This window comes from uncultured Paraglaciecola sp. (genome assembly GCF_937123705.1).
Lineage (GTDB): Bacteria > Pseudomonadota > Gammaproteobacteria > Enterobacterales > Alteromonadaceae > Paraglaciecola.
This window is the reverse complement of record NZ_CAKZKO010000137.1, coordinates 1-57,671: the sequence shown is the minus strand read 5'-3', so window position 1 is coordinate 57,671 and position 57,671 is coordinate 1. Positions and strand designations below refer to the sequence as shown.

The window sequence follows — 57,671 nt, the reverse complement described above, 5'->3', positions numbered from 1 at the left end:
TTGGACAAATATGTCAAGTGGGGTTTAATTTTGCACCACGAGGCAGTGCACAGACAAATGGCCAACTATTACAAATAAGTCAATATTCAGCATTGTTCTCATTATTAGGTACCACCTTTGGTGGCGATGGTGAAACTACTTTTGCTTTACCAGACTTACGTGGCCGTGTGGCCATCCATCCTGGACAAGGCCCAGGCCTTTCAGCGGTATCTTGGGGCCAAAAAGGTGGAATTCAAAGTGTCACTTTGACTATAAGTAATATGCCGAGTCATAGTCATGGTGCCACGACAACTGTGGATACCTCTATCGATTCAACGGGTAGCATGGTGACATTGCGCGCATCGAGTAGTAATGCTAATAGCACCGATCCTGCTGCCATGGCATTAGCGGATGGTAGACGCAATAAGATGTATCAAAATGGCGCACCTGATGTGGATATGCACGCCGATGCAGCCTTGTTAACTTTGAATATTGGCGCTAATTCTACTGCCACGACCACAGTTCAGAGCAATGGTTTAGGTAATTCTTTTGAAAACCGCCAACCCTTTTTAGGGATCTACCATGTTATTGCCTTGCAGGGGATTTTTCCTTCGAGAAGTTAAGTTACAGGGGCATTACTTAATGATTGATAAGTTTATTCAAGCGCCAAGACTGTTGGCGCTTTTTTTATTTATTAGCCTTTTTACACTGCCTATTATGGCGCAGCAGCATAGTGATAAAAATACACTAGATAATGCACAGCAGGTACCAGGTTTGCAGGAGTTTATTCAGGCAAGAAATTATCTCTATACTGATAGCGCTGAACAAGATAACGCTAAAGCATGCGAATTGTTTTTACAAGCGGCCAAGTTAGGCATACCTGCGGCCATGCAACAAACAGGTCATTGTTACCGAGATGGCCACTTACAACCCATTGACAACGCAATTGATTGGTATCAACGGGCGATGGCGGCCGGGTTGGCGGGTGCGCAGTGTGACATTGGCGCGCTGTTTTTTATGGGTAAGGTTGTCGAGCAAGATAAAGCCAAAGGGATCAGGCTATGTACCTTAGCGGCGGAAGTGGGAGCTGTTTATGCCAAAGTGGCACTGGGCAAATGGTATAACCAAGACGAGGAAATCAAAGATATTCAACAGGCCCAACATTGGTTAGAGCAAGCCGCGCCTTATCATGCAGAATCGGCCTATTTGCTGGCTCAGCTAATCGAAAATTATTCAAGCCAACATGAGGTGGCATTATATTGGTATGAAACCAGTGCCAGCTTAGGGCATTTACCGGCTTATCAACTTGTCGCAGAGGCTTATTTATTGTCGATGGATAAAAACCAAGATAAGGCCGAGGCTTTTTTAGCCAAAGCCTATATTTGGTCACAGGCGTGGCAAGCTAGAGTGGCGCCGCAGTCAATCCCGTTATGGGTCGACAATATCGCTCAACAAACGCCCAGTTTATGGCATCAAAAGTTAAAAATGAAAGTGGCAGAGCATTTGAAAAAATTCTAACTTAGCTAACGACTAAGAGAGCCCAAGTCCCCCATTAATTTCGGGATAACCGAAATAGTAATACTGAGGTTTATCAGCTTTTGTCGGAGATACAAGCCGTGACCATTGACACTAATACACCATTTAGATCCCTTATATACCCACTGCAACAAATGAAAAGGCATCTACACAATATTATTACCCTGCTACTTGCATTCTATTTGCTCAACATCATCCTGCAATGTATTAGACCTATCACGCCTACCAGTCTACAAGAAGGGATGACACAATCTACAATGCCAATTGCTAAACCTTCCCAAATACGAGAACGGACTAACATTATTACTATTCAGCAGTTACATTTATTTGGACTGCCTGAAATAGACACTCACCAAGCAAATTATCAATTCAAAATCGCACCTGAGACAGCTCTCAACCTCACCTTAACGGGTGTAGTGGCCAGTAGTGAAAATAATAACGGGGCGGCAATTATTGAAAATAAAGGTCAACAAAAAACTTATGGCGTAAACGACAAAATTGATGGAACTCGGGCAGTAATCCAACAGGTCTTAGTTGACCGCATCGTCATTCGTAATGTAAATAAAACCGAAACTTTAATGTTTGATGGAGAAGGCGACTAGAGCGCCTTATCAACAACTCATCTATAACTATTATTGTTTCTCTTAAACGCTATGTTTCATCATGCGTTCTTTGTCGCGAGCCCAGTCACGATCTTTGACGGCGTCTCGTTTGTCATGTTCGTGTTTACCTTTCCCTAGGAACACTTCGATTTTTACCCAGTTTTTCTTCCAATACATGGCGGTGGCAATAATCGAATAACCTTGACGCTCTACCGAGCCAATGAGTTTGTCGAGCTCTCGCTGCTTTAGTAATAACTTACGTTTGCGGGTTGGATCGCATACAACATGGCTAGATGCTTGGTTAAGGGGTTGAATGGTTGAACCAATTAGGTAAGCCTCGCCTTTCTCTATAGTGACGTAGCTTTCTGAGATATTAACTTTACCAGAGCGAATGCTTTTCACTTCCCAGCCTTGCAATGACATACCGCATTCGAATTTGTCTTCAAGGTTGTACTGATGGCGAGCTTTTTTATTGAGCGCTATGGTGTTATCGGTGGATTTTGACTTCTTTTTATTCATGGCCGGTATTATAGAGATTGTAGGAGGTGGTACAACTAAAAATCTATTGTATTGAAAAACTATTGGATCAACACAGCCTAAATTACTTACTTAGAATAGTATTATGTTAATCTACTGCGCTTTAAACGGCTTGACCAACTTGGGAGTGTGAATGGCCAATATTTCTCGCAGCGCTTTGATTGCGTATAGTGCTGAGTCTATGTTTGATTTGATCAATGACGTGCAGCGCTACCCAGAATTTATCCCGGGCTGTGCCGACACTAAGATTTTGCATCAAGATAACAGCAGTATGCGAGCTTCGGTGCTTATTTCAAAGGCTGGCGTAAAACAATGGTTTACCACCCAGAATACCTTAAAGCGTGGCGAGGCTATCCAAATGGATTTAGTTGAGGGGCCTTTTTCTCGGTTAACCGGTGGCTGGACCATTACTTCCCTTGATGACACCGCTTGTAAGATAGAGTTAAACCTAGACTTTGCTTTTTCCAGTAAGCTAGTAGAAATGGCCTTTGGCCAGGTATTTAACGCGATTGCCGCCAATATGGTGATAGCATTCACCCAAAGAGCAAAACAGATTTATGGTTAGAGGAATGGCAGTACATGACTGATCAACAAATATCTCTGGAAGTGGTGTATGGCACCCCCCAACAGCAAGCATTACTAGAAGTAGTAGTGGAACAAGGTACCACAGTTGAACAAGCGATTTTGGCCTCGGGCATAGTTAAACACTTCCCTGAGATCAATCTTGAAGTGTTAAAAGTGGGTATTTGGAATCGCACCTGCAAATTAAGTGATTTACCTAAAAAAGGCGACCGCATTGAAGTGTACCGCCCTCTGATTGCCGATCCTAAAGAAGCCAGAAGACGCCGCGCCGAAAAAGCCAAAGAGGAAGGTCGCGCCAATAAAAAAACCGGTGGCAGAGCCTGATTCTTCCACCTGCGGTTTTAATACTTTTTACGTTGTAAGCCAGTTTGCGCTAAAATTTTGGCTGAAATTTCTTCTATTGAAAATTTTGTACTATTTAGAAATGAAATTTTCTCTTTTCGGTACAAGTTCTCAACTTCTCGCAATTCCATACGACACTGTTGCAACGAGGCATAGCGACTATTTGCTCGGCGCTCTGAACGAATTTGATGCAACCTATCGGCTTGAATGGTTAACCCAAATAACTTGTCTTTAAAACGCCTTAAGGATGGGGGTAAACGTAAAATGTCACCCATGTCATCTTCGGTAAAAGGGTAATTCGCCGCCTTAATGCCGTACTGCAATGCCAAATATAGGCTAGTTGGCGTTTTTCCCGAGCGCGACACCCCAACCAAAATAATATCAGCTTCGTGATAATCTTTGAGATTAGAACCATCGTCATTGGCCAGTGCATAGTTCACCGCTTCTATACGAATATCGTAGGTTTTTTCGTGAATACTATGGGTACGGTGCTTTTCAGGCTTTGAAGGCACCCCTAATACTTTTTCAAGTGGTGCCACAAATTGGTCAAGAAAATTGTAATTAATCCCCACCGACTTAGACACTATCTTGCGCACTTCGGTATTTACAATAGTGTAAAACACTAAAGGCCTTTGTCCGTCATCTTGAAAACTTTCAGATATTTTTTTCACCACGTCTTCGGCCTGTTCGGCGGTCTCTACGAAGGGCACAGTGATGTGTTTAAACTCAATCGTAAACAGGGAGAGCAATGCGTTGCCAAACACCTCTGCAGTAATGGCTGTTCCATCGGAAATATAGTAGGCAGATCTCAAAACAATTCCTTAACATTGTTGTAATTTAATTACGAAAAATAATTAAATTTTACTTTCAGGATAACAACATTCTAAAATCACCATTACAAATGTAAAGGCGTTATAAGGATGTGGGTTTTTATACTGTTTTTATCAGTTTGAACTAAGATGATTTGCCTAAACTAACACGATATTAAAATAACCATATAATCATTTGGAGAAAGTGAGCATGCAAGAACACGTTTTGTGGTACCAACAACTAGGAATGGGAGATGTGGGTGTAGTTGGCGGTAAAAACGCGTCGTTGGGTGAGATGATTTCAAATTTGGCCAATGCTGGGGTGCAAGTGCCAGGGGGATTTGCCACAACGGCTCATGCATTTAACTTATTTTTAGAACAAAGTGGCTTAGAAGCCCGCATTCATACTTTGTTAGATGATCTCGATGTGGAAGATATTGCCGCTTTAGGCGTAGCCGGTGAGACTATTCGCAACTGGATTATCGAGACGCCATTTTTACCCGAACTTGAAAGCGCCATTCGTACTGCATTTACCACATTACAAGGCGAAGCCGGTGATGAGGCCTCGTTTGCGGTTCGCTCTTCTGCCACAGCAGAAGACATGCCAGATGCGTCTTTTGCTGGACAACAAGAAACCTTTCTAAACGTTAAAGGTTATGATGCGGTGATGGTGGCAATTAAACACGTATTCGCTTCACTTTTTAACGACCGGGCTATTTCTTATCGTGTACACCAAGGTTACGACCACAAAGGCGTGGCATTATCGGCAGGTATTCAGCGCATGGTGCGCAGTGATTGCTCTGCCTCAGGCGTGATGTTTTCCATCGATACTGAGTCAGGTTTTGAAGATGTGGTTTTTATCACCTCATCTTATGGTTTAGGTGAAATGGTAGTACAAGGCGCCGTCAACCCTGACGAATTTTATGTACACAAGCCAACGTTGACAAAAGGCTTTCCTGCGGTCGTCCGTCGAAATCTGGGTAGTAAACTCACAAAAATGATTTATTCAGACGATCTAGAGCATGGCAAACAGGTTGAAATTGTGGATATCGATGCTGCTGATAGTCGTCAGTATTCTCTGAGTGATGATGAAGTCATGGAGCTGGCTAAACAGGCGGTCATCATCGAAAAACACTATCAGCGTCCTATGGATATTGAATGGGCCAAAGATGGCTTAGATGGCAAACTTTATATAGTACAAGCTCGTCCAGAAACAGTACGCAGCCGTGAAGACTCACAAGTGATTGAACGTTTTATGCTAAAAGGTAAAGCCAAAATCGTATGTGAAGGGCGCGCCATTGGCCATAAAATTGGGGCGGGTGTCGCCAAGGTTCTTAGCGGCGTAGAAGAAATGGATAAGATCCAACAAGGCGATGTATTGGTTACCGATATGACCGACCCAGATTGGGAGCCGATCATGAAAAAAGCCTCGGCCATTGTCACTAATCGCGGCGGTCGAACCTGTCATGCAGCCATTATTGCTCGTGAGTTAGGGATCCCTGCGGTTGTAGGCTGTGGTAATGCTACAGACTCGGTTGAAAATGGCGACAAGGTCACAGTATCTTGTGCAGAGGGCGATACTGGGTATATCTACACCGGCGAGCTTGATTTTGATGTTGTGACCTCTCGCGTAGACGCCATGCCAGACATTCCCCTTAAAGTGATGATGAATGTGGGTAACCCAGACCGAGCCTTTGATTTTGCCCGTTTACCCCATGCAGGGGTAGGTTTAGCCAGGCTTGAGTTTATTATTAACCGCATGATAGGCGTACATCCTAAAGCCCTACTGGATTTTGATAATCAACCACAAGAATTAAAAGAAGAAATCAGCGATATGATGGCTGGGTACGCCTCGCCTGTTGAGTTCTACATCGAAAAATTAGTGGAAGGCATTGCAACTATAGCCTCGGCGTTTTCTCCTGAAAAAGTCATAGTACGTATGTCTGACTTTAAGTCCAATGAGTACTTTAACTTAGTGGGTGGATATCAGTACGAGCCAGATGAAGAAAACCCTATGCTGGGCTTTCGTGGTGCCAGTCGTTATATATCAGAAGACTTTCGTGAGTGTTTTGCCTTGGAATGCGAGGCGATAAAGCGGGTTCGTAATAAAATGGGCTTAACCAATGTTGAGATCATGATCCCCTTTATCCGTACATTAGAGGAAGGCAAAAAAGTTCTAGAACTACTTGCAGAAGAAGGTTTAGTTCAAGGTGAAAATGGTCTACGGGTCATTATGATGTGTGAACTGCCTTCCAACGCACTGCTAGCAGACCAATTTCTAGACATGTTTGATGGTTTCTCTATTGGTTCAAACGATCTGACGCAGTTAACTTTAGGCTTAGATCGTGATTCAGGATTAATCGCTCACTTATTTGATGAACGAAACCCTGCGGTTAAAGCTTTATTGTCTATGGCGATCCAAGCTGCGAAAAAGCGCGGTAAATATGTGGGTATTTGTGGCCAAGGCCCCTCTGACCATGAAGATTTAGCCCAGTGGTTAGTCGAGCAAGGGATTGACAGCGTGTCACTGAACCCAGATACAGTAGTCGAAACTTGGTTATACTTAGGCGAAAATAGCGGCAAATAACCGTTAACTTGATCTAAAAAGCCGCTTTGGTGCACACCCAAGCGGCTTTTTTAATATCTGCTAAAGATTAACTTCGTAGTTTTCTATCGAGTAGGGCCTTATCTAATTTACGTGCCGAATGTGACATGGCGTTTTGGCAAATTCGTAGCCACTCTCTGGCTTTTGGCAAATCATAGCTAAGCATTATCAAACCCGCCAAAAGTACAAACATTGAACCGGGTAAAATAAAAAACACCACTCCAAATAAAGCGAATAGACTACCTAATGCGATCCGAAATTTTTTCTTCATGATTACCTCAATTACAAAACGTTAATCCATCTAAGGACACTTTTATGCCATTAAGTATACATTTTCACAGTTAAGATAAAAATTTCAGTTGTTACAAACTATTTAATATCCAACAAGTCTAGAGCAGTGCTTGGCATTCTGGGTATAATTGCATTCTGTTCATTATACTAAGCTTTGAAATACTCCTATGCTACCAGCGTTAGATCCTCAAGCGACCATTGCCTGCCATTATCAAGAATATTTAGGTGCATTGGCACAGTCTTCTTTTTCAGGTGACATTGAATTTGGTTATGCCAGTCGTTTAGCCGTTTCGACCGACAATTCAATTTACCAACAACTTCCGCAAGCGGTCGTTTTTCCAAGAAGTATTGAAGATTTATCCCTCATTGGTAAAACCGCTAGTACTTATCAAGAGGTTACCTTTTCAGCAAGAGGCGGCGGCACTGGTACCAATGGCCAGTCACTAACAAGTGGCATAATTGTGGATGTGTCTCGGTATATGAATCAGGTATTAGAGGTGAACACCGAACAAAACTGGGCGCGAGTACAGGCAGGTGTAATTAAAGACCAATTAAACGATGTGTTAAAACCCTTGGGGTTCTTTTTTGCACCTGACTTATCCACCAGTAACAGGGCCACGATTGGCGGTATGATAAGCACCGATGCCTCAGGGCAAGGATCTTTAGTTTACGGCAAAACCAGCGATCATATTTTAGCTCTTACTTCGGTGCTCGCAGACGGCAGTATTCTAGAAACGGCGCCCATGACCATGGAAGAAGCCACTTCGCTGAGTCAGACAGCAACACCATTAGCAAAAATCACTCAACAATTACTCGATACTTGTGTTAACAAACGCCAACAAATTTTAGACAAGTTTCCTCGCTTAAATCGTTTTTTAACCGGCTACGACTTAGAAAACACCCTAAATGCAGATTTATCCACATTAGATATTAGCCGAGTGATCACAGGCTCAGAAGGCTCATTGGTGTTTGTGGCCGATGCAAAGATAAACATTACTCCTATTGCCACATTCAAAGCCTTAGTCAATGTAAAATACGACTCCTTTGAATCGGCTCTAAGGCACGCCCCTAGTATGGTGGCGGCAAATGCCACTTCGGTAGAAACAGTTGACAGCAACGTTTTGAATCTCGCCAAACAGGATATTATCTGGCATTCAGTTGCCGACCTGATCACTGAAGTGCAAGGCAAAGATGTGCTTGGCCTTAATATGGTGGAATACAACAGCAACGATCAAGCCGATATCGAGCAAAAAATTGCCGCTTTAAGTGCTAACTTAGATACCGCCGAAAACCTTGGGGTGATTGGTTATCAAGTGACCTATGACAAGACCGAAATTCAAAAAATTTATGCCATGCGTAAAAAGTCCGTGGGATTATTGGGCAAAACCAAAGGCGATAAAAAACCTATAGCCTTTGTGGAAGACACCGCAGTACCACCAGAAAACTTAGCCGATTTTATTATGGAATTTCGAGCATTGCTGGATGGATTAAATTTGCAGTACGGCATGTTTGGCCATGTGGATGCGGGGGTTTTGCATGTACGTCCAGCATTGGATATGTGCGATCCACAACAGCAAGCTATGGTGCCACAAATATCTGAGCAAGTAGTGGCGCTAGTAGCGAAATACGGCGGCTTAATGTGGGGCGAGCATGGCAAAGGATACCGCAGTGAATATGGGCCGCAATTTTTTGGTGAAGAACTCTTTACCGAGCTTAGAAAAATAAAAGCTGTATTCGATCCCCATAATAAGATGAACCCGGGAAAAATTTGTACACCATTAGACTCAAGCGATTCTTTAGTCAAAGTATCAGGTCAAAAGCGCGGCGAATTTGACAGGCAAATTCCCATAGATGTGAGAACCTCTTTCGAGCCAGCCATGAGCTGTAATGGCAATGGCTTGTGCTTTAATTATGATACTAGCTCACCTATGTGCCCTTCTTTTAAAGTCACAGCAGATAGACGGCATAGTCCTAAAGGTCGCGCCACTATGGTTCGAGAATGGCTGCGGTTATTGTCACAGCAAAATATCAATGTGAATGAGCTTGAACACAATGAAGATCCACCCAGTTGGTTTGAACGCTTTAGAAATAGCACCGACAAACGTATAGACTCTGACTTTTCTCACCAAGTGTTGGACGTAATGGATGGCTGTTTAGCCTGTAAAGCCTGTTCGACTCAATGCCCAGTCAGTGTTGATGTTCCCGGATTTAGATCGCGTTTTTTAAGTATCTACTATCAGCGCTATATGCGCCCCGCTAAAGATCACTTGGTCGGTAATATTGAGAGAATGGCCCCTTTAATGGCCAAAGTGCCGGGGTTGATTAATTTTTTCTTAGGGCAAGGCTGGATCAATAGCACTATTCGTAAAACCCTTGGCTATGTTGATACCCCTATTTTGTCACAGCCTACCCTTAACCAAAGTCTGAAAGGACAACCAGCCACGCACTTTGATTTAACGGCTTTGCAGCTGTTAAGTGCAGAACAAAGGGCGAAAAAAGTGTGTATTGTTCAAGACCCTTTTACCAGCTTTTATGATGCCACTGTGGTGGCGTCTTTGGTTACCTTAGTGGCTAAACTTGGCTTTGATCCTATTGTTTTACCCTTTATGCCAAATGGTAAACCCCAACATGTAAAAGGCTTTCTAAAGGAATTTGCCAAAACGGCGAAAAACGCAGCTGACTTTTTAAATCAACTCAATGAATTGGATTTACCTTTGATAGGGGTCGACCCTTCTATGGTGCTCTGCTATCGAGATGAGTATGCCAAGGTATTAGGCGAATCTCGTGGTGAATTTAACGTACAACTAGTACATGAATGGCTGTTACAACGTGAGCTGCCAAAAGTGCACAAGTTGCAATCTCAAAACTACGCCTTGTTTGCTCATTGCAGCGAAAAAACCGCCCTACCAGCCAGTGAACAGCAATGGCAACAGATATTTCAAAATGTTGGGCTAAATTTGTCGGCTGTGTCGGTTGGTTGCTGTGGCATGGCAGGTACCTTTGGTCACGAAGCGAGTCATCTTGAAGAATCAACAGGTATTTACCAACTAAGTTGGCAACCAGCCGTTAGCCAATATCAACCAGAGCAAATAGTGGCAACGGGATACTCTTGTCGTAGTCAGGTAGCAAGATTTGAAAAATTTAAACCTAAACATCCATTACAAATTTTGGCGATGAATTTGTAAATAGAGCATTCGATAGTAAGTGAAAAATCAAAAGACGCTAGGGCGAAAATTAAGCAAACGTTATTACTTAATTTTGGCCCTAATGGGTGAGTTCAACTCTTTCGAGAGTAAAGTCACTAAGGTTACATTTCATAGTTTGTCTCGCTACTCCTGCATCCATAAATACTGTGCCGACTGGGCGAAATCCATGTTGTTGATAATAATTAACACCTTCCAACTCACATTGCACTAAGACATCTTGTAAACCATGCTGCCTAGCAATATTAAGCAATGCATTAAAGAGCGCTTGATACACTTCTGGGCCTCTAAACTCAGGCTCAACCGCTATACGACCTATCTCTCCTTCGGGAGTAATACGGCCAGTCGCAACGTCTTGATTGTGTTCGTTCACCACTAGCACATGAAACGCAATACTATCTTGGTGATCAAACTCGTACTCCGGAGGAATACGCCATTGGCATACAAATACTTTTTCTCTAATCTTTCTAAGCTTGTGTTGTTCGTTTCCCCAATCGACGTTTCTTGCAAAAAACGCCATTTTGGTTACTCCTAGTCATCAGGGTACCAATACCCTGTATTAACCATTGTAGCCACAAAGCGTATAAAAAACACACTACTTTTATCTAAGCTCCTATTTTTAAAGTAAAAAACAGGGCTATTTAAAAAATCTAACAGCAGATTTTTGAGTGACAGTGGTACTGAAAATTTTTCACCTTGAATATAAAACACAAACTCATGTGAATTTATAGATGAGTGCTCCAAAAAGGTAGGCTTAATCCCTGGGCATCTAACAAATGGCACACCAGTCTCGAGCCTTTGTTTAATTTCTTTCTCATCAAAACGGTTCTCATATTGCTCATCAATGTCTTGCTTAGGGCCGTTTTGACTTAAAAACTGTGCAGTCCAATCTGAAAACGCCTCGGACTCTAGTACTCGAGCTAACATTTGCTTAAACCGTGCAGTTTCTTGTTGTTTGATTTCACCACTAAATTCCCGAGTCGCTATGTTCTGGTCTGTATAACGCTGATTAAATAGGTTATTGTCGAGGGCGAAATCAGCAAAGGACGACAGCATCTCTTGAGATGACGGCGCCCGAAAACCTACAGAGTAATTCAAACACTCTTGTAACGCCACGCCGTTATGAGGGTGATGAGCAGGAATGTAAATGATGTCCCCTGGTAAAAGTACCTGGTCGATTACAGGTTCAAAGTTAACTATCTGAGACAAGTCTTTATGGGGATGAATGCTCTCGAATTCTCCGGGTAACCCAACTTGCCAGCGCCTTGAACCTTTGCCTTGAATGATAAAAACATCGTATTGATCCAGATGAGGCCCCACACCAGCATCTTTGTTAGAAAAACTCACCATTAAGTCATCCATACGCCAGTGGGGAATAAAATCGAAGGCACGCATTAAACCATCGGCTTCAGGAATAACATGATCAACGGCTTGAACTAACAAGCTCCAAGCGCCTTTGCAGTGAGCATTAATATCCTCAAAAGGCCCGTGACTTACTTGCCAGTTCGAATTTGACTGACTGATGATTCTTGAATCTATGGATGGCTCCTGACTTAAACCGGCGAGTTCGTGTTCATCTAAAGGGTCGACAAAATTATCGAAGCCTTGTTTTATTACTAAAGGCTTTTTTTGCCAGTATTGATTAAGAAAAATGTCTATATCAAAATTGTTTAGTGAGTACATGTGTTTCCAAGTTATCTTTTCTGCTGTTTAACCAATAGGTATTTATCAACCCAAGACCTTTAGCCTTAATGGGCGCTCGTTTATCAAAATAAAAGCGGCTTCTTGCGTTTTTGTATACAGAGGCGCTCACCTGAATTTTGTGGGGTAATCCGTGACTTTCCATTCGAGACGCTAAGTTTACCGCTTCACCCCAAAGATCGTAACTGAACTTACTTTTCCCAATGATACCAGCTATCACCTCTCCGCTAGCGATCCCAATTCGCAACCCAGTTTGTAAGTTGTGCTTATTACACACAGATTTAAACGCTTGTTGCATATCTAAAGCACATTGGCAGCATTGCACTGAATGGGATGAACTAACAGAGGGCACACCTCCAGCCACCATGTACCCATCTCCACTGGTTTTAATTTTTTCTAAGCCATTGCTCTGTACGATGATATCAAATGCACAGAACACTTCATTTAGGAAATTCACCAGTTGTTGCGGTGATAAACTCTTACAAAGTGGAGTGAAATTTTGGATATCTGCAAACAATATGCTGGCTTGTGCAAAATAGTCAGCGATTAACTTTGGTGATGCTTTTAACCTTTGGGCAATACTGCTAGGAAGGATATTGAGTAATAGCTTCTCGGAAAGTTTCTTCTCTTTTGAAAGTCTTTGCCAACTTCGATTAACATTATTCCAAAGGTGGAAACTACAGAGTATGCAAGAAATAGCGAATACAAAAGCACAAGACAACCTGAATATTTGTTGATGTAGTGACATAAATACTGGCGACATTGAAACATAAAACCATAGCTCAAACCCTATAAACAAAGTTACAAAACCGTACACCGTTAGCTTCATCACTTTGTGTTGCGCCTGATAAAATAAAAAAGGGCACATAAAAACCGCAATCAGAAAAAAGTACTGAATATTGAGATTAATTTTCCACACCAAACAAGACACAAAAACATTAAACACATAAGTCAAAATAAGCAGTACTTTGGCTAGGTTATGTGCCTTAATTCTATTTAAAACGGGCACTAAGGTGAGCAACACTGTGATACATAGTACAAGATTAAATTGAAACCAACTGGTGCTCCCCCAAAAATATACAATGACGGGAAACTTAAGAAGTGCCACAAAAATAACTAATATAGCGATGATGTTGGTCAAACGTATAGGATTAATATTGCCAGAAGGATGTGGAGGGACGCCAGAATTGACCCAAGCCTTTAACGCTGTATTCAGCATTTTTAAATCCCTTTAAAAAATAATTGTTAGTCCTAAGTGTAGTTCACCTAACAATCATTTAGGTAACAAATAATTTGCTACTCAGACTTCAATTCAAATACAATTTACCCCATGTTTAAAGTCGCGATTGGCAATTTTAAGAATAGGGTGCGAGGGGATCATTTTGACAAAAACAAATATAAAGAAAGCTTGGGTCAGGGAAAGTAAATTTGGTGATTGGTTTTTAAATACTGATACTTGGTTAGTTCATGTATTAAAAAGAGCTCTAGACGATTTACAAAGTCTCATTCCAGAAGATAAGCCTAGTCAGTTTACTAACATTTTGGATATTGGCAGTGGCTTTGGCCATTCTTTAATAGAGCTAGACCAACGTTTTTCACCCCACCACATTGTTAGCTTAGATGTGGATCCTGATGTTGTAGTAAAGGCCGCATCAAATGCCAAAAAATGTCAGGCTAAGATTGAATTTTTAATCAATAATGCAGCTGAAATTGATTTGCCTGACAATTCCCTTGATATGGTGTTTTGTCACCAGACTTTTCATCACATTGTTGATCAAGAGTCTGCCATCCAAGAAATTTTTCGCGTGCTTAAACCAGGCGGCTGCTTACTATTTGCAGAATCATGTCGTCGTTATATCCATTCGCTGGTCATTAAAACTCTATTTCGGCATCCTATGCATGTGCAGAAAACCGATATGGAGTATTTGCAGCTGATAGAAGAAACAGGTTTTACTTTTAATGAAAAGCAAGTTTCTCGACCGTTTTTATGGTGGTCTCGCGAAGACTTAGGCTTATGGGAAACACTCACAGGAAAAGTCGAAGATCCAACAACCAGAGAAGAAACCCTCATAAATGCTGTGGTATATAAACCTTACTAACAAAAATAAGCAAGAGTATTGTGATTTCTGATAATACATTTGATTATTTCTACTAATACGCCCTCTGTTTTTCAACGCTATAGATAAAACAAGGGCCCCTTTTGATAAAGATCAATAAGCCTATGTAGATTAAGATAAAAAGGTTGACGATAGATGTCTACTCGCAGACAATATTTGTTAACAACTTGTTTGTTTTTAATTAACAAACTCGGTAGTTTTTAACAATAAAAGGGTCAGCTGTATGATATTAAACCACCTATGGGGCTTGTATGCCCATCCCAAAGATGAATGGCACTCAATAGACGAACGCCATGAAAGCTATGTGTACAGCTTAAGCCATATAGCTATCATTTCGTTAATTCCGGTTTTGATGAGTTATTATTCTGCTGCACATCTTGGTTGGAGTATAGGTGCTGGCGACATTATTAAGTTGACCGCTGATAGTGCCTTTATGATGAGTATTGGCATGTATTTTGGATTGATGCTAGGTGTTATGGCATTGGCGGTACTTATTCATGAACTGGCCAAGGCCTTCGATGCAACGCCTACCTACACACAATCTTTAGAACTCGCTGCGTACACTGCCACACCATTATTTATGGTGGGGCTCGCCGCATTTTACCCTGTTTTATGGTTTGTGATGGTTATTGGCTTAGTGGGGTTAACCTATTCCATTTATTTACTCTATGCAGGCACGCCTATTTTGATGCATATTCCCGAGGGTAAAGGCTTTATTTACGCTAGCTCGGTCGTTACTTGTGGGCTAGTGTTGCTTGCAATATTAATGGCAGCTTCTGTGATCTTATGGAGCATGGGATTGGGCCCAGTATACACTGGATAGAATGACTCAATGGTAAATTTTAAGGCCAGGTTTTGTTTAAACCTGGCCTTTTTAATATGGGCTTATTCTTGGCTCATATTGTGCATTTCTAAGTTACTCAACTCAGCCTGTACCCCTTCGTTTTTCGAGCCTTCATTACGCATATTATCTATACGCTGTAAGTAATCGTTATCTATATCATTGGTAATATAGTTTCCGTCAAACACAGAGGTTTCGAAGGATTTTATATTAGGGTTTAGTTCGCGTACTGCTCCAACTAAATCCTGTAGATCTTGGAAAATCAAACCATCGGCGCGGATCAGCTCACATACTTGTTCAATCTCTCGACCATAAGCAATCAACTCATTAGCTGAAGGCATATCAATGCCATATACGTTTGGAAATCGAATTTCTGGAGCCGCCGAGGCAAAATACACTTTTTTAGCACCCGACTCTCGAGCCATCTCGATAATTTGCTCTGAGGTAGTACCACGAACAATAGAATCATCAACCAATAGCACATTCTTATCTTTAAATTCAGAAGGGATGGCATTCAATTTACGGCGTACCGACTTACGACGCATGGTTTGTCCAGGCATAATAAACGTACGACCAATATAACGATTTTTAACAAATCCCTGACGATAAGGCCTATCCAACTCTATTGATATTTGCAATGCCACATCTGTTGAGGTCTCGGGTATAGGAATAACCACATCAATATCTAAATCAGCCCATTCTCTCGCAATTTTTTGCCCTAGCTTACGCCCCATATTCACCCTAGACGCGTACACAGAAATACCATCAATAAAGGAGTCTGGACGGGCAAAGTATACAAACTCAAAAATACAGGGGGCGTTAACAGGTTGCGAGTAACATTGCTGAGTATGTAACTCACCCGCTTCGGTAACATAAATGGCTTCGCCCGGTGCAACATCACGAATAAATGTAAAACCAACGGCGTCGAGTGCGACACTTTCGGAAGCCACCATATATTCATCACCAAATTCGGTTTTACGCTTCCCTAGCGCCAGCGGCCTAATACCAAAAGGATCTCTAAAGGCTAACATTCCATTGCCAATAATAGCGGCAACCACTGCATAGGCCCCGCGGATTTTTGTATGGACTTTTGAAACAGCTTTAAATACCGCTTCTGGACTCAAATCTAGCCCATCGCAACTTTGTAATTCATGGGCGATGATGTTCAACAACAGCTCTGAATCTGACGTAGTATTGATATGTCTTCTGGCTATTTTAGAGACTTCATCTCGCAACTCATGGGCATTGGTTAAATTACCATTGTGAGCAAAGGCAATGCCAAAAGGGGAATTAACATAAAAAGGCTGCGCCTCTGCCGAACTCGAACTACCTGCAGTTGGGTAGCGAACATGGCCAATCCCAAATTGCCCTGTTAGTCTTTTCATATGGCGTGTATGAAACACATCTCTGACTAAGCCGTTATCTTTTCTAAGATGAAATACACCATCATCAACAGTCACAATACCTGCCGCATCTTGACCTCTATGCTGGAGAACCGTTAAGGCATCATACAACGCTTGATTGACTGGGCTCTTACCTACTATTCCGACAATACCACACATGCTATTTACCTTTTTAGACGGGCTTTATAAAACTTGAGTTGTTGTGTAAATATTCAAAAAACCACTCAATGATTAAACTAAACTCTGGAATAAGTAATGAGGCCCCCCACCCTGCTGATGTCGCCATGGGGGTAAAAGTGTCTAAGAAAAATAACACTGCGCTAACAAACAAAATGCCTCGTAACACGCCAAACACAAGACCTAACATACGATCTGTGCCGGTTAGTCCAGTAAAATGCACTAACTGAGAAATGAGATAATTAACTAAACCACCCAATATTAAAGTGGAGGTGAATAATATGGCTATTGCTACACCATTGCGGATCATTAAATCATCGAGTTTGGTAAGATAAGTAGCTAGATCGGCATAAAACTGACTGGCAATAAAAAACGCACTAAACCAAATTGCCAAAGATATCGCTTCTTTTACAAAGCCTCTAATAATACTGATGATGGCGGAAATCAAAATTACGCCTAGTATGGCGAAATCAATCCAATTCATAAGATTTGATATTACTGTTTAAATGGCGTGACACTTGGATGACCTAGCCTTTTTAATGCTACAGAATTAAATTCGCGCGCATTCTACCAAAACGCCGGATGAAAATCCTGATAATTTCGAAGATTTATATTGAGCGCGGTTGCTGTTGAATGAAAAATTTTGCAGCTATCTGCGTGAGATTTAGACAGCAAAGATCAACCAGCCCTACTCCCATACAAAATATTATTGCACAGTAAAAGGCGTCACCTTACCCTGCAACTTAGTTAATTCCTTTAAATGAGACAGGGCATTTTCTAAATTGCTTTTTTGCAAATCAGGTCCAACAAAGACCTTAGTCAAGGTTCCTGAATTTGTTTTAACAGGCCGGCTAAATGCTCGGTACCCTGCTTTATCCAAGCGACCTAATAGTTCTTGTACGTTCTTTTGATGACGAAAACTACCTAGTTGTACAACCCAACCAGCACTGGCCAGTAACTTATCAACATCCTGTTTTACAACCGTTTGTTGTTCTAGACTGCTAGCCTTAGCATCACCAGTTTCTGGTTGCTCTGTCGTTAAGGCCTCTAGACTTTCAAGTTTTATATCGGGTACTTGTACATCTTCGGTGCGACTTTCTGATGTTGTTTTAGGCATTACATTTTCGGTTAGTTGGTCATCTAATGCCGTTTCAGAAACAACTTCGACTTGTCGGGTTGCCGCATTTTTAACTTTATCAATATCAAAATCGGTGGGCGGTTTAACCGTTTTCATGGGCGGCTTTTGTGGTAAGTCTACAAATAAATGACCCTTAGACTCTTGTTTTCCATCTAATAAGTCGGGCAAAAAGATCACAACTATGGCAACAACTATTGCGGTTCCGACCAAACGGTTTTGTAATGCGGATGACACTCTGCTACACCTTTATCTTAGAGGTTAAGGACCTCATTTCTAATATCTTTGCCACTGTAAAAAAAGAGCCAAAAACAACCAGCACATCATCTTCTTCGGCACTTTCTAAAGCGCTTATATAAGCGGCTTCTACTGAGTGGTAGTCTAACACTTTTTGTTCATTGCTTAATACAGCGCTAACTAATGTACTTGCCGGTGCTCCCCTTGGAACATCTAAACTCGCACAATACCAATTGGATACAATTGGCAACATTGGCGCCAGTGTTGCTTCAATATCCTTATCTGCCAGCATAGCGACAACGGCAATGACCTTTTGGGGTTGTTTATTTTTAATATCAATAGCCAACAAATTTGTTGCTTGGGGATTATGCGCTACGTCTAAGATGACAGTGGGTTTACTCTGTACCACCTGTCGCCTTCCTGGCAAACTGGTACGTTTAAAAGTCTGCATCATTTGGCTGCTATCTAATTGTAGCCCTAAGATTTCTATTACTTGCAATGCCGTTGACGCATTTTGCACGGGAATTTGCGGATTGGGTAAATTATCATAACGGCTATTGCGACCCTGCCAATGGAAGCCTTTGTGATCCACTTTATACTGAAAATCTTGGCCTTGCCAAAATGAGTTAACCCGATTTTCAAAGGCAGCGCTCACCAATGTAACCGGTGGTTGAGGATCGCCGATAATGGCAGGAATATTAGCCCTGAAAATTCCAGCCTTTTCGATGGCAATTTGCTCTTTGGTTGCGCCAAGCCAATCCTGATGATCTAAGTCAATACCTGTTATGACTGCAATTGTTGGATCGACTATATTCACTGCATCTAAACGGCCGCCTAAGCCTACTTCCAATAACAAGTACTGCACATTAGACTCAGCCATCAACTGTAATGCCGCTAAAGTACCAAACTCAAAATAAGTTAACGCAATATCACCACGTGCCTGCTCAATCTTCAAAAATGCCTGACAATGGGCGTTTTCAGATAACATTGCCCCCGACACTCTGACCCGTTCGCGGTAGTCTAACAAGTGCGGTGAGCTAAATACTGCTACTGAACAGTTAGCCATCAAGAGGGCTTGTTCGATTAGGGCGCAAGTGGTGCCCTTTCCATTAGTACCGGCAACGGTCACAATAGTGCGCTGGCTAAGATCAAGCCCTAACTTTTTATAAACGAGTGCGACGCGATCTAAGCCTAGTTCGATATCATTAGGATGAACTTGTTCAAGGTAAGTTAACCACTGATTAAGAGACCAAACCTCCTTTTTAGAGGTTTGGGGAGTCTGGATAGGTGTCATTAATTAATGATGTTGATGATGAAGTTTTGATAACAAACTAAATAATTTGTCACGCATTTCACGGCGATCTACGATTAAATCGATAGCCCCTTTTTCTAATAAAAATTCACTACGCTGAAACCCTTGAGGTAAGGTTTCTCGCACAGTTTGTTCAATCACTCGTGGGCCTGCAAAACCTATCAAGGCTTTTGGCTCGGCAATATTCACATCGCCAAGCATAGCTAAACTGGCAGAAACACCGCCCATAGTAGGGTCAGTGAGTACTGAAATATATGGCAAACCTTTTTCACTCATTTTAGCAAGAGCGGCACTGGTTTTTGCCATCTGCATTAACGACAAAAGCGCTTCTTGCATGCGAGCGCCGCCACTGGTTGAGAAACAAACCAAAGGCATATTGTGCTCTAAGCAGGCTTCCACCGCTTTTACAAATCGAGCCCCAACTACCGAAGCCATAGAGCCGCCCATAAAGGCAAACTCAAACGCCGCTACTGCAACAGGCATTCCGTTTAATTTACCTTGCATCACAACTAAAGCGTCTTTTTCATTAGTGGCTTTTTGGGCGCTGCTCAGTCTATCTTTGTATTTTTTGGAATCTTTAAATTTGAGCAGATCTTGTGGCTCTAAGTCAGCACCTAATTCTACTCTATCACCTTGATCCAAAAAGCTATTTACCCGAGCTCTGGCAGTAATACGCATATGATGCTGGCATTTAGGGCACACACCTAACTGCTTTTCTAATTCGGATTTATACAATACGGCCGCACATTCCCCGCATTTAGTCCAAATACCTTCTGGCACGTTACTTTTAGTCGATGACTTAGTGCGTGGTAATATTTTTTCTATCCAACTCATATCAAATCCTGTTTTACAATCTGCTTAGAACTACAAATTGACAATATTTAACGGTTTATTTTATATCCGTTTTAGCCCTGCTGGCCCAAAGAAGCGCTATTAAATCACATCAAGCCCACATCACGAAAATAAAACTGGTCTTAGAAGTATAGGTTAACCGTTTTCACGACTAAAATTATCTTCGAAAAGTACCCTAGTCTGGTAAAAATAATGGACCTAACGGGGTCTCGGGTAAACCAAATTCATCTGGGTAAGTAACATGCACTAAGTATAAACCATGTGGTTTAGCGGTGGCAGCAGCTTTAGTACGATCTTTGCCTTGTAGCAAGGTTTTCATCCAAGTTACCGGTTGCTCTTTGTTACCAATAACTAATAGTGAGCCTGTAATGTTACGTACCATATGATGTAAAAATGCGTTGGCTTGCACATCAATCACAATAAAGTCACCAAATCTCTGCACACTAATATTACTCATCTCACGTATGGGCGTATTTGCCTGACAATTTACCGCTCTAAAGGCACTAAAATCATGACGTCCTATTAAATGTTGAGCAGCCTGATGCATCAGTTCATGATCTAGCTCATGATGAACATGAGTCACTCCTTTGGCCAAAATACTATTGCGTAAGCGGTGATTGTAGATGACATAACGATAACGGCGAGCAGTAGCTGAAAATCGCGCGTGGAATTCGTCATCTAGGGCTTTTACCCATTTAATGGCTATAGCGTCTGGTAGAAAACGATTAATGCCTAAGGTCCACGCACTGCTATGCCTTTGGCTTTGTGTATCAAAGTGCACCACTTGGCAGGTGGCGTGTACGCCAGCGTCGGTACGTCCAGCACATATAACCTTAATAGGCTCATTGGCAACAGCCGTTAACGCCTCTTCAACGCGCTGCTGAACACTTACCACAGTTTGCTGGCGTTGCCAGCCATGGTATGCAGCACCATCATATTCAATACCGAGGGCAAATCGCATCAGTTTAGCTTCATCATTCAAAAAATTCGCGATATTGTAAGGAACTTAAACACAATTAACAGTGATTTATACCTAAAGCTTGTATTTGTCGCAAACTGAGTGTTGAACTGGCTCATTAGCCACGCTTAAAGTCGACCGATTGCAAGTTATGTTTTTTCATCAATTTGTGCATATCAGTACGATTTCTTCCAGCAAGTTCTGCCGCTCTAGTGACATTGCCGTCAGTCATTTTAAGTAGCTTCAATAAGTACTTTTGTTCAAATGCATCTCTTGCCTCAGTCAAGGTAGGCCAATTTTGTTCTGATGCAAATAAGGCTTGCTCCACTAAATGTGAACCAATGACAGGTGTTTGAGTTAGCGCCACGCATTGCTCTACCACATTAACAAGCTGTCTAACGTTTCCTGGCCACAAACAGGTGGTAAGCAGTTGCATAGCATCATCAGAGAAACGATTCACTTTTACTTGATGTCGCTGGGCGCTACTTTTGAGTAAGTGCCTTGCGAGCAAAGGAATATCTTCAGAGCGTTCTCGTAAAGTGGGCAATGTGATATTGACGACATTAAGACGATAGTAGAGATCTTCCCTAAAATTACCCTGTTCCATTTCTTTACTGAGATTCTTGTGGGTTGCCGAGATCACCCGTACATCAATTGGAATTTGTTTGCTGCTACCGACTGGGCGAATGACTTGTTCTTGCAGTGCTCTAAGTAATTTAACTTGCAGTGAAACTGGCATATCACCAATTTCATCTAAAAATAAGGTACCACCATCCGCCTCTCGAAATAGACCTTTATGTTCATTAACCGCCCCTGTAAATGACCCTTTTGCATGACCAAAGAGTTCAGATTCAAGTAAGTTTTCAGGTAATGCGCCACAATTAATCGCAACAAACGCTTTCTCTGCCCTTTTGCTGGCTTGATGAATGGCGCTGGCCAAAAGCTCTTTTCCGGTGCCACTTGCGCCACTGATTAATACACTTACATCACGTTTAGCAACCCGATAGGATTGATCGAGAAGTTGTTCCATTTGCATCGAGCGGGTGATAATTTTCTCACACCATTGACCGGTGCGTACGCCTTTACTTTGACTCACAGCGCTCGCCAGTAAACTACGTAATTCATCGTGATCTATAGGTTTAGTTAGAAACCCAAACACCCCTCTTTGAGTGGCTTCTACCGCGTCTTGAATGGTGCCATGGGCGGTCATTAAAATAACTGGTACATCTTTACCCAGTCCCATTATCTCATCGAACAAACTAAGCCCGTCTAATCCAGGCATACGCAAGTCACTTAACACCACATCAAAATTTTGACCATTGATTAATCTCAGTGCTTCTTTACCGCCACCAGCACATTGCACATTGTACCCTTCACCCTTTAACCTAATCGCCAATAATCGCAATAGGCTTTCGTCATCATCGATCAACAATACATAGGGATCTGTTATATTCGACTGACTCATTCTTTATCCTTTTTATTACTTTTCATGATAAAAGCTTCAATATTAAGCAACTGATCAATTTGACTCTGTTGTTTCTTTAATAGCATTTTTTGTTCTTTTATATTGGCCGATTGATGGGTATTAATATTACTCAAAGTCACCAAGGCTGATTCCATTTCTAACAGATCCTGACTAGGTTGATAAAGTGCTACTAAGATAAACCGGCGCATATGTTGACTTAACTTAGGTAAAATTGACTCTAGCCAGCGTTGCGCTCGTAAGCGATCTTGGTAAGGCGTACTTTTTCCTTGACTCAGAAGTACTTTTTTTAAAATGTCGGCATCTTGCTCTGATAGTGCTGCTATCTTTTGCTTACGTTCAGGCCAGCTCAAATCTTCAATTTCATACCAAAACCTTAACCAATACTCCATTTCGCATGCATCCTGTTGTGATGAGTTTTTCCAAACACAAACGGGTTGAATGTGTTTGACCTCCACATCAGATACCTTTGGTGGAGGCATGGACTGCATCATTTCACAGCTGCAAAACAGAATTAAAGAACTGGTGACAACTAATAACTTCGATTTCATATATTCGCTTCTTTTGTCGGGATCAATACCCTTATGCAGACATCGGCATAATCCACATCAACCATTTCGACGCTACCAAACATTATTCTGGCACAATCTGCGACTATAGATAATCCAAGTCCCGAGCCGGTGACGCGGTCGTTTCGTACTCCATCACCTCGACTAAAAGGTTGAAATAGTGTGGCGCGTTGCTCCTCAGCAATATTTTGGCCAAAATTGGCAAAATCTAAAACTTGCATGTTATCTTGCTCATAAAGTTTAATACTAATAGCCTTACCCCTACTGCCATGGGCTATGGCATTGGATATCAAATTATCTAAGATCCGCCTAAACAATTTGCGATCTGCAAACACTCTGGGCAAATCAATTTGCATATCAACAGTGTTATCATGTTGCCCAATTGCCAAACTATTTTCAGTTAAAAATTCTTCGAAGAAACTTTCAGCATTTATCATTGAAAACACTGGTTTTGCTTGTTGCAACAACAAATTATAGTCAAGCAATTGCATAATTAATAAATTCAACCTGTCGGTACTAATATTGAGTAAAGACAATACTTCTTCTTGATCCTCATTCAATGGACCCACCACTTTTTCTGTCAATAGCGAGCAACCTTCTTTAATACTTGCTAAAGGGGTTTTTAATTCATGAGACGCATGACGTAACAAGGCGTGACGTAAGTTCTCCAGTTGTATTAAGCGCGCCCCTAACCTATGCAACTTTTGTTCTAACACAATAAGCTCTTTTGGACCTGAAGTGGCTATGGCGGGTATGGTTTCTTCTTGCCTGGATATCGCTACAATGATGCGTTCAAGTCTGGAGACAGGTCTTAATATTGCTTTTGAACCCAACACAATTAATAAAAAGGAAGCCCCTAAAAGGCAAGCTGTTAACCAAAACTGTGTTTGCTGTACTGTACTCACATAAATTTGTTGGTCTTGGATCCTACTATCGAGCCCACTGTCGACTTGCGCAGCTAAGTCATATAGGTTTTGTTTAAATTCAGCTAACTGAGCATCCAATAGCAATGGGTCATCAGTACCTGAATAATGTGCAATCCAATCAATACGCTCTTCTAGACTGCTACAGTTTCGCTGCTCGATAAGGGTTTTACAAACTCGTTGTTGGTACTCAATAAAACGTTGGGTAGATTGGCTAATCAAGGGTTTTAACGCATCTTTCTTTACAATATGGTACTGCCGTATTAATCGCTCAATATCGACCGACAGTCCTTCCATTTTACTTACGCGTCTGACCGTATTAACTGAATATTCAGCCTCGCTTGTAGCGATTTGGGCAATATCACTTAACCTAATTTGACTGTAGCCTACCAGCAACGTCAAAGGCACAAGAACCACGACAAAACTAACTAAGGTTAACTGCCGTAGCGAGCCAAGTTGCATAGCAACTCCTATTTAAATTATGTCTTCAATTTAACAACAACCAAGATGACGTTTATTCATCCATCACTAATTATGGGAGCGCTAGTTCAACTGCAGACGAAACATTTTATATAGGCTTCCATGCCAACAGTGAAACAAAGGTAAATTCGTATCAAGGATACTAGTACTTTTAGTTGCAAATGCCATTGCATCTAAATCAAAACTACCTGCGTACTAACAACCTTCACCACATGCACTTTCCATGCTTTGTTCCCTAAGAACCAATCGGGTAGAATGTGATTACCGAGCAGCCCATAACAGGGTTCATGCCAACTAAACATTTTCATTATAAATCAATTGGTTACAGAGCATTCTAGATTTCATTCAAATATTAAATACAAATCACAGATAAAATATGTCTTTAATTAGAGACAGGTTTTGTAATCTGTTGATTTGTAATTATTAAATCAACCATTTAAGCTGTCTACTATTTGAGACACTAACAAATTCACGTCAACTATTCAAAGTAAGTCCTGTGATTTAATCTGACTGGATTGATAATTTACTTTGAATAAACTGACTATGAGGTAAGTAAAGCAAGTCTGCAATCTTGCGGATAGTGTAATCTTCATCTGGGCTCAACTGATGATCGGCATATGCCACTGACCAAAGCATATCAAGCACAGCTCTTTTTTCACTAGGCCCATATACATCATTAATCACTCGGGTAAATTGTTGATAATCTGCCGCTCCCTCAGCTTTTAATTGGCTTAATTTACAGAGTTCTTCAAGCTCAATTGAAGTTAAGGAAAAGTGACTTTCAAGCTGTTGTCTATAGCTGTCTTGCTCTCGCTGTTCAAATTTGTTGTCTGCGCGCATCACTTCATACAACAACACAGCTGTGGCCAGCTCAATGCTATGTTCGCTATTGTCACTTTCGGCTTCTAGGTGTCGTGTAAACCATTCTTGAATACTTGCAATCATAAAAATTTACTCATTTGCTATTAAGGTTTGACTAAGGGCCCTTGCCCCGTTGAAAGCAGCCTCTATAGAAGCGCCAAAACTCCAGTCGCCCCCTATATACATGCCATTTTGAAGGCTTAATATGCCTAAGGGCTCTTGCCCATGACTAGGTCGTGCATATTGCCAGTATTTTCCTTCGCTATGGGTTACAGCATCAATGGGTAAGTCTAGCAACTCGCACAGAGCATTGGTGGCCAAGGAGATAGCGTACTCTTTACCTGCTTGACCAATTTCGTCTGACAGTTTATTGGCCAATTGGGCAACCCATATCTCGCTGTTGACCCCTTGCTTTGTATTCACAAGCTGCGGACGAAAAGGCTTGCTAGAATCCCGAACTAACGTCTGGATAGAATGGTTCTTTAGGTACACTAAATCAATATCAGAGGCGACCACAGGTTGTAATTTTAAGGCAATCGACCAACAGCTACTCCATGAAGGTGCGTCATCAACACATTGACTTGGCAACGAAGATTTTTCAAGCAACTGTTGACTGTGTGGCCACGGCATAGTCAATATCACGTTATCAAACCACTCTAGTTGCCATACTTGTTTAGATTTTAATTGCCAGCCCTTGCCTTCTACATAACGAACCTGGTTGATTGGATTATGGGTGTGTAGATTTTTTATGTTCCTGAGCCAATACCTGCAAGCATGGTGCATTTGCTGGTTAAAGACGTAGTATTTTCGGTCAGATGGATAATTTTCTAAGCTCTGTTTAACGGCGGGGTTTTGACGTGATAACAGTATTTTCTTAGGCCACTGACTCGCCACACCTTGACGACACAAGTGTTGCATATGGGCCCCAAACTCACTATTTTGAGCCACTACAACTGTAGCTCCTAGATCACATTGGCCCCACTCAAATTGGGTTGTATTCGCACGGCCACCCAGATCATTAAATTGCTCAAAAACACTCACATTAGCACCATGTGTGTCGAGCAAATTTGCCACTAAACAGCCGCTAATACCCGCTCCTACAACCGCCACTTTCACGGTATTAAGTCACTATCGGCGAATACAATAAGGTGCTCGAGATCTAAACGAATACCAATAAGTTCATCTAATTGATGATCGTGATGACTGAGTGCTAAGCACAAAACCCTAACTTGGGTTGGATGCTGCAGTTCTAGTTGATATAAGATATGAGAGCCTTGAAAAGATCGGTCAATTACTTTTGCTAAGGTGTCGCTTTCATCATCATGGATTATATCGTCAGGGCGAACTAAAAACACCACCTTGTCATTTGGCTTGAACCCAGTAGTTGAGTTAATAGGAAACTCACCTAGGGCACTGCTTAATTGATTATTGCTGGCAATTTGTGCCGACAAAAACACACCATCACCTATAAAAGAAGCGACAAATCGACTTGCAGGACGATGATAAAGAGCATAGGCATCTGTCCATTGCAGCAGTTGGCCTTTATTCATTACACCTATCACATCAGCCATAGCAAAGGCTTCATGTTGATCATGGGTGACCATAAGCGCTGTAGTATTCTCATGCTTTAAAATTGCCCGCAAATCTTTGGCGAGCTCGTCTCTTAATTCTGCATCTAGACTAGAGAATGGTTCATCTAACAACAATACGTCAGGCTTTGCGGCCATGGCTCTGGCTAACGCAATCCGCTGTTGTTGACCGCCTGACAAAGCATGGGGATAACGGTTATCATATTCAGCTAATCCCACTAACCTTAGTAACTCAGCGACGCGGTGGCGTTGTTTCTCCTTCGATAATTGCTGTAAACCAAAGGCAATATTTTGGGCAACGGTTAAATGGGGAAACAGCGCATAATCTTGAAAAACAACTGCCACCCGGCGTTTTTCCGGTAGCATGTGAAGGTACTGTGCACTGACACATTGCTCACGTAATATAATTTTTCCGCCAGATATTGGTTCAAATCCTGCCACAGCCCGTAGCAGAGATGTCTTACCACAACCAGAGGGCCCTAATAAACACCCTATTTGACCTGCACCTAGCTCAAAACTCACGTCTTTTACGGCTTGTGTATGGTGATAAGCAACAGATACGTTATTAAGACTTAACATAACTTCCTTCATTAATAAGTGCACTATCTTGACTGGGTTTGTCCATTAATTGGGTTAACAACACCACAGGTATCAAACCCACACTCACAATTGCTAGGGCAGGTAAAGCGGCGTCCATTAGTCGTTCGTCTGAGGCGAGTTCAAATGTCCTCACCGCTAAAGTATTAAAATTAAAAGGTCGTAAAATTAAAGTGGCCGGCAGCTCTTTCAGTACATCCACAAAAACTAATAACAAAGCACTGAACACACTGGTTTTCATCAAGGGTAAATGTATGCGACTCAGCACTTGTATTGGTCTATAACCTAAGGATCGTGCGGCATCATCCATGCTCGGTTTGACTCTAGCCAAGCCGGTATCGATGTTATGCATGGCGACCGCTAAAAAGCGACTGCTGTATACCAAGACCAAAGCAAACAATGAGCCTGAAAACACTAAGCCAACACTCATATCAAGCCAAGTTTCAGTTAAGGCATTGATTTTTATATCTAGCCAACTCAGAGAAATCATGGCACCAATGGCGATAACTGTGCCCGGTACGGCATACCCTAAGTTAACTAAGCCCACTAACATTCGAATCGGTTTTAGCGGATTAAGCCGTTTTCCATAAGCAAAAAATAGCGCCAATATCACCACAGTCATTGCGGCCATGGCTGCCAAATAGAAACTATTCCAAAGTAACATCCAAAATTCACTATTAAGTTGAGTTTGGTATGTCCCTAATGCCCAGCTCAACAACTGAATTACGGGTAAAATAAATCCCAATAAAACGGGGAGGAAACACAGTATAGGTACCCAAAACGCCCTGCTACCCGTTAGCGTTTTACGATGTATTGGCTGTGCTCTTTGTCCTTGAAAATAATAACGAATTTTGCGCCTTGAGACATACTCAATAACCAGCAAACACACCACAAAGCTGGTTAACAAGGCCGCTAATTGCGCCGCCGCCACGCCATTACCTAAACCAAACCAGGTTCTAAATATACCAGTAGTAAAGGTACTCAAACCAAAATATTGCACTGTCCCATAGTCGGCAAATGCTTCCATCATGGCTAAGGCGGCGCCCATTAAAATAGCTGGTCGAGCCAAAGGTAAGGCTACGGTATAAAAGTATTTTCGAGAAGATACACCTAAACTTCGAGCCGCTTCTTCAAGGCTTGATGACTGCTCAGTAAATGCCGTTCTGGCTAACAAATAAACATAGGGGTACAACACTAACGACAACATAGTTATCGCCCCTGGCAATGAGCGAATTTCAGGAAAATAGTAGTCGCCATAATGCCAGTCAAAAGTGTCTCTTAGTAGAGTTTGAATAGGGCCAGCAAAGTCCAGCAAGCCGGTATAGGTGTACGCAATGATGTAAGCTGGCATGGCCATAGGTAACAGTATTAGCCACTGTAATTGGCTACGGCCAAAAAACTCATAGCGCGCAACGTACCAAGCCAATAGCGTGCCCATCAACATCACTAAGGCTCCCACCCCAAAAGCCAAAGCCAAAGAATGGCTAATATAGTCTGATAAAACAGTGGAATAGAGATGCTGCCAAATTTCAACTTGCGGAACGAATACACTGACAAAAATCAAACCAACCGGGGCCGCAAGAATAAAGCAGCCTAAGGCAATGCCTAACATCCAAGCATTAACACTGTTATACACCCCGCTTTTGCGCAGCATAAACAGGGTTATTTAATGATCACAGACATGAAAATATGCCTTGACTTTACTTCCACCCGGCACGATCCATCAATTGCACAGCCGCAGCATTGAGTTCGCCAAGTTGCCCCAACGGTACTTGTTCTGTTTTAAACTGGCCAAATGATTGTAGAATATCACTCCAAGCAACCCCGTCTAAAACAGGGTATTCATGGTTAGCTGTAGCGTACCAAAGTTGCGACTCTTGACTGAGTAAAAAATCAATAAGTAATAAAGCCGACTCTTTATTTGGGGCATGTTTTGCTAAGGCCACGCCAGATATATTGATGTGAGCCCCTCGGCTGTTTTGATTAGGCCAAATAACTGTAACCTTTTTAGCTTGTTGCTGGGTTGTTTCATCATCTGAGCTCAACATTCCCGCAAGATAATAAGTATTGGCAATAGCCAAATCGCAAAGTCCAGCCGCCACCGCTTTGATTTGATCTCTGTCTCCTCCTTGTGGAGGACGAGCAAAATTCTTCACAAAGTCATTCACCCATTGTTGCGTTGCCGACTCACCTAATTGCGCGATCAACGCCGCCACCATGGATTGATTGTAAATATTATTCGAACTACGAATACACACTCGCCCTTTCCACTGGGGGTCAGCTAAGTCTTCTAAGGAAGTAATAGTTTGGGCATTAACACTGTTAGCTGCCACCATTATAGGCCGGGCTCGTAAGGATAAACCTAACCAGTGCCCTTGCTCATCACGAAACTGACTCGGTACTGTGGCCACGGCTTCAGACAAGGTAATTTGTTGGGTTAACCCTTGCTGCTTGGCACGGTATAAACGTCCCACATCAGTAGTGATCAACAGATCTGCGGGGCTATACTTACCTTCGCTTTTTAGTCGGGTGATCAAGTTATCGGCCTTGCCCGTCACCAAATTGACCGAAATCCCCGTTTGTTGGGTAAATTTGTCAAGCAATGGTTTAATCAAGGCCTCTTTACGGGCTGAATACAGATTAACTTGTTCTGCAAGCACTAACGGAGATAACAGCGACGTAACGACAAAACTAAAAAAGATGAATTTTTTCAATGAGAAACCCTATGTTTATCTTACATACCTAAAAATATGATGTTAATCTAATTGAGAATTATTCTCAATAACATTTTCTACTCTTCGTACATCAGATAATGGCTTTGCTCCATGCCTAAAGCCTCGTAGGTTTTTTGGGCAATTAAATTTTCTTTTTCTACATACAACCTAAATCCACATACATCCTTTTGCTGCGCCGCTAACGCTTTTACTTGTTGATACAACTGCCCGTAGACCCCTTTTCTCCTGTAATCTGGAGCGATATACACACTTTGTATCCACCAAAATACGCCATTTCGCCAGTAACTCCACTCGGTTGTCACCATTAAGCTGCCAATCACTTGTTCGTTTTGCTCGGCAACCAAATAGAAACCTTTGTTTGTATCCGCTATTAACGCAGCCACGCCTTGACTCAATGTACTTTCATCTAACTTTTTTTGTTCTGTTTCGAAGGCCATTAATTGGTTAAAGTTGACTAATGACGTTAAGTCGTGGCTCTGGGCCACTCTAATATTTATTTTGCTCACAATGCCTAATACCTTTTTAAATAATAGTTTTACGGTTTTGCCTATTATGCCTACTAACAGGCACATTTATTGATTAGAATGTAGCGACTTATCCACTCAGTTCAATAGGGTACAAGATAAAATGAGTGAAAACAGACTGGTGTATAGTACCCAAACTGGCCGTATTCAAAGTAAAGAGCAAAATAAGCCTTCCCTAAAAACCGATGGCATAGTACGTATCCGCCGTGAAACCAAAGGCCGTAAGGGCAAAGGTATGACTACAGTGACAGGTGTAGAACTACCTGAAAAAGAACTCAAAGATCTGTGCAGTCAATTAAAAAAAATGTGTGGAACAGGTGGCGCATTAAAAAATGGGGTCATTGAAATCCAGGGTGATAACCGCGATAAAATCAAAGCAACACTAGAGCAACTAGGCCATAATGTGAAGCTAGCCGGTGGTTAGTCATTAGTCACCCATCAATTTAGGAGTAGTAATGCAGCATCTTGCTTTATCAGAAATTAGTATCATTTTGGTCGAACCTTCTGATACACAAAGAAAAATCATCATTAAGCAGCTAGCAGCGGCAGATATTTGTCATGTTGAGGCTGTAGGTAGTGTTAAGCAAGCCATTGAAGCCATTACAAAAATTGGGGCTGATTTAGTGGTCAGTGCCATGTACTTCGAAGACGGAACCGGCTTAGACATCATCAAGCAAATTAAAAATGATGAAAATCTAGCCTCTACACCATTTATGTTGGTCTCGAGCGAAAGTCGTGTTGAAAAACTTGAAGAATTTAAGCAATCCGGTGTGGCCGCAATTTTACCTAAACCTTTTACTCCAGAAAACCTAGCCAATGCGCTCAAAGCATCCCTTGATTTGATCAACGCCAATGAGCTAGACCTTGACTTATTTGATGTCAATGACGTAAGAGTGCTGTTAGTAGACGATAGTAAACTGGCACGTTCACATATTCGCCGGGTATTGAATAGCTTAGGCCTACAAAAAATTCTAGAAGCTGAAAATGGCGCACAAGCTCTGACCATCTTAAAAGACAACACCTTTGATTTAGTCGTTACCGATTATAATATGCCAGAAATGGACGGCAGAGAATTGTCTGAGTTTATTCGTTTTAATCCCGAAACAGCGCATATTCCTATTATTATGGTCACCAGCGAAGCAAGCTCTAGCCTGCACATGGCAAACATACATCAAACCGGTGTAAACGCCTTGTGTGACAAGCCCTTTGAAGTAAACGAAGTACGCAAAATGCTGGCATCGTTACTTGGCCAATAAGCAATAATGGTAAAATTTTTTCCAATAAACATTAGAAACAAGAAGTAGAAAACATGTCATCAGCAGAATTAGAAGAACTTAGAGTTAACATCACTGAACTTGACACGCAACTTCTGACTTTTTTAGCCAAGAGGCAGCAATATACCAATCAAGTCGCAGAAACAAAGATTAAATATCACATTCCGGTGCGCGATCAAAAGCGTGAAGAACAGTTATTAATAAGATTAATAAAAGAAGGCAAAAAGCATGGTTTAGATGCCCACTATGTCACTCAGCTATTTCATGTGATCATAGAAGATTCAGTATTAAATCAACAAGCATTGTTAGCGGCTAGGGCTAATCCCGGTAGTAGTTTGCCACTAAACCGAGTGGCGTTTTTAGGTGATAAAGGATCTTATAGTTATCTTGCCACCCAAAAATATTTTTCGAGACGCCCAGGGGAATTACTCGAGATAGGCTGTCAGAGTTTTTCAGAGATAATTAAAAAGGTGGAGACTAACGAAGCAGACTATGCTGTTTTGCCTATTGAAAATACGTCTTCAGGTAGTATCAATGAAGTCTACGACCAACTGCAACATACCCAACTTTCGATAATTGGTGAACTTACTCATCCCATCAAACATGCTTTATTGGTGAATCGGGAGACCGACGTTAGCAAAATAAAAACCCTTTATGCCCATCCCCAAGTATTTGCACAATGTAGCCATTTTCTGGCTGAATTAGGTAATGTGGAAGTGAAACCTTGCGACAGCACCTCTGCCGCTATGTTGGCAGTAGCAGAGCTAAATGCAGATGATTGCGCCGCAATGGGCAGTGAAACAGGAGGCGGTTTATATGGTTTACATGCTATTAAATCAAACTTGGCCAATCAAAAAGAAAATCACAGCCGCTTTTTTGTGGTAGCCCGCAATCCGGTTAAAGTACCTTTACAAGTTCCCGCTAAAACAACCTTAGTAATGTCTACTGTGCAAAAACCGGGGGCCTTAGTTGAAACCCTTATGGTACTGCGAGAGTACAATATTAATATGACTAAGTTAGAGTCTCGGCCCATTACCGGTAACCCTTGGGAAGAAATGTTTTATCTCGATGTGGAAGGTAATGTCCAAGATGGTCCGATGCAGCATGCTCTTGAAGAATTACAAGCCATGACACGCTACTTTAAAGTATTAGGATGTTACCCCAGCGAAGAAATAAACCCCACTAAAGTTGCGGCTGTGAGTGCTTTAGCAGATTAAATAGCGGCAATAAAAAAACGGGTATCCAAACCCGTTTTTTTATTGAATTCTTTAACTAGGGCTCTGGTCAACTTTTAAGGTGCGATCGTCATCAGCTTTAAGTAATAGTTTTCTGCTGTCGACCAGACACTGTTTAGAATAGTCACCAAACCATGCGCCAATTTTACAAAACTCTTTAATAAACTCACCTTTATTTTTAGTCTCAACAAGCTGTAGCGCTTGATTAAACTTCACGCTAAATTCAGTCAGTAGAGCAACACTGTCCTTATTATCAAAAATGATATCGGCATACAATGCGGGAGACTGCGCAAATAGTCGTCCAACCATGGCAAGTTCCAAACGGTAAATAGGCGAACTAAGAGATATCAACTGCTGTAAATCTGGGTTTTCGCCGGCTAAATGGGAGCCAAAAACAAAACTACAAAAATGCCGCAATACCTGAATAAAGACCATTGCATCATCATGTTCTTTGGCCGAGGTGTGCTGTAATATTCCGCCCCAAATACCAATTTGCTGTAACAGCCATTGGTATTTATCGGCGTCACGCCCGTGACATACTACTACTACCTGTTTAACCAAACTCGGCACATCAGGTCCAAACATAGGATGTAGCCCCAACACTGGCCCTGAATGCGTATCCATCATAGCTGCAAGAGGTTTCTGTTTTGTACTGGTGATGTCTACTAACACACAGTCTAAGGGTAGGTGAGTTAACTTGGCGATGATGCTTTCAGTTAACTTGATGGGTACAGCCACTAAAACCAACCCAGCATCAGCTAAAATTTTATCGGCGTTAGGCCAGTCATCTTGTTCGAGTATCGTAACCCCATAACCACTGCGTTTAAACATATCCACAAATATTCGGCCTAAAGCCCCTGCTCCACCTATCACCACCACTTTCTTAATCTGCGGATTGGCGCATAAATACTTAACATTTTGGGTATGGTAAGACTCACGCATGATCCGACGTAACAGATCTTCAACTAAAACTGGCGATACGTTTTGTTGCTCTGCTTCTACACGCCTCTTAGCGATCAGCTCAGCCTCTCGTTCAGGTACATAAATAGGTAAACCGACCTGACTTTTATATTGGCCTACCTTAGCGGTGATTTCGGCCCGTTGTGCCAATAACGTCACTAACTGGCTATCAATTCCATCGATTTGCTGGCGCAGTTTGTTCAGTTCATCGGGAGATACAGGCATAGTGTTTCCTAGGAGTCGGCATCAATTAGTTTATTTAATCGCATCGGTAGAACTGTAATCAACTTATCCCGCATATGATTCACTAAATCTTCGGTGGTTTGCCAATTAATACAACCATCGGTGATAGAGACCCCGTAGTCTAAATCTGATGGACTTTTTCCTGCACTACTTTGATTGCCGTGATTAAGGTGGCTCTCCAACATAATGCCGATAACTGACTGATTACCTTCTAGTATTTGGTTCACTACATTTTTAGCCACCAATGGCTGTCTGTTAAAGTCTTTACTAGAATTTGCATGACTACAATCAATCACTAAGCCTGCACTCAGTTTCGCTTTGTCTAATTCAGTTTCACAATCTGCGACACATACAGAGTCATAATTGGGTTGTTTGCCACCGCGTAAAATAATATGTCCATCAGGGTTACCTTGGGTCGAGATCAAACTAACTTGCCCTTGACCATTTATCCCCATAAAGTTATGACCAGAGGCCGCTGATTGCAATGCATTAATTGCAATACCTAAACTGCCATCTGTGCCGTTTTTAAAACCAACCGGCATAGACAAACCACTGGCCATTTCTCTGTGTGTTTGGGACTCAGACGTACGAGCACCAATTGCCGACCAGCTAAATAACTCCGCCAAATACTGCGGACTAATAGGATCAAGCGCTTCTGTGGCTACTGGTAGCTCTAATTCGGCCAACCAAATAAGCAATTCTCGGGCTTTACGTAAACCAGTTTCAATATCAAAGGTGTCGTTGATATGAGGATCGTTGATAAGACCTTTCCATCCCACCGTTGTGCGTGGCTTTTCAAAATACACCCGCATCACAATGTACAAAGTATCTTTGCAGCTTTCATGCAACTCTTTGAGTTTAAGAGCATATTCCTTTGCGGCGTCTATGTCGTGAATGGAACATGGACCACAAATCAGCAAAAATCTATGGTCTTTACGATGTAAAATATCGCTAATGACTTGTCGTGAAGATTGAATGACTTGCAAAGCCGCATCACTTACAGGTAATTCAGATTTTAATGTTTGGGGTGTGACTAACACTTTCTCGGAAGAAACATGAATATTATTAATACTGTCGCGTAACATGACTAAACTCTTTTATTTTTAAATATGAAAATGAAATTAAGTGATTGGTAAAAACAACTCTAAACCCACGGTATTTCTGCCAACGATCCTTGTAAACTAATGTATACAACATGAATTCTATTAATTTATGAATAGTATTGACTATTTTGCAGGATTTAAAATTCTGAACAAGCTTTAATTAGTTTTTTCAAATTGCATGCTCAATAAATAGCCTACCTTCTGATAATAAATAATCAATCTCGCATAAACATTTGACATGCAACCTTTTAGTTGCTCATTATCAATGACGTCACAAAATGAAGATTAAGTAAATATCAGATGGATATTTTTAAAGCCTTGGCAGATAAAAACCGCCGCAAGATCATTGAATCCTTGTACCAAGATGGTGAACGTTCAATTAAACAATTGACCGCAAATTCTACTATCTCGCGCCAAGCCATGACCAAACATCTAAATATTTTAATCAAATCCAAAGTCATCAGCGCTGAATTCACTGGTAAAGAACGGGTGCATAACCTCAATCCTAAAGCAGTGCAAACACTACTTGACTGGATTTCACCATTTGCTCAGCAATGGGACAACAGACTAAATAACTTAGCTAAACACATTGGAGAACAACATGACTAACAGCCTTAATTCAATTGTCAGAGAAATAACCTTCAGCGCCCCAATCGAACGAGTTTGGGAAGCCATCACCAGCCCCGCAGAAATTCAAAAATGGTTCGGAACCGCCGCTAGTTTTGAATTAAGGCAAGGAGAACACGGATATTTTGAATGGGAACAAGAATGCGAAGGACGATTTGCTATGCGTATTGAAACTGTTACGCCCCCATACTATTTCGCGTGGCGATGGATGTTTCAACCAGATGCGGTGTTTGATGAAGCAACCTCTACTTTGGTTGAATGGTCATTGACCACAACATCAGATGGTGGCACGCAATTAACGCTCACCGAATCTGGATTTTTAGAGGCAAAACATAGACAGTCTAATGTTAACGGGTGGGAAGAGGAGTTGGCGGATTTAGAGAGTTATGTTTATTGATAGCTTATAAGCTTTGGATTGCGCGGATTTTTAAGCAGAGATAGTTTTTATTACGATAGCTGGCACACCAGCTACAACAGTATTCGCTGCAACATCCCTATTAACGACTGCACCTGCGGCAATCACAGCATTATCACCAATTGTCACACCTTCTAAAATTTTGGCTCCCATGCCTATCCACACACTGTTGCCTATTGTGATGGGTTTGGCTGTTTCTAAGCCTTTGTTACGCTTTGTTGGATCTAGAGGGTGTGTAGCGGTTGAAATTAATACTCCAGGGGCAATCATTGCGTTATCACCAAAGGTCACAGGGGCGGCGTCTAAAATGACGAGTCCATGATTAGCGTAGAAGTTTTTGCCTGCTGAAATATTGTAACCGTAGTCACAATAGAAATCGGGTTCAATCCATGCACCAGCACACTGCCCGAATAAGGACTTAATAATTTTACGACTGCCTTTTCTATCATCGATATCGTGCTGATTAAACTGCTGACACAACCGCTTAGCATTGGCTCGGTCTTGCTGCAAGGCTTTGTCGCTTGGGAAATATTCCAGTCCCTTTAGCATTTTTTGTTTTTCGGTTAAATCGCTCATCGTTACCTTATATCTATTAAAAACGCCATGCCACAAAACGGCTTACTTTTTGCCCTTGGGCCATATCGATGGTTTTCACCTGAGTAATTCCTTGCTGTTGCAAACATTTGTACAGCTGCTTTAGGTTTTCCTTTTTCGAAACCAAACTAGTAAACCAGCCTATTTGGTTGGCATATTCGCGGCTTTCATTAATCATTTGTTTTATAAACTGCAATTCGCCTCCTTCACACCAAAGTTCGTTGGACTGCCCGGCAAAGTTTAGCTGCTTCTTTGGAAGCGGAGCAACCACACCAGATCCTCGTTTGAGCTTGTTTTTAGCTAGATTATTGGTTTTACGGGCAGAGCCGGCTTTGGCTTGTTCTGCTGATTGATGAAAGGGTGGATTACACATACAAAACGCAAAATGCTCATCGGGTTTAACCACCCCAGCAAAAATACGTTTTTTATGGGTCTGTTGCCGCACTGAAACCTTACCTGCCAACACAGGGTTTGCATCAATAATGGTATTAGCAGATTGTATCGACACCTTATCTATATCTGTCCCCACCATTTGCCAGCCGTAACTGCGATTGGCAATGATTGGATAAATAAGATTCGCGCCTGTGCCAATATCTAGCCCTTTTATAGACTTTGCTGTTGTTACACTTGCTTGATTATCTTGCGCCAATAAGTCAGCCAAATAATGCACATAATCGGCTCTTCCGGGAATAGGAGGACACAAATATCCTGCGGGAATATCCCAAAAATTAATCTTATAATAATGAGCCAACAAAGCGGCATTTAAAGCTTTAACGGCATCTGGACGGGCAAAATCTATGGTCTTGCCGCCATCAGGTTTGATTACTACATATTGCTGTAATACAGGATAACTCTGCACCAACTCTTCGATAGGGTAGCTGCCTTGATGTAAATTTCTGGCATGTTTCATAGACAGCCTTTATTCACTTCGCGCTAACATATCTATGGCTAACGCTTCGGCGACTTTAATACCATCAATCCCAGCCGACCAAATGCCACCAGCATAACCTGCCCCTTCACCAGCGGGATATAAACCTTGGGTATTAACACTTTGTAAGTCTTTACCGCGCTTAATACAAATGGGCGACGATGTACGGGTTTCTACGCCCGTTAATAAACCATCAGCTTTAGCAAAGCCTTTAATTTGTCTGTCAAAAGCGGGAATGGCTTCTTGAATAGCTGCAATCACATAATCAGGAACAACCTTGGCCAAATCGGTCAAAGTGATCCCTGGGGTGTAGGACGGATTGACTTCACCTAGCTGTTCGCTTGACTTTCCTTGTAAAAAATCTCCAATTAATTGTGCAGGCGCATGATAGTTTTCACCGCCCACTTTAAAGGCAAGTTCTTCAAGTTTGCGTTGTAATGCAATGCCAGCCAGTGGGTGTTCGGGGTAGTCTTGTTCAGGCGTAATACCCACTACTATGGCGCTATTGGCATTACGTTCGTGACGTGAATATTGACTCATGCCATTGGTGACCACTCTGCCCTCCTCTGACGCTGCCGCCACCACAGTGCCACCTGGGCACATACAAAAGCTGTACACCGAACGGCCATTTTTACAGTGATGCACCAGTTTGTAATCAGCCGCACCTAAAATCGGGTTGCCTGCGTTATCGCCAAACCGGCATTCATCAATCATCGATTGTTCATGTTCAATTCGAAAACCGATAGAAAAGGGTTTGGCTTCAACGTAAACCCCTTGTTCATGCAACATTTCAAAGGTGTCTCGGGCACTATGACCTACCGCTAAAACTGCATGTGTACAGGGTAAATATTCACCGTCAGATAAATGCAAACCTTTGAGTTTTTGCTGCTGTATATCAAATTTATCAACGCGAGCACTAAAACGTATTTCACCACCAAGCTCAATGATTTGCGCGCGCATTTTCTCTACCATATTGACCAACTTAAAGGTGCCGATATGGGGTTTACTCACATATAGAATTTCTTCCGGAGCACCAGCAGCCACAAATTCATTCAGCACTTTACGGCCATAATGTTTGCGATCTTTAATTTGGCTATACAATTTGCCATCGGAGAAGGTACCTGCCCCGCCTTCACCAAATTGCACATTTGACTCAGTATCAAGAGGCTTTTTGCGCCAAAAGCCAAATACATCCTTAGTTCGCTCTCGCACTGCTTTGCCGCGCTCTAACACTATGGGTTTAAATCCCATTTGCGCTAAAATTAAAGCGGCAAATAATCCGCAAGGGCCAAGACCGATGACCACAGGTCGTGAATACAAATCCTTAGGAGCCTCGGCGACAAACTTATAGGCCATATCTGGGGTTACGCGCACATGGGGATCATTGGCAAACTTAGTCAGTAACTCAGCTTGATTTGTCACTTCAATGTCGACTGTATAGATCAGTAAAATATCCGCTTTGTTTCGAGCATCGTAAGCCCGTTTAAACACCTCAAAAGACAGTACTTCTTCTAAGGAGATCCCGAGCTTTTTTATAATCGCTGCTGGCAGTGCGTCTTCATCATGATTGAGGGGTAATTTAACTTCGTTTAGACGCAACATAATAATTCCAAGGGTCAAGCAATGAGTGTTTAGGTGAAGTGCGGTATTTTATGTCAGATAAGTCCGTTAGTGTAGGTTAGTTTGCCACTCTGGTGTTGTTTTTTACGCTCGCTACTTTATGATCGCCACTATGAAAAAATTAATCGAACGATCCTCACCACTATGACCTTTGTAGTCGCAGACAACTGCATCAAATGCAAATACACCGACTGCGTACCCGTATGCCCAGTTGACGCGTTTTACGAGGGTGAAAACTTCTTAGTCATCCATCCAGACATTTGTATAGACTGCGGGTTGTGTGTACCAGAATGCCCTGCTGAAGCGATATTTCAAGATACCGAGCTCCCAAAAGAGCAACAGCACTACTTACAGCTCAATGCCGATTTAGCTGAAATCTGGCCAAATATCACCGAGCTTAAACCTGCCCCACAAGATGCGGCGGACTGGTTAGGCGTTGAAAATAAGTTACCCTTACTTGTTGAATAATTCATAATAAAAAACCATTTCAACGTCGACATCCCACAAATTCCTTGTAATCAAATAAAACGCTTTACCTCAAGTTAACATGAGGTATTAAAGTACTGTTCAAGTTAAACACTTTAATTTCACAAGAAGGAATATACTATGACAAGCAAACTTGAACACATTAACTTAACCGTCCAAAACCCTAAAGCTGCTGCCAATATATTGGGGCAGATATTTGATTGGAAAATCCGCTGGAGTGGCGCAGCCTTAGATAATGGTTTTACCATTCATTTAGGCAGTGATAACACCTACCTCGCACTATACTGCCATGAAGAAAAACACTTCACTCAAAAATCACATAAAACTTTATCTAACTTAAATCATATAGGCATCCAAGTTGACGATTTAGATGCTGTAGAACAAAAAGTAAAAAACCAAGGTTTAAAAACTTACAATCATGGTGATTACGAGCCAGGCAGAAGATTTTATTTTGACCTTGAAGAAGGAATTGAAATAGAGGTTGTGAGTTATTAATAATGACAGTTAGCTCACCAGTTGAACGGATGTAACCTGCCCCCCGCAGGTCAAAATGAACATTTTTTCATTCGCCCAGCTTTTCGTTTAAGCACTTAAAGAAACTAAGAATCGATAAAATTGAGCACTTTTTCAACCTGATATGCTCTTCGTTCAATGAATATTTGTTTTATATGCTTTCGCAACCAAATCAACCCTTTATCGGCACTTTGTCGCTTATGCCATAACATTGAAATGGAAGCATGAGGAATATCTATTGGCGGATGGACAATTGCAAGTTCATTGCATGCTAAATAATTGTGAAGAAGATCAGTAGGTAAAATTGCAATAAGATCACTCTCCTTAATAATTGGGACAGCGGAGAAAAAATTATTGACCGTAAAAGCTACTCGTCGAGTCAATCCTAATTGCTGTAAAGCTTGGTCAGTAGGGCTAGCAATATCACCAGACAACGAAACTAATAAATGATCCGCTAAGGAGAATCCTTCAACAGTTAGGGGCTTTTTTGTTAAGGGGTGGCTTTTACGCATTACACAAACGTAATTAGTATCAAATAAATGATCGGTACAAATATTTTCTAAAGAGCGATTACTTTGCCCTATAACAAGATCAACATCAGCGTTATCCAATAATGGTTGGGTACAAGCTATGGTATAAGGCACCGCGTGCAAATTTAGCCCCGGTGCTTCTTTCTCGAATAATTTCCGCATATCCAACCAAAGTGCATCAAGGGCAATATCGGGTAACGCAACTCTAAATGTTCGCTTTGCACTTCTGGCTTCAAAATCTGCAGGCTCTATAGCTTGATTAATATTATGCAGGGAGTCTCGTACTTTTTCCCAAACGTTTTTTGCATAGGTTGTAGGCTGTATTTTGCGGCCATCTGGGACGAACAACTCATCTTTCCATAATACCCGCATTCTAGCCACTGCATTTGAAACAGCGGGTTGCGTCATTGATAATCGCTCAGCCGCCTGTGTTATTGATTTTTCGGTCATTATTACATCAAAAATAACCAATAACTTTAATTCTAGAGGTCGCACAACCATCGTCCTAAACTGGAGATTTAATTCATCATATAATTTTATATATAAATAATCATCTGAATCAATTCATCATATTTAGAAATGAATATGATGTTTTTATAAAATTTTATTTTATGTCTACGCCCTCTTAATATGAATTGAATAGTCGCGCACAGATAACGAATATAAAGATGAAAACAGCCCCCACATTAATAAATGACGTACTTGGTTTAACAGCCACACCATATAAATCTAATCATTCTGGATTTTGATAATGCAAAAGATGACTCAGCTTATCGCTATTTTTAGTTGCTGTAGTTTCGCAGTTGCACACAACCACGACCAACACAAAGGCTTCGATATCAAGGTAACTGACCATGGGAGTGGTATTTTCGAGCTAAGAACAGATCGATCCGGCAACGTTGCGGTGTTAATCGGAGAAGACGGTGTTTTTATGGTGGACACACAAATGGAGCATTTGGTTGAGCTTATTGATGGCGCTCAGAAAAAGCTATCGAATAACCAAGATGTGAACCTTATCGTCAATACACATTTTCACCGAGACCATGTCAGAGGGAATGTGTATTTCAAGAAGCGAGGGGCCAAAATTATGGCTCACCCAAATGTTCGTCGGTACATTGAAAACCCAGGGGCACTCAAAGCACTAGGCCGCGAAACTCCGACGTTCACACCACAATATTCGCCGACTATTGACATCTCAAAAGATAGGTCGATAAAGATGAATGGACAAAGCGTAGCGCTTTATCACACGCCGAATGCCCACACAAACAGTGATATTTTTGTTGTTTTCAAAGAAGCCAATGTAATACACGGAGGTGACCTTGTTTCTACTAGGCGCTTTCCTTTCATCGATATTGATAATGGTGGCTCGGTGTCGGGCTTCATTGCAGCGCTCAGGTCAATAATTGAAGTCGCAGACGCCGACACAAAAATTATCGCCGGACATGGCCCAATTGCAAAGTTAGATGACTTAGAAGCAAGTATTGCGATGTTGGTCGACACGCATAGCATTGTTAAAGAGTTAACTGAGCAAGGTCTATCCTTGGAGGCTATCAAGGCGTTAAACCCTTTAAATAGTTATACCCAAAAATGGCACTGGGCATTTATCACTACCGAGAGAATGGTGACTATACATTACTACGATATTACAGGACGGCTTGAGTAATGATTTATGAGTGAGTAAGACTCATTCATATTTACTTTTTAGCTACGACTAGTTTAAAGAAGGTAGGAAGAAACTGATGAAATTAAAACATGAAATTAAAAGCTACATATGTGCGATTTTCACAATAGTGACTGTGAATAGTTTTGCAGCGCAAGATATTATTCTGGCGGATGATGGCAAGACAGGGGACGCTTTTGGTTTCGATGTTTCTATCGACGGTAACACAGCACTCGTAGGTGCATTTAAAGCGGATCTCGATGGCGTAAAAGACGCTGGAGCAGCTTATGTCTATGTACTGGGAGAAAATGGTTGGCAAAAACAAGCAAAACTTTTCGCTGACCCAGCCCTCGCCAACGACACTCTTGGTGGAAAGGTGGCACTTAAAAATAATGTTGCCATGTTAGGTGTGATGCGAAGGGATGATAAAGGCAAAGACTCGGGAGCTGTTGTCTCGTTTGAACGTGAAGTGAATACTTGGAAACAACGTAAAATTTTCACAGCACCCGATGCAAAACCAGGAGATGCTTTTGGTCAGAGTATTGCTCTCACCGAAAATCACCTTGTCATTGGCGCTCCACGAAACGATGCTTTGGGTGACGACTCAGGAGCCGCTTATATATACAAACGAGAAAATGATACATGGCGCTATCAAACTAAAATAGTGGCAAGTGATGGGCTAGCGGGAGATTTATTTGGCATAAGCGTGGCTATTGACGGCAATACCATTCTTGTTGGCGCTGATTTACATGACGAAAAAGCAGAAAATGCTGGAGCCGTCTACGTTTATGTTCTAGACGACAAGCAGTGGAAACAAGAAGCTAAACTTATGGCGTCTGATGGCGGGAAAACAGATATTTTTGGTGTTAGGGTCGCAATATCAGGGAATACTGCACTAGTTTCTGCAAGGCGAGACGATACTGAAGCGTTAGGGATTGACGCAGGGTCTGCATACATTTTTATGCGAGATGGCAGGACTTGGACACAACAAGTTAAGTTGACTTCACCCGATGGGCAAGCTGACGATAGGTTTGGGCGTGACGTGGCGCTGAGCCGCGATACTGCAATCATAAGTGCAATGAACCATGATGCTAACGGCTCTAATACTGGAGCACTGTACGTATACAAAAAAGGCTCTGGTGGTTGGCGATATACATCCAAGTTTGTAGCCAAGAATAGCAAGTCAGATGATAAATTTGGCTGGAGTGTAGGGCTATCTAATGGCGTTGCCATTGTTGCTTCGCCCAATCATGATGCTCAAGGCCAAGAGTCGGGAGCTGTATTTATTCAAGAGTTAAATTGTAATACCCAATGAAATAAAATAAATAGATTCAGGCGCTAAACTTGGTTAGGCCGAATGTCAGTTTTAGATCTATTTAGGCATTTTCTAAACTAGGATCTTATGTCGATTTTTGAAACAGGGGTTCTGTGTGAAACCCCATCAGGCGGACTCCACGCGCAATGATAACCCGAAGCCTACTTTTATCCGTTAACTTACGGACGAAACAGCAATCTGCTGCGGCGCATTGTGCATTTGACTGAGTTTAAACGAAAGTTGTAACGCTAATTTTCGGTAAATATTCTGAATATCAGCATTGGCCTGCTGGCTAAACATAAACTGCTGACCACTATCCGCTAATTCACGAATCTGGAATCTGCGGGGTCAGTTTAACCTGCGGGGTCTAACCTACGGGGTCAGTTTCGATGAAAATAAGTAAAATTATTTTCTTTTTGATGCGTTCACCACTTCAGCTCTTCTATCTCTGCCTGTGGCAACGGTTTTGCCCTTCGAGACAAAGTATTAGAGACCTGTTCAAAAAACGACTCATCAATTCAACCTCTAAGTGGCTGGTATAACCACGGGTTGATAGCGAAGTGTTTTGCCTCCTTCAACGACTGACTCCAAAGCTAACCACTGACGGTCATCTGCGGCGTACCACAGGGTGATCGGCCCGGCTTCAACATCAATTAAATACTTTACGGCTTTGACGGCCTTGTCATTAATTAAGACGTCCTCTTGTCCTTGCTGGGTGATCGTCACTGCCTCGTATTCGCCTGTTTGGCTGTTAAGCAGTCGTTTTTCCTGGAGAAAATCTGGATTCCAATAAGCAAACGTCATCAAGCAGGCAGGCAAATCCTGCTGGTCAGACAGCGTTTTAACAGAGAACCCGTCGGAGGTCGCTTCACCACGAACAACAAAATCATCGCCATTGGAATCGGTTGTTGCGTTAATCGCACGCAAACAATTTCCCTGCCAGCGCTCTTCATTTTCATGCCGATAACTAAACACTTTGATGAAGAGTATTTTTATATCAAACCGAGCGTTGGTTTGTATGACTTGCTGCCCACCTTGCTCTTTAACAAGAAAGTCGTGGTAGCCAATTTTCTTATCGTCTAGCAATACATCAAATTGCCAGCGAGATTCACCCACAGTGTTCGCTGTGACATTAACGGCGCTGAACAAGCAAATTATTACCAACCACACTTTCATTTTGTATACCTTTAAACAATAACTCGGCCGCCTCGGCGGCGACTTATGATTTACGATGATTAATACGTTCTTGCAGCCACAACGGATCATATCAAGGACCACGCATACTTTGAGACATGTGCTGCTTATGCTTAACCTAAAAATCCTTGTACTAATATCACCTTTGCAAAAACACTCAACTCACCGACGAAACAGCAATCTGCTGTGGAGCACTTTTTATTTGGCTAACTTTAAACGACAGTTGTAACGCTAATTTTCGGTAAATATTCTGAATATCGGCATTGTCATGCTTGCTAAACATCAACTGCTTGCCACTATCCGCTAATTCACGAATTTGTAGATTTAAAGGCAATTGAGCCAACAATTCGGTTTGGTATTTCTGAGCGATGTTTTGTCCGCCGTCTGCGCCAAATATATGTTCTTTGTGGCCACATTGGTTGCAAATGTGGTAGCTCATGTTCTCGACTATACCCAACACTTTGATATCCACTTTATTGAACATGGCGATGCCTTTTATGGCATCGGCCAAAGCTAAGTCTTGCGGCGTGGTCACAATTAACGCCGCTGTAACTGGCATATTTTGCGCTAAGGTAAGTTGAATATCGCCGGTGCCTGGTGGCATATCGACAATTAGGTAATCTAATTCGTCCCATAGAGTTTCGTTATACAGTTGCTGAAACGCACGGCTGGCCATTGGCCCGCGCCAAATCGATGCTGAATCTTCATCTACTAAATAACCGATAGACATAGTTTGCATGCAGTGACTGGCCACAGGGTAGATATTTTTATTATCAGGGGAGCTTGGCTGAGTACCTTTTGTGCCGAGCAACGTGGGAATCGACGGCCCATACACATCGGCATCTAAAATACCCACTCTGGCACCTTGTTGCGTCAATGCGGCAGCTAAATTAACGGCTGTGGTGGACTTACCTACTCCGCCTTTACCCGATGCCACAGCAATCACATTTTTAACCACTTTAGGGTTTTGGCCTTTTATAGATGGGATGGCATATTCAAATTTAATCGCGACTTTATGCTGCTTCGCAAAGTTTTCGAGCAAATGACTGAATTCACCCTTGGCGCCAAGCAAACTATTGCAAACAAAAGGTAATGTTAGCTGCAGGTTTTCCCCATCTAGTGCAATGTAACTACAGGTTTGCTGGATATCTGGAAAATATGTAGGAATATGCTGCTGCAAAACTGAGGCTAATTTATTTGGAATATCTGACATTGTGACTCGCACTTAGATTTTAGAAAACAAACTAAAAATATCTTAACCTAAATTGCGACGATCTTTTGCTTTTAAAGCATAATAAATTGCAGCACCTAGCAACGAGCCAGTAAACCATCCATAGCTATAAAACCAATTCATATACCCTGTCATTAGAGTGAAAATAGTAAGCGCTACAGGTACTGCAAAGGCGATCATTCCTTGCATGTTCACATCGGCGTATTTGCCACCTCTAAGGTACAAAGACACCAAATCGAGTTGTTGTTTATTGATCACAAAATAATCCACTATCATGATCCCAGCAATTGGCCCTAACAAACTCGAATACCCTAATAGCCAGTTTGAATAAAGAGATTCAACACTGACATCTGACTCAATCCAGTGCATTTTTTTTAACAGCTCCCAACTCATCATTAAAAGGCCAATCAAACCTGTTAATAATACGCCGCGTTTTTCGTTAATAAACTTGGGTGCCACATTTTGAAAATCATTAGTTGGAGAAACAATATTGGCGGCACTATTAGTTGAGAGTGTTGCAATGATAATCAATAACATCGCAACGCCTACTAAGATTGGGCTGTCGATTTTTCCAATCAAGTTAATAGGATCAGAAATGGTTTCGCCTACTAAAACAGTTGAAGCGGAGGTTAGAATCACCCCCAAAGAAGCAAAGAAAAACATCGTCAGCGGCAAACCCAATACTTGCCCTATAATTTGGTCTTTCTGGGATTTCACATAACGGCTAAAATCTGGAATATTTAAACTCAGTGTCGCCCAAAACCCAACCATAGCAGTTACGCCAGCCATCAAATAGGGTGTTGCGGCATCCGACTCCGGGCGATTGGCTTTTGTGGCTAACACTTCTGACAAATTTATTTGCGGCAATGCCCAAAACATTAAGCCTAATCCAACTAATAACAACAAAGGCGCAGACCAATTTTCTAGATGTTTTATGGCGTTGGCACCTTTTATCACTACATACAAATTAAGCGCCCAGAACAGAAAAAAGCCATATACTTCACCAGAGCTACCTAATGCAGCCCAACTTGAAGAAAAAGCCGAAAACAACAAATGACAGGCAATACCACCAAATAAAGATTGAATACCAAACCAGCCACAGGCTACAAAGGCTCTAATTAAACAAGGAACATTTGAACCGTATAAACCAAAGGAAGATCGCAACAATACTGGAAAAGGTATGCCGTATTTAGTGCCTGAAAAGGCATTTAAAGTCAGCGGGATCAGCACAATAAGATTGGCAATCAATATGGTGATTAATGCCTCAACGACAGACAAACCAAAATATGCCGTTAATACACCACCTAGGGTATAGGTAGGCACACATATTGACATGCCTACCCACAACGCCGCCACATTACCTTTGTGCCAAGTACGTTGAGCGATTTTTGTTGGCGCAATATCTTGATTGTACAGTGGACTGTCTTGAACATCCTGCTGCACATTCAATTCAACAAATTCACCAACCTCATGAGTAGTAGATACTAAAGTGGATCCCTCGACTTGGTGTCCCTGCATATAAATCATTCCTCATAAGATCTATGAAACTAACAAACATCGGCTAACTTGCACCTAAGCTAGCCATACTCTTTTATTATATTTCCGTTAACTTAGCGTAAGTTTCTGGCCGTCTGTCGCGATAAAACTGCCACACTTTTCTGACCTCATCGATCATATCCAAATCGAGTGTCGAAATAAGTAACTCATCGTTATCTTCAGACGCCTCATCGATGATTTCACCTCTTGGATTAACGTGGTAACTAGTGCCATAAAACTTACCAATATTCCAAGGCTCTTCGGTGCCCACACGGTTTATACAACCCATAAAATAGCCGTTTGCTACAGCGTGAGCAGGTTGCTCCAATTTCCAAAGGTACTGAGATAAACCCGCCACAGTTGCGGATGGGTTATACACAATCTCGGCACCATTTAAGCCTAAAATACGGGCACCTTCAGGAAAGTGCCTGTCGTAACATATGTAAACACCTATCTTGGCGTAACGGGTCTGGAATACTGGGTATTCGGCATCACCGGGTTTAAAGAAAAACTTCTCCCAAAAACCATTAGTATGAGGAATTTGTTTTTTACGATATTTGCCTAAATAGCTGCCGTCTGCATCAATCACAGCTGCAGTGTTGTAATACACGCCAGGTTGCACATATTCGTAGACCGGCACTATCATCACCATTTCATACTTTTTGGCGTATTCAGACATTAAATCTGTCATAGGGCCTGGAACAGTTTCGGCGGCATCATACCAACGTACATCTTGAGATGGACAAAAATACGGGCCGTTAAATATCTCCTGCAAACATAATATCTGCACACCTTTTTTACCGGCTTCTTCAATAAAAGGTAGATGGTGCTCTAGAGCCGCTTGCTGAATATCTTTAACTGGTACTGATTCGTCATTTATCGGATTGTGGCATTGGATCAAACCACTGATTACGTTTCTTGGCATACATTACTCCGTATTATTTAGTTTCTTTAAAGGGATTTGCTGGATGATGTAACCAGCTTAAGTGCGCTTTACCTTCGTCAATATCCACCATCTCTATGGCATTTGGTTCGGGGCACGTAACTTGGCATAAATTACAACCGACACATTCTTCTTCAATAACAGTGTATTCATTGCCGCCATTTTTAGCTGTTTTTGCAATCGATTGATGTGACGTATCTTCACACGCCGCAAAACAACGGCCACATTGAATACAATTATCTTGATTAATATAAGCTACACGTTTGTAGTTCATATTCAGGTATTTCCAATCTGTGGTATTGGGTATGGCCATACGACAAAAGTCATCTATGGAGTCGTAACCTTTTTGATCCATCCAATCACTGAGGCCATCACATAAGTCGTCGATGATCTTAAAACCAAATAGCATAGCCGCTGTACATACTTGTACATTACCCGCCCCTAATGCAATAAATTCAGCCGCATCTCGCCAATTAGATACACCGCCAATACCCGAAATAGGTAATTGCTCGGTAACAGGATTTCTGGCAATTTCTGACAACATACTCAGCGCGATAGGCTTAACCGCTGGGCCACAATAACCTCCATGGGTACCTTTTCCATCCACACTGGGCTCGGGAGACATAGTGTCTAAATTGACTGAGGTAATAGAATTGATAGTATTGATTAAGCTCACCGCATCGGCACCACCGCGCAAAGCGGCTTCGGCAGGTAAACGAATATCGGTGATATTAGGGGTTAATTTTACAATAACGGGCAAGGAACAATACTGTTTGCACCAACGGGTGACCATTTCAATATACTCAGGCACTTGCCCTACTGCCGCTCCCATACCTCGCTCCGGCATACCATGTGGGCAGCCAAAATTTAACTCAATGCCGTCAGCCCCAGTGGCTTCTACTTTAGGTAGAATGGCTTTCCAAGACTCTTCTTCACAAGGCACCATAAGTGACACTATCATTGCCCTATCAGGCCAGTCTTTTTTTACCTGAGTGATTTCATCTAGGTTAATTTGTAATGAACGGTCGGTAATAAGCTCGATGTTGTTAAAGCCCAGCACTTGTCTATTTTGACCATAATGCACACCGTAACGCGACGATACATTGATAGGTGCCGGATCTTCACCCAAGGTTTTCCACACCACCCCACCCCAACCGGCCTCAAAAGCTCGCACAACATTGTAAGCTTTATCAGTTGGGGGAGCCGATGCTAACCAAAAAGGATTAATACACTTAATACCTAAAAATTCGCTGGATAAATCTGCCATTAGTGTTTATCTTCCTGCAAAAATTGATGAATTGCCTGTGCAGCCCTATTGCCATGATCTACAGCTTCAACCACTAGATCTTTCCCTTTAATACAATCTCCACCTGCATACACACCAGAGAGTGAAGTTTGCATTTGCTCATTTACAGCTAATCGACCACTTTGGCACAGATTCGGGTGTTCGGTATCTTGGTTTAAAAAACTTGGCTGCAATTTTTGTCCTATGGCTTTAAATACCACATCACAGGGAACAGAAATCACTTCATCTGTGGTTACTAATTTGCCCGTTGCGTCGCTAGCAGTTCGATTAAACTGCATGCTTTGAAGGCCGTTTTCATCGCCTAAAATTTGTTTAGGTTGGGCATTAAACACAAAACCCACACCATGGGTTTGCGCCAACTCTTGCTCATGCTTAGATGCACCCATCGCTTGTTGGTTGCGCCGATATACTATAGTCACATTGTCGGCACCGAGTTTTTTACTTTGCACTGCAATATCTATCGCTGTCATTCCTGCACCAATCACAACAATTCTTTTACCTACGGGTAATTTGGCCAAAGAGTCTGCTTGACGTAATTCAGAAATGTAATCCACCGCATCTTCCACCCCATGTAAATCTTCACCGGGAATATTGAGCCCGTTACAATCCCCCATACCAATGCCCAAAAATACCGCAGCATAGCTATCCCTTAGGTTCTGTAGACTAAAATCTCGTCCTAGTACTTTTTCATACTGAATATCTATGCCACCAATCTGTAGTACAAACTGCACTTCTTGCTGAGCATAATCGTTCACTAACTTATACTCGGCGATACCGTATTCATTCAGACCACCGGGCTTCTTTGCTGCCTCAAAAATTGTCACCTGATGCCCTTCTCGAGCCAGCCGATGCGCACAGGCTAAACCCGCTGGGCCTGCGCCCACGACAGCAACATGCTTGTGTGTCTCTGGTGCTCGAGTAAAAGGGTAGCCTCTAGCAGGGTCAAGATGTTCCACGGCATAACGTTGTAATCTGCCTATTGAAACCGGAGCGTCTTCGTGAGTATTTCTAACACAAGCTTCTTCACATAAGGTTTCTGTGGGGCAAACTCTAGCGCAACTGCCGCCTAATATATTGGCCGATAATATTTCTTTCGCGGCGCCATGAGCGTTACCTGTATTGATTTTGCGGATGAACAGCGGAATATCGATAGCTGTGGGGCAAGCATTAATACAAGGTGCGTCGTAACAAAACAAACACCGTTCACTGGCAACTAACACTTGCTTTTCAGTGAGTAATGGCGCTATGTCTGTGAAATTCTCAATTATTTCCAAATCACCTAATCGGTTTGATTGAATATTATTTTTCAAACTAGTCACTTCCCCGTATTCCTAGAAATTCAAAAGCACACACTTGACTACACAATTTTTAGCTTTATTAACTTGGAAAAGCAAATTGCGAACCTTCTCTCACACCTGAAGATGGCCATCTTTGGCTAATGGTTTTACGCCTTGTGTAGAATCTTACCGCGTCTGGGCCATAAGCTGACAAATCACCAAATAAGGAACGTTTCCAACCACCAAAACTATGGTAGGCCGAAGGCACAGGTAAAGGCACATTCACGCCTACCATGCCCACTTGAATATGATCTGAAAAATATCGCGCCGCTTCTCCATCACGGGTAAAGATACAAGTACCATTGCCGTATTCATGTTTGTTGATCATATCCATGGCTTGCTGTAATGATTCAACTCGCACTACGCAAAGCACTGGGCCAAAAATTTCAGTTTGGTAAATGGTCATATCAGCTTGCACATGGTCAAACAAACAGCCTCCTAGAAAGAATCCTTGCTCATGACCCGCCACAGCTATATCACGCCCATCAATCACTAAATTAGCGCCCTCTTCTACACCATTGTCGACTAAACCAGACACGCGATTGAGCTGGGCTTCGGTAATCAGTGGCCCCATTTCTTGCCCTGCTACCATGCCCGAACCTATCCGTAAAGTTTTAACCTGAGCAGAAAGTTTTGCCACCACGTCATCGGCCACGTTATTGCCTACACACACAGCCACAGATATCGCCATACAACGTTCACCACAAGAGCCATAAGCTGCGCCCATTAAGGCATTAACAGCGTTATCGATATCCGCATCAGGCATCACCACAGCATGGTTTTTTGCACCACCTAAGGCTTGTACACGTTTACCGTGCGCCGTTCCTGTTGCATAAATATACTCAGCAATTGGTGTAGAGCCAACAAAACTAATGGCCTCAACAGTAGGCGAGTGTAATAAGGCATCTACTGCGGTTTTGTCACCGTTTACCACATTAAACACCCCATCAGGTAACCCCGCTTCTTTAAGCAATTTACCAATAAAAAGTGGTGCACTAGGATCCCTTTCAGAGGGTTTTAAAACAAAAGTATTGCCGCACACTATCGCCATGGGATACATCCACAGCGGCACCATAGCAGGGAAATTAAAAGGCGTAATGCCAGCTACAACCCCTAGAGGTTGCATTTCAGACCAACTATCAATACCCGGCCCAACATTGCGAGAATGTTCACCTTTAAGAAGTTCTGGCGCCCCACAAGCATATTCGACATTTTCAATGCCTCGGGTTAATTCTCCCATAGCATCATCTGTTACCTTGCCATGCTCTGTGGTTAATAACTGGCAAATTTTGTCCTTATTTTGTTCGAGCAACTGTTTAAAACGAAACATGATCTGCGCCCGTTTTAATGGCGGTGTAGCGCGCCAAGCAGGAAAGGCAGCCTTTGCAGCTTCCATCGCTTTTTCAACCGTATCCTGTGATCCAAGCGCCACTTTAGCGACTGTTTGACCAGTAGCAGGGTTAAATACATCTTGATAACGACCTTGGTCATCAAACGCCTGCCCATTGATAAAATGTTCTATTGTTAACATAAAGGTTGTCTCAATTTTACTCTTGGTTATTGGGTTGCATTAATTGCATCACTAAGCACGTTAAATAGTTCGTCAATCTGCTCTTTGGTACTGATAAAAGGCGGCGCTAATTGAATTGTATTGCCGCCACAACGTACAAACATACCAGCGTCCCAACAGCGGCGGAAAATTTCAAAGGGTCGCTTAGTGGGCTCTTGACCAAAGGTGTCTATTTCTAATGCCCCTGCCAGACCAAAATTGCGAATATCAGTCACATGTTTAAGACCTTTAAGATTATGAATTTGTTGTTCAAAATAAGGGGCTAATGCCGCCACTTTTTCGACCATTTTTTGTGTTTCAAACACATCTATAGCAGCCAATGCCGCCGCACAAGCCACTGGATGAGCAGAATAGGTATAACCGTGTGGAAACTCAGTGTTATATTCAGCCCCAGCGTTTTGCATAAAAGTTTGATAAATCTCATTGCTGCTGACCACAGCGCCCATAGGTACACAACCGTTAGTTAGGCCTTTAGCTAAGGTCATAATATCTGGGGTCACGCCAAAAGCATCGGCACCAAAGGCATGGCCAGTTCGACCAAATCCGGTGATCACTTCATCAAAAATCAGCAAAATATTGTGTTTATCACAAATGGCTCTGAGTTTATTCAAATAACCTTTAGGTGGAATAACCACCCCACCCGATCCAGACATAGGCTCGACAATCACTGCCGCAATATTCGACGCATCATGTAAAGCCACTAAATCTTCCAACGTATCTGCCAACTCGGCGCCATGCTCAGGCAATCCTTTAGTAAATCGATTTTGCGCTAAGCAAGTATGTGGCAGGTGATCGACTTCTAAGCCTTGACCAAATAATTTACGGTTGGGGCCTATGCCACCTACGCTCATACCGCCATAGTTCACCCCATGATAACCACGAGTGCGTCCAATAAAGCGAGTTTTAGTGCCTTGCCCCTTTTGCCGCCAATAGGCTCTGGCCATTTTTAACGCTGTATCTGCGGCTTCTGAACCAGAGTTGGTGAAAAACACATAATCGAGTCCTTCAGGCGTTAACGCTTTAACCTTATTAGCGACTTTAAACGCGAGGTCGTTTCCCACTTGAAACGATGGGGAAAAATCTAATTTTTGAATGCCTTTAGCTACAGCTTGAATTATTTCAGGCCTACCATGACCCATACCAGTACACCATAACCCTGACAGTCCATCGTACACTCTATTGCCTTCTTGAGTGGTTAAATAACAACCTTCTGCGCTAGTGACAATAAGTGGGTTATCTTTAAAAAAACGGTTGCCAGTGTAAGGCATCCAAAATGCTTCGAGTGACGCGCGACTAGGTAAGTCATCTAAAGCAGATAAATCTGGTGCAGGTGGGTGCATTGACATCAGGTTTTCCTCATCTAAATGAGTGAAGTAAAGGTTAGTAACATCAATCTTGCATATTGTTAATAGTTTGTTAAATTTAATATAATTTATGTTTAGATAAGTAATTACTTAACATGTTGGTAAAACAGTGAACCCAAGTGCATGACAGTAAAAAGCCCTAATAAACAAAAACTCGCCTCTCAATTGAGTAACTTCGATATCCGTTTACTGAGAATTTTCAGAACTGTGGTGGAATGTGGCGGGTTTTCAGCGGCTGAAGTAGAACTTAATATTAGTCGGTCTGCTATCAGTATCAGTATGTCTGATCTTGAAGAAAGGCTAGGATTACGATTATGTCAGCGAGGTAGAGCCGGTTTTTCACTCACCGATGAAGGAGAATTAATATACCAAGCTAGCCAACAGCTTATGACGTCGCTCGAAAATTTCCGAACCCAAGTCAACACTATTCATGCCAAACTAACTGGAGAGTTGAACATTGGCATTACCGATAACTTGGTTACCTTAGAATATATGCGGGTTTCAAAAGCACTTAAAGCGTTAAAAAGTGAAGACTCAGAGGTGGAAATCAATATTCGGATGATCCCACCTAATGAAATTGAACGTTATGTATTGGACGGTGGCTTACACGTAGGCGTGGTGCCAGATCTTCGCCCTTTACCTGGCTTAGAATATTCAAGACTTTATACCGAAAAATCATTGCTTTATTGTAATTTTGAACATCCATTATTTAATGCCGATGATAAAAATCTACATGCTGACAAAATCAAAACCTTTGAAGCCGTCGCCCCCAGTTATGCACAAACAGCGCAAACGCGCGTCCACTATCAAGCATTAAATACCACAGCCACAGCCACAGATCGTGAAGGTGTGGCCTTCCTTATCTTAACTGGTTGTTTTGTAGGATATTTACCTACTCACTATGCCAAACGCTGGGTAGAGTCAGGGAAAATGCGCGCATTATGTCCTGATAACTTTAACTTTAGTACCGAATATCAAGTGGTACTACGTAAAGGAGTCAAACCCAATTTAGTCTTAAAAACTTTTTTACAAGAAATTAACCAGCAAACAGAAGTGCGTTAAATTGCCTGTTGAACACAACACTTGAAATAAGTCGGTTAATAATTAAACATAACAAACAGAGCAATAATCTGGGAGCAGCAAAATGTCAATTTTGATTAAAGGTGGCACAATTGTCACCGCCGATCTTAGCTATAGAGCCGACCTATATTGTAGTGAAGGAAAAATTCAGGCCATAGGTGAAAACCTCGATGTGCCTACGGGTTGCCAAACAATAGACGCTGGCGACTTACTGGTCATGCCAGGCGGCATCGACCCTCATACTCATATGCAACTCCCCTTTATGGGCACAGTTGCCAGTGAAGACTTTTATACGGGTACTAGTGCAGGTGCCGCGGGTGGCACGACATCCATTATCGACTTTGTTATTCCTAGTCCTCAGCAACCCTTAATGGAAGCGTATAATCAGTGGATGGACTGGGCCGAAAAATCAGCCACCGACTACAGTTTTCATGTGGCCGTGACTTGGTGGGATGAGTCAGTTTATAAAGACATGGGCACCTTAGTGCATGAGCATGGTATCAATAGCTTTAAACATTTTATGGCCTATAAAAATGCCATCATGTGTGAAGACGAAACCTTAGTGAATAGCTTCTCTCGTTGCCTAGAATTAGGCGCCATGCCCACAGTGCATGCCGAGAATGGCGATTTGGTGTTTCATTTACAAAAAAAGATTTTGGAAAGAGGCATAACTGGGCCTGAAGGCCATCCGTTGTCGCGACCACCGGGAGCAGAAGGAGAAGCCGCAAATAGGGCCATTCGTATCGCACAAGCATTAGAAGTACCGATTTATTGTGTGCATGTTTCCTGCGAAGAATCTCTGCAAGCTATCACTAGAGCCAGAAATGAAGGCCAACGGGTTTTTGGTGAAGTGTTGGCTGGGCATTTAGAAATCGATGAATCAGTCTATCAACATGAAGATTGGAATTACGCTGCTGCTCATGTCATGAGCCCGCCATTTCGCGCTAAAAAACACCAAGATGCCTTATGGAAAGGCTTACAATCGGGTAATTTGCAAACCACTGCTACTGATCATTGTTGCTTTTGTGCCGATCAAAAAGCAGCTGGAAAAGACGATTTCAGTTTGATCCCAAATGGCACGGCTGGCATTGAAGATAGAATGTCAATAATGTGGGATGCTGGTGTGGCCTCTGGCAAACTGACTCCCAACGAGTTTGTCGCTGTTACTTCTGCCAATGCCGCTAAAATTTTTAATATCTATCCTCGTAAAGGTTCTATAACAGTTGGGGCGGATGCCGATATTGTATTGTGGGATCCCAACGGCAGCCGCACTATTTCGGCCAAGACCCATCATCAGAATATCGATTTTAATATTTTTGAAGGTCGAACAGTAACAGGCATTGCAGTACATACACTGAGCCAAGGTAAATTAGTATGGACCAATGGTGAATTACGCACTGTAAAAGGAGCAGGAAATAATATTAAACGGCCCGCTTATGGCAGCACTTTTGAAGCGATGAAAATCAACTCTAAACTTAATGAACCAAAAGGGGTGGAGCGTAACTAATAATCACTTTGTATCGATTCATAGATAGCAAAAACCCGCCAGATGGCGGGTTTTCTTATTAAGTTAACGGTAACGCAAAAATTAAATTAACCTAGCTTCTCTTTAATACGTGCAGAACGA

General features: G+C 42.1%; 55 protein-coding genes (1 of these 55 running past the window's edge). 20 read left to right on the top strand and 35 right to left on the bottom strand.

Going from position 1 to position 57,671, the window contains the following annotated elements; all coding sequences use genetic code 11:
• From Q0688_RS17125 to Q0688_RS17115, 3 genes are all read left to right on the top strand, one after another.
• Nucleotides 1-602: the 3' portion of a phage tail protein gene (locus Q0688_RS17125; protein WP_299079686.1), read on the top strand. Its footprint begins 103 nt before the window's first position; 602 of the gene's 705 nt are visible here — the last part of the coding sequence; its start codon lies off the left edge, out of view; the stop codon is at nt 600-602.
• A 19-nt stretch (nt 603-621) separates the two neighbouring features.
• The gene (locus tag Q0688_RS17120) at nt 622-1,497 is read left to right on the top strand and encodes a tetratricopeptide repeat protein (protein WP_299079683.1); all 876 of its coding nucleotides are present in this window, start codon (nt 622-624) and stop codon (nt 1,495-1,497) included.
• 98 nt (nt 1,498-1,595) lie between these two features.
• On the top strand, nt 1,596-2,117 hold the full coding sequence (locus tag Q0688_RS17115; RefSeq protein WP_299079680.1) for a type II secretion system protein N: 522 nt from the start codon (nt 1,596-1,598) through the stop codon (nt 2,115-2,117).
• A gap of 42 nt (nt 2,118-2,159) precedes the next feature.
• Here Q0688_RS17115 and smpB read toward each other — a convergent pair whose 3' ends face one another.
• Nucleotides 2,160-2,636 (bottom strand): SsrA-binding protein SmpB, encoded by a 477-nt coding sequence (gene smpB, locus Q0688_RS17110; RefSeq protein WP_299079677.1) that lies wholly within the window; start codon nt 2,634-2,636, stop codon nt 2,160-2,162.
• Nucleotides 2,637-2,787: 151 nt separating this feature from the next.
• Between smpB and Q0688_RS17105 the strand changes: the two genes are divergently transcribed.
• Together Q0688_RS17105 and Q0688_RS17100 are read left to right on the top strand one after the other, a co-directional pair.
• Nucleotides 2,788-3,219, top strand: a complete 432-nt coding sequence (locus Q0688_RS17105) for a type II toxin-antitoxin system RatA family toxin (protein WP_299079672.1) — start codon at nt 2,788-2,790, stop codon at nt 3,217-3,219.
• Between the two features lie 14 nt (nt 3,220-3,233).
• Complete coding sequence (locus Q0688_RS17100) at nt 3,234-3,560, top strand: RnfH family protein (RefSeq protein WP_299079669.1); 327 nt, start codon at nt 3,234-3,236, stop codon at nt 3,558-3,560.
• Nucleotides 3,561-3,577: 17 nt separating this feature from the next.
• Here Q0688_RS17100 and Q0688_RS17095 read toward each other — a convergent pair whose 3' ends face one another.
• Entirely contained in the window at nt 3,578-4,390 is an 813-nt protein-coding gene (locus tag Q0688_RS17095; protein WP_299079664.1) for a pyruvate, water dikinase regulatory protein, read from the bottom strand.
• Nucleotides 4,391-4,598: 208 nt separating this feature from the next.
• On the opposite strand from Q0688_RS17095, the gene ppsA reads away from it, so the two are divergent.
• Complete coding sequence (gene ppsA, locus Q0688_RS17090) at nt 4,599-6,974, top strand: phosphoenolpyruvate synthase (RefSeq protein WP_299079661.1); 2,376 nt, start codon at nt 4,599-4,601, stop codon at nt 6,972-6,974.
• A gap of 67 nt (nt 6,975-7,041) precedes the next feature.
• Here the strand turns inward: ppsA and Q0688_RS17085 are convergent, their stop codons facing one another.
• Nucleotides 7,042-7,263 carry a tellurium resistance protein TerC gene (locus tag Q0688_RS17085; RefSeq protein WP_299079658.1) on the bottom strand — a complete coding sequence of 74 codons (222 nt, stop codon included), beginning with the start codon at nt 7,261-7,263 and terminating at the stop codon, nt 7,042-7,044.
• A 187-nt stretch (nt 7,264-7,450) separates the two neighbouring features.
• Here Q0688_RS17085 and Q0688_RS17080 point away from each other — a divergent pair, with 187 nt between their 5' ends.
• Nucleotides 7,451-10,468 (top strand): FAD-binding and (Fe-S)-binding domain-containing protein, encoded by a 3,018-nt coding sequence (locus Q0688_RS17080; RefSeq protein ID WP_299079655.1) that lies wholly within the window; start codon nt 7,451-7,453, stop codon nt 10,466-10,468.
• A 79-nt stretch (nt 10,469-10,547) separates the two neighbouring features.
• Here Q0688_RS17080 and Q0688_RS17075 read toward each other — a convergent pair whose 3' ends face one another.
• The 3 genes from Q0688_RS17075 to Q0688_RS17065 are packed head-to-tail and all read right to left on the bottom strand — an operon-like array spanning nt 10,548 to nt 13,406.
• A complete protein-coding gene (locus Q0688_RS17075) occupies nt 10,548-11,006 on the bottom strand; it encodes a GNAT family N-acetyltransferase (RefSeq protein WP_299079652.1) in 459 nt (152 codons plus the stop codon).
• An 11-nt stretch (nt 11,007-11,017) separates the two neighbouring features.
• Nucleotides 11,018-12,169 (bottom strand): cupin domain-containing protein, encoded by a 1,152-nt coding sequence (locus Q0688_RS17070; protein WP_299079649.1) that lies wholly within the window; start codon nt 12,167-12,169, stop codon nt 11,018-11,020.
• Nucleotides 12,147-13,406: an adenylate/guanylate cyclase domain-containing protein gene (locus Q0688_RS17065; RefSeq protein WP_299079646.1), complete on the bottom strand. Its 1,260-nt coding sequence runs from the start codon at nt 13,404-13,406 to the stop codon at nt 12,147-12,149. The genes Q0688_RS17070 and Q0688_RS17065 overlap by 23 nt, the downstream gene beginning before the upstream one ends.
• A gap of 163 nt (nt 13,407-13,569) precedes the next feature.
• Here Q0688_RS17065 and Q0688_RS17060 point away from each other — a divergent pair, with 163 nt between their 5' ends.
• The gene (locus Q0688_RS17060; protein ID WP_299079642.1) at nt 13,570-14,286 is read left to right on the top strand and encodes a class I SAM-dependent methyltransferase; all 717 of its coding nucleotides are present in this window, start codon (nt 13,570-13,572) and stop codon (nt 14,284-14,286) included.
• Between the two features lie 241 nt (nt 14,287-14,527).
• Nucleotides 14,528-15,127: a Yip1 family protein gene (locus Q0688_RS17055; protein WP_299079639.1), complete on the top strand. Its 600-nt coding sequence runs from the start codon at nt 14,528-14,530 to the stop codon at nt 15,125-15,127.
• 62 nt (nt 15,128-15,189) lie between these two features.
• Here the strand turns inward: Q0688_RS17055 and purF are convergent, their stop codons facing one another.
• The 15 genes from purF to Q0688_RS16980 form a co-directional block, all read right to left on the bottom strand.
• A complete protein-coding gene (gene purF / locus Q0688_RS17050; RefSeq protein ID WP_299079636.1) occupies nt 15,190-16,707 on the bottom strand; it encodes an amidophosphoribosyltransferase in 1,518 nt (505 codons plus the stop codon).
• A 13-nt stretch (nt 16,708-16,720) separates the two neighbouring features.
• Nucleotides 16,721-17,209 (bottom strand): CvpA family protein, encoded by a 489-nt coding sequence (locus Q0688_RS17045; protein ID WP_299079633.1) that lies wholly within the window; start codon nt 17,207-17,209, stop codon nt 16,721-16,723.
• Between the two features lie 222 nt (nt 17,210-17,431).
• Complete coding sequence (locus Q0688_RS17040) at nt 17,432-18,097, bottom strand: SPOR domain-containing protein (protein WP_299079630.1); 666 nt, start codon at nt 18,095-18,097, stop codon at nt 17,432-17,434.
• Between the two features lie 4 nt (nt 18,098-18,101).
• Complete coding sequence (gene folC / locus Q0688_RS17035) at nt 18,102-19,391, bottom strand: bifunctional tetrahydrofolate synthase/dihydrofolate synthase (RefSeq protein WP_299079627.1); 1,290 nt, start codon at nt 19,389-19,391, stop codon at nt 18,102-18,104.
• Between the two features lie 3 nt (nt 19,392-19,394).
• On the bottom strand, nt 19,395-20,243 hold the full coding sequence (accD, locus tag Q0688_RS17030; protein ID WP_299079624.1) for an acetyl-CoA carboxylase, carboxyltransferase subunit beta: 849 nt from the start codon (nt 20,241-20,243) through the stop codon (nt 19,395-19,397).
• A gap of 193 nt (nt 20,244-20,436) precedes the next feature.
• Complete coding sequence (gene truA / locus Q0688_RS17025; protein ID WP_299079621.1) at nt 20,437-21,222, bottom strand: tRNA pseudouridine(38-40) synthase TruA; 786 nt, start codon at nt 21,220-21,222, stop codon at nt 20,437-20,439.
• Between the two features lie 115 nt (nt 21,223-21,337).
• Nucleotides 21,338-22,684, bottom strand: a complete 1,347-nt coding sequence (locus Q0688_RS17020) for a sigma 54-interacting transcriptional regulator (RefSeq protein ID WP_299079618.1) — start codon at nt 22,682-22,684, stop codon at nt 21,338-21,340.
• Complete coding sequence (locus Q0688_RS17015; protein WP_299079613.1) at nt 22,681-23,253, bottom strand: hypothetical protein; 573 nt, start codon at nt 23,251-23,253, stop codon at nt 22,681-22,683. The genes Q0688_RS17020 and Q0688_RS17015 overlap by 4 nt, the downstream gene beginning before the upstream one ends.
• Nucleotides 23,250-24,656, bottom strand: a complete 1,407-nt coding sequence (locus Q0688_RS17010; RefSeq protein ID WP_299079611.1) for a HAMP domain-containing sensor histidine kinase — start codon at nt 24,654-24,656, stop codon at nt 23,250-23,252. The genes Q0688_RS17015 and Q0688_RS17010 overlap by 4 nt, the downstream gene beginning before the upstream one ends.
• A 519-nt stretch (nt 24,657-25,175) precedes the next feature.
• The gene (locus tag Q0688_RS17005) at nt 25,176-25,619 is read right to left on the bottom strand and encodes a TerB family tellurite resistance protein (RefSeq protein ID WP_299079608.1); all 444 of its coding nucleotides are present in this window, start codon (nt 25,617-25,619) and stop codon (nt 25,176-25,178) included.
• A 6-nt stretch (nt 25,620-25,625) separates the two neighbouring features.
• Nucleotides 25,626-26,651, bottom strand: a complete 1,026-nt coding sequence (locus Q0688_RS17000) for an NAD(P)-binding protein (RefSeq protein ID WP_299079603.1) — start codon at nt 26,649-26,651, stop codon at nt 25,626-25,628.
• The gene (locus tag Q0688_RS16995) at nt 26,648-27,703 is read right to left on the bottom strand and encodes an ABC transporter ATP-binding protein (RefSeq protein WP_299079600.1); all 1,056 of its coding nucleotides are present in this window, start codon (nt 27,701-27,703) and stop codon (nt 26,648-26,650) included. The genes Q0688_RS17000 and Q0688_RS16995 overlap by 4 nt, the downstream gene beginning before the upstream one ends.
• Complete coding sequence (locus tag Q0688_RS16990) at nt 27,690-29,333, bottom strand: iron ABC transporter permease (protein ID WP_299079694.1); 1,644 nt, start codon at nt 29,331-29,333, stop codon at nt 27,690-27,692. Before Q0688_RS16990 ends, Q0688_RS16995 begins: the two co-directional genes overlap by 14 nt.
• Nucleotides 29,334-29,421: 88 nt before the next feature.
• Entirely contained in the window at nt 29,422-30,435 is a 1,014-nt protein-coding gene (locus Q0688_RS16985) for a Fe(3+) ABC transporter substrate-binding protein (RefSeq protein WP_299079597.1), read from the bottom strand.
• Between the two features lie 77 nt (nt 30,436-30,512).
• The gene (locus Q0688_RS16980; RefSeq protein WP_299079594.1) at nt 30,513-30,962 is read right to left on the bottom strand and encodes a GNAT family N-acetyltransferase; all 450 of its coding nucleotides are present in this window, start codon (nt 30,960-30,962) and stop codon (nt 30,513-30,515) included.
• Nucleotides 30,963-31,083: 121 nt separating this feature from the next.
• Here Q0688_RS16980 and yciH point away from each other — a divergent pair, with 121 nt between their 5' ends.
• The 3 genes from yciH to pheA are packed head-to-tail and all read left to right on the top strand — an operon-like array spanning nt 31,084 to nt 33,471.
• On the top strand, nt 31,084-31,404 hold the full coding sequence (yciH, locus tag Q0688_RS16975) for a stress response translation initiation inhibitor YciH (RefSeq protein ID WP_299079591.1): 321 nt from the start codon (nt 31,084-31,086) through the stop codon (nt 31,402-31,404).
• A 31-nt stretch (nt 31,405-31,435) separates the two neighbouring features.
• Nucleotides 31,436-32,236 (top strand): response regulator, encoded by an 801-nt coding sequence (locus Q0688_RS16970; RefSeq protein ID WP_299079588.1) that lies wholly within the window; start codon nt 31,436-31,438, stop codon nt 32,234-32,236.
• Nucleotides 32,237-32,289: 53 nt separating this feature from the next.
• The gene (gene pheA / locus Q0688_RS16965) at nt 32,290-33,471 is read left to right on the top strand and encodes a prephenate dehydratase (RefSeq protein WP_299079585.1); all 1,182 of its coding nucleotides are present in this window, start codon (nt 32,290-32,292) and stop codon (nt 33,469-33,471) included.
• Nucleotides 33,472-33,522: 51 nt separating this feature from the next.
• Here the strand turns inward: pheA and tyrA are convergent, their stop codons facing one another.
• Both tyrA and Q0688_RS16955 read right to left on the bottom strand, forming a co-directional pair.
• Nucleotides 33,523-34,674 (bottom strand): bifunctional chorismate mutase/prephenate dehydrogenase, encoded by a 1,152-nt coding sequence (gene tyrA / locus Q0688_RS16960; RefSeq protein WP_299079582.1) that lies wholly within the window; start codon nt 34,672-34,674, stop codon nt 33,523-33,525.
• Between the two features lie 8 nt (nt 34,675-34,682).
• Nucleotides 34,683-35,777 carry a 3-deoxy-7-phosphoheptulonate synthase gene (locus tag Q0688_RS16955; protein ID WP_299079579.1) on the bottom strand — a complete coding sequence of 365 codons (1,095 nt, stop codon included), beginning with the start codon at nt 35,775-35,777 and terminating at the stop codon, nt 34,683-34,685.
• 318 nt (nt 35,778-36,095) lie between these two features.
• Between Q0688_RS16955 and Q0688_RS16950 the strand changes: the two genes are divergently transcribed.
• Complete coding sequence (locus Q0688_RS16950; protein WP_299079575.1) at nt 36,096-36,404, top strand: metalloregulator ArsR/SmtB family transcription factor; 309 nt, start codon at nt 36,096-36,098, stop codon at nt 36,402-36,404.
• Nucleotides 36,397-36,819 (top strand): SRPBCC domain-containing protein, encoded by a 423-nt coding sequence (locus tag Q0688_RS16945; protein WP_299079572.1) that lies wholly within the window; start codon nt 36,397-36,399, stop codon nt 36,817-36,819. The genes Q0688_RS16950 and Q0688_RS16945 overlap by 8 nt, the downstream gene beginning before the upstream one ends.
• Nucleotides 36,820-36,849: 30 nt before the next feature.
• On the opposite strand, the gene Q0688_RS16940 is transcribed toward Q0688_RS16945, so the two are convergent.
• From Q0688_RS16940 to Q0688_RS16930, 3 genes are read right to left on the bottom strand one after another with little or no spacing between them, the layout of a single operon-like run.
• The gene (locus Q0688_RS16940; protein WP_299079569.1) at nt 36,850-37,413 is read right to left on the bottom strand and encodes a sugar O-acetyltransferase; all 564 of its coding nucleotides are present in this window, start codon (nt 37,411-37,413) and stop codon (nt 36,850-36,852) included.
• 16 nt (nt 37,414-37,429) lie between these two features.
• A complete protein-coding gene (gene rlmF / locus Q0688_RS16935; protein ID WP_299079566.1) occupies nt 37,430-38,341 on the bottom strand; it encodes a 23S rRNA (adenine(1618)-N(6))-methyltransferase RlmF in 912 nt (303 codons plus the stop codon).
• Nucleotides 38,342-38,350: 9 nt separating this feature from the next.
• Complete coding sequence (locus Q0688_RS16930; RefSeq protein ID WP_299079562.1) at nt 38,351-39,961, bottom strand: NAD(P)/FAD-dependent oxidoreductase; 1,611 nt, start codon at nt 39,959-39,961, stop codon at nt 38,351-38,353.
• Nucleotides 39,962-40,123: 162 nt separating this feature from the next.
• Between Q0688_RS16930 and fdxA the strand changes: the two genes are divergently transcribed.
• Nucleotides 40,124-40,447, top strand: a complete 324-nt coding sequence (gene fdxA, locus Q0688_RS16925; RefSeq protein WP_299079559.1) for a ferredoxin FdxA — start codon at nt 40,124-40,126, stop codon at nt 40,445-40,447.
• Between the two features lie 138 nt (nt 40,448-40,585).
• Nucleotides 40,586-40,960: a VOC family protein gene (locus Q0688_RS16920; RefSeq protein ID WP_299079556.1), complete on the top strand. Its 375-nt coding sequence runs from the start codon at nt 40,586-40,588 to the stop codon at nt 40,958-40,960.
• 104 nt (nt 40,961-41,064) lie between these two features.
• Here the strand turns inward: Q0688_RS16920 and Q0688_RS16915 are convergent, their stop codons facing one another.
• Entirely contained in the window at nt 41,065-42,003 is a 939-nt protein-coding gene (locus Q0688_RS16915) for a LysR family transcriptional regulator (RefSeq protein WP_299079553.1), read from the bottom strand.
• Nucleotides 42,004-42,259: 256 nt separating this feature from the next.
• On the opposite strand from Q0688_RS16915, the gene Q0688_RS16910 reads away from it, so the two are divergent.
• Together Q0688_RS16910 and Q0688_RS16905 are read left to right on the top strand one after the other, a co-directional pair.
• Nucleotides 42,260-43,171, top strand: a complete 912-nt coding sequence (locus tag Q0688_RS16910) for an MBL fold metallo-hydrolase (RefSeq protein WP_299079550.1) — start codon at nt 42,260-42,262, stop codon at nt 43,169-43,171.
• A 76-nt stretch (nt 43,172-43,247) separates the two neighbouring features.
• Nucleotides 43,248-44,483 carry a hypothetical protein gene (locus Q0688_RS16905; RefSeq protein WP_299079548.1) on the top strand — a complete coding sequence of 412 codons (1,236 nt, stop codon included), beginning with the start codon at nt 43,248-43,250 and terminating at the stop codon, nt 44,481-44,483.
• Nucleotides 44,484-45,008: 525 nt separating this feature from the next.
• Here Q0688_RS16905 and Q0688_RS16900 read toward each other — a convergent pair.
• The 8 genes from Q0688_RS16900 to Q0688_RS16865 form a co-directional block, all read right to left on the bottom strand.
• On the bottom strand, nt 45,009-45,659 hold the full coding sequence (locus tag Q0688_RS16900) for a DUF6134 family protein (protein ID WP_299079545.1): 651 nt from the start codon (nt 45,657-45,659) through the stop codon (nt 45,009-45,011).
• A gap of 175 nt (nt 45,660-45,834) precedes the next feature.
• A complete protein-coding gene (gene apbC / locus Q0688_RS16895; protein ID WP_299079542.1) occupies nt 45,835-46,890 on the bottom strand; it encodes an iron-sulfur cluster carrier protein ApbC in 1,056 nt (351 codons plus the stop codon).
• 42 nt (nt 46,891-46,932) lie between these two features.
• Entirely contained in the window at nt 46,933-48,426 is a 1,494-nt protein-coding gene (locus Q0688_RS16890; RefSeq protein ID WP_299079540.1) for an NCS1 family nucleobase:cation symporter-1, read from the bottom strand.
• A gap of 76 nt (nt 48,427-48,502) precedes the next feature.
• Entirely contained in the window at nt 48,503-49,369 is an 867-nt protein-coding gene (locus Q0688_RS16885; RefSeq protein WP_299079537.1) for a nitrilase-related carbon-nitrogen hydrolase, read from the bottom strand.
• A 13-nt stretch (nt 49,370-49,382) separates the two neighbouring features.
• The gene (gene preA / locus Q0688_RS16880) at nt 49,383-50,654 is read right to left on the bottom strand and encodes an NAD-dependent dihydropyrimidine dehydrogenase subunit PreA (RefSeq protein ID WP_299079534.1); all 1,272 of its coding nucleotides are present in this window, start codon (nt 50,652-50,654) and stop codon (nt 49,383-49,385) included.
• A complete protein-coding gene (locus Q0688_RS16875) occupies nt 50,654-52,012 on the bottom strand; it encodes an NAD(P)-dependent oxidoreductase (RefSeq protein WP_299079532.1) in 1,359 nt (452 codons plus the stop codon). Before Q0688_RS16875 ends, preA begins: the two co-directional genes overlap by 1 nt.
• Nucleotides 52,013-52,070: 58 nt before the next feature.
• Complete coding sequence (locus Q0688_RS16870) at nt 52,071-53,561, bottom strand: CoA-acylating methylmalonate-semialdehyde dehydrogenase (protein WP_299079530.1); 1,491 nt, start codon at nt 53,559-53,561, stop codon at nt 52,071-52,073.
• A 26-nt stretch (nt 53,562-53,587) separates the two neighbouring features.
• Nucleotides 53,588-54,946 (bottom strand): aspartate aminotransferase family protein, encoded by a 1,359-nt coding sequence (locus Q0688_RS16865; protein ID WP_299079527.1) that lies wholly within the window; start codon nt 54,944-54,946, stop codon nt 53,588-53,590.
• 141 nt (nt 54,947-55,087) lie between these two features.
• Here Q0688_RS16865 and Q0688_RS16860 point away from each other — a divergent pair, with 141 nt between their 5' ends.
• Together Q0688_RS16860 and hydA are read left to right on the top strand one after the other, a co-directional pair.
• A complete protein-coding gene (locus Q0688_RS16860; protein WP_299079524.1) occupies nt 55,088-56,026 on the top strand; it encodes a LysR family transcriptional regulator in 939 nt (312 codons plus the stop codon).
• Between the two features lie 82 nt (nt 56,027-56,108).
• A complete protein-coding gene (hydA, locus tag Q0688_RS16855) occupies nt 56,109-57,551 on the top strand; it encodes a dihydropyrimidinase (RefSeq protein WP_299079521.1) in 1,443 nt (480 codons plus the stop codon).
• Nucleotides 57,552-57,671 lie beyond the last annotated feature (120 nt).

What these genes read in the sequence shown, in the direction of transcription:
- Q0688_RS17065 (WP_299079646.1), bottom strand. Translation starts at nt 13,406, where the DNA reads ATGCTGAATACAGCGTTAAAGGCTTGGGTCAATTCTGGCGTCCCTCCA.
- accD (WP_299079624.1), bottom strand. Translation starts at nt 20,243, where the DNA reads ATGAGTTGGATAGAAAAAATATTACCACGCACTAAGTCATCGACTAAA.
- Q0688_RS17045 (WP_299079633.1), bottom strand. Translation starts at nt 17,209, where the DNA reads ATGAATTGGATTGATTTCGCCATACTAGGCGTAATTTTGATTTCCGCC.
- Q0688_RS17005 (WP_299079608.1), bottom strand. Translation starts at nt 25,619, where the DNA reads ATGATTGCAAGTATTCAAGAATGGTTTACACGACACCTAGAAGCCGAA.
- Q0688_RS17075 (WP_299079652.1), bottom strand. Translation starts at nt 11,006, where the DNA reads ATGGCGTTTTTTGCAAGAAACGTCGATTGGGGAAACGAACAACACAAG.
- hydA (WP_299079521.1), top strand. Translation starts at nt 56,109, where the DNA reads ATGTCAATTTTGATTAAAGGTGGCACAATTGTCACCGCCGATCTTAGC.
- smpB (WP_299079677.1), bottom strand. Translation starts at nt 2,636, where the DNA reads ATGAATAAAAAGAAGTCAAAATCCACCGATAACACCATAGCGCTCAAT.
- Q0688_RS16910 (WP_299079550.1), top strand. Translation starts at nt 42,260, where the DNA reads ATGCAAAAGATGACTCAGCTTATCGCTATTTTTAGTTGCTGTAGTTTC.
- Q0688_RS16930 (WP_299079562.1), bottom strand. Translation starts at nt 39,961, where the DNA reads ATGTTGCGTCTAAACGAAGTTAAATTACCCCTCAATCATGATGAAGAC.
- apbC (WP_299079542.1), bottom strand. Translation starts at nt 46,890, where the DNA reads ATGTCAGATATTCCAAATAAATTAGCCTCAGTTTTGCAGCAGCATATT.
- Q0688_RS16940 (WP_299079569.1), bottom strand. Translation starts at nt 37,413, where the DNA reads ATGAGCGATTTAACCGAAAAACAAAAAATGCTAAAGGGACTGGAATAT.
- Q0688_RS16865 (WP_299079527.1), bottom strand. Translation starts at nt 54,946, where the DNA reads ATGTCAATGCACCCACCTGCACCAGATTTATCTGCTTTAGATGACTTA.
- Q0688_RS16955 (WP_299079579.1), bottom strand. Translation starts at nt 35,777, where the DNA reads ATGTTACGCGACAGTATTAATAATATTCATGTTTCTTCCGAGAAAGTG.
- Q0688_RS16970 (WP_299079588.1), top strand. Translation starts at nt 31,436, where the DNA reads ATGCAGCATCTTGCTTTATCAGAAATTAGTATCATTTTGGTCGAACCT.
- Q0688_RS17010 (WP_299079611.1), bottom strand. Translation starts at nt 24,656, where the DNA reads ATGCAACTTGGCTCGCTACGGCAGTTAACCTTAGTTAGTTTTGTCGTG.
- Q0688_RS16885 (WP_299079537.1), bottom strand. Translation starts at nt 49,369, where the DNA reads ATGCCAAGAAACGTAATCAGTGGTTTGATCCAATGCCACAATCCGATA.
- Q0688_RS16990 (WP_299079694.1), bottom strand. Translation starts at nt 29,333, where the DNA reads ATGTTAGGCATTGCCTTAGGCTGCTTTATTCTTGCGGCCCCGGTTGGT.
- Q0688_RS16950 (WP_299079575.1), top strand. Translation starts at nt 36,096, where the DNA reads ATGGATATTTTTAAAGCCTTGGCAGATAAAAACCGCCGCAAGATCATT.
- rlmF (WP_299079566.1), bottom strand. Translation starts at nt 38,341, where the DNA reads ATGAAACATGCCAGAAATTTACATCAAGGCAGCTACCCTATCGAAGAG.
- Q0688_RS17015 (WP_299079613.1), bottom strand. Translation starts at nt 23,253, where the DNA reads ATGAAATCGAAGTTATTAGTTGTCACCAGTTCTTTAATTCTGTTTTGC.
- Q0688_RS17120 (WP_299079683.1), top strand. Translation starts at nt 622, where the DNA reads ATGATTGATAAGTTTATTCAAGCGCCAAGACTGTTGGCGCTTTTTTTA.
- yciH (WP_299079591.1), top strand. Translation starts at nt 31,084, where the DNA reads ATGAGTGAAAACAGACTGGTGTATAGTACCCAAACTGGCCGTATTCAA.
- preA (WP_299079534.1), bottom strand. Translation starts at nt 50,654, where the DNA reads ATGGCAGATTTATCCAGCGAATTTTTAGGTATTAAGTGTATTAATCCT.
- Q0688_RS17055 (WP_299079639.1), top strand. Translation starts at nt 14,528, where the DNA reads ATGATATTAAACCACCTATGGGGCTTGTATGCCCATCCCAAAGATGAA.
- pheA (WP_299079585.1), top strand. Translation starts at nt 32,290, where the DNA reads ATGTCATCAGCAGAATTAGAAGAACTTAGAGTTAACATCACTGAACTT.
- Q0688_RS17105 (WP_299079672.1), top strand. Translation starts at nt 2,788, where the DNA reads ATGGCCAATATTTCTCGCAGCGCTTTGATTGCGTATAGTGCTGAGTCT.
- Q0688_RS17080 (WP_299079655.1), top strand. Translation starts at nt 7,451, where the DNA reads ATGCTACCAGCGTTAGATCCTCAAGCGACCATTGCCTGCCATTATCAA.
- Q0688_RS16905 (WP_299079548.1), top strand. Translation starts at nt 43,248, where the DNA reads ATGAAATTAAAACATGAAATTAAAAGCTACATATGTGCGATTTTCACA.
- Q0688_RS17085 (WP_299079658.1), bottom strand. Translation starts at nt 7,263, where the DNA reads ATGAAGAAAAAATTTCGGATCGCATTAGGTAGTCTATTCGCTTTATTT.
- Q0688_RS17100 (WP_299079669.1), top strand. Translation starts at nt 3,234, where the DNA reads ATGACTGATCAACAAATATCTCTGGAAGTGGTGTATGGCACCCCCCAA.
- truA (WP_299079621.1), bottom strand. Translation starts at nt 21,222, where the DNA reads ATGCGATTTGCCCTCGGTATTGAATATGATGGTGCTGCATACCATGGC.
- Q0688_RS16900 (WP_299079545.1), bottom strand. Translation starts at nt 45,659, where the DNA reads ATGAAAGTGTGGTTGGTAATAATTTGCTTGTTCAGCGCCGTTAATGTC.
- Q0688_RS16890 (WP_299079540.1), bottom strand. Translation starts at nt 48,426, where the DNA reads ATGCAGGGACACCAAGTCGAGGGATCCACTTTAGTATCTACTACTCAT.
- purF (WP_299079636.1), bottom strand. Translation starts at nt 16,707, where the DNA reads ATGTGTGGTATTGTCGGAATAGTAGGTAAGAGCCCAGTCAATCAAGCG.
- fdxA (WP_299079559.1), top strand. Translation starts at nt 40,124, where the DNA reads ATGACCTTTGTAGTCGCAGACAACTGCATCAAATGCAAATACACCGAC.
- tyrA (WP_299079582.1), bottom strand. Translation starts at nt 34,674, where the DNA reads ATGCCTGTATCTCCCGATGAACTGAACAAACTGCGCCAGCAAATCGAT.
- Q0688_RS16945 (WP_299079572.1), top strand. Translation starts at nt 36,397, where the DNA reads ATGACTAACAGCCTTAATTCAATTGTCAGAGAAATAACCTTCAGCGCC.
- Q0688_RS16995 (WP_299079600.1), bottom strand. Translation starts at nt 27,703, where the DNA reads ATGTTAAGTCTTAATAACGTATCTGTTGCTTATCACCATACACAAGCC.
- Q0688_RS17020 (WP_299079618.1), bottom strand. Translation starts at nt 22,684, where the DNA reads ATGAGTCAGTCGAATATAACAGATCCCTATGTATTGTTGATCGATGAT.
- Q0688_RS16870 (WP_299079530.1), bottom strand. Translation starts at nt 53,561, where the DNA reads ATGTTAACAATAGAACATTTTATCAATGGGCAGGCGTTTGATGACCAA.
- folC (WP_299079627.1), bottom strand. Translation starts at nt 19,391, where the DNA reads ATGACACCTATCCAGACTCCCCAAACCTCTAAAAAGGAGGTTTGGTCT.
- ppsA (WP_299079661.1), top strand. Translation starts at nt 4,599, where the DNA reads ATGCAAGAACACGTTTTGTGGTACCAACAACTAGGAATGGGAGATGTG.
- Q0688_RS16920 (WP_299079556.1), top strand. Translation starts at nt 40,586, where the DNA reads ATGACAAGCAAACTTGAACACATTAACTTAACCGTCCAAAACCCTAAA.
- Q0688_RS16860 (WP_299079524.1), top strand. Translation starts at nt 55,088, where the DNA reads ATGACAGTAAAAAGCCCTAATAAACAAAAACTCGCCTCTCAATTGAGT.
- Q0688_RS17070 (WP_299079649.1), bottom strand. Translation starts at nt 12,169, where the DNA reads ATGTACTCACTAAACAATTTTGATATAGACATTTTTCTTAATCAATAC.